Source organism: Mycobacterium paraense (assembly GCF_002101815.1).
GTDB classification, from domain to species: Bacteria; Actinomycetota; Actinomycetes; order Mycobacteriales; family Mycobacteriaceae; genus Mycobacterium; species Mycobacterium paraense.
In genome coordinates this window covers 224,375-271,458 of sequence record NZ_LQPM01000023.1, presented here as the reverse complement: position 1 = coordinate 271,458, position 47,084 = coordinate 224,375, and the positions used below count along the sequence as shown (strand labels likewise).

52 protein-coding genes and 4 tRNA genes (1 of these 56 cut by a window edge) are annotated in these 47,084 nt (G+C 68.1%); 26 read left to right on the top strand and 30 right to left on the bottom strand.

All coding sequences use genetic code 11. From position 1 onward, the window contains the following. Positions 1-422 precede the first annotated feature (422 nt). Positions 423-806 (top strand): DUF732 domain-containing protein, encoded by a 384-nt coding sequence (locus AWB89_RS18545; protein ID WP_085175629.1) that lies wholly within the window; start codon positions 423-425, stop codon positions 804-806. A 149-nt stretch (positions 807-955) separates the two neighbouring features. On the opposite strand, the gene AWB89_RS18540 is transcribed toward AWB89_RS18545, so the two are convergent. Genes AWB89_RS18540 through AWB89_RS18525 form a run of 4 tightly spaced genes read right to left on the bottom strand, consistent with a single transcriptional unit; the run spans position 956 to position 4,411 of the window. Beyond that, positions 956-1,330 carry an SgcJ/EcaC family oxidoreductase gene (locus tag AWB89_RS18540; protein WP_085175627.1) on the bottom strand — a complete coding sequence of 125 codons (375 nt, stop codon included), beginning with the start codon at positions 1,328-1,330 and terminating at the stop codon, positions 956-958. 43 nt (positions 1,331-1,373) lie between these two features. Beyond that, positions 1,374-2,384 (bottom strand): zinc-dependent alcohol dehydrogenase, encoded by a 1,011-nt coding sequence (locus tag AWB89_RS18535; RefSeq protein WP_085175625.1) that lies wholly within the window; start codon positions 2,382-2,384, stop codon positions 1,374-1,376. 10 nt (positions 2,385-2,394) lie between these two features. Further along, the gene (locus AWB89_RS18530; RefSeq protein WP_085095497.1) at positions 2,395-3,264 is read right to left on the bottom strand and encodes an ArgK/MeaB family GTPase; all 870 of its coding nucleotides are present in this window, start codon (positions 3,262-3,264) and stop codon (positions 2,395-2,397) included. Positions 3,265-3,271: 7 nt separating this feature from the next. After that, on the bottom strand, positions 3,272-4,411 hold the full coding sequence (locus tag AWB89_RS18525; RefSeq protein WP_085175623.1) for a thiolase family protein: 1,140 nt from the start codon (positions 4,409-4,411) through the stop codon (positions 3,272-3,274). A 193-nt stretch (positions 4,412-4,604) separates the two neighbouring features. Here AWB89_RS18525 and AWB89_RS18520 point away from each other — a divergent pair, with 193 nt between their 5' ends. Beyond that, on the top strand, positions 4,605-5,462 hold the full coding sequence (locus AWB89_RS18520) for a proline iminopeptidase-family hydrolase (protein ID WP_372515192.1): 858 nt from the start codon (positions 4,605-4,607) through the stop codon (positions 5,460-5,462). Here AWB89_RS18520 and AWB89_RS18515 read toward each other — a convergent pair whose 3' ends face one another. From AWB89_RS18515 to AWB89_RS18500, 4 genes are read right to left on the bottom strand one after another with little or no spacing between them, the layout of a single operon-like run. Then, positions 5,463-6,230 carry an enoyl-CoA hydratase/isomerase family protein gene (locus AWB89_RS18515; protein WP_085175619.1) on the bottom strand — a complete coding sequence of 256 codons (768 nt, stop codon included), beginning with the start codon at positions 6,228-6,230 and terminating at the stop codon, positions 5,463-5,465. It abuts the gene before it with no gap. Continuing rightward, positions 6,231-7,319 carry an acyl-CoA dehydrogenase family protein gene (locus tag AWB89_RS18510; protein ID WP_085175617.1) on the bottom strand — a complete coding sequence of 363 codons (1,089 nt, stop codon included), beginning with the start codon at positions 7,317-7,319 and terminating at the stop codon, positions 6,231-6,233. Further along, a complete protein-coding gene (locus AWB89_RS18505; protein ID WP_085175672.1) occupies positions 7,306-8,211 on the bottom strand; it encodes an acyl-CoA dehydrogenase family protein in 906 nt (301 codons plus the stop codon). The genes AWB89_RS18510 and AWB89_RS18505 overlap by 14 nt, the downstream gene beginning before the upstream one ends. Beyond that, positions 8,189-9,592 carry a class I adenylate-forming enzyme family protein gene (locus AWB89_RS18500; RefSeq protein ID WP_085175615.1) on the bottom strand — a complete coding sequence of 468 codons (1,404 nt, stop codon included), beginning with the start codon at positions 9,590-9,592 and terminating at the stop codon, positions 8,189-8,191. Before AWB89_RS18500 ends, AWB89_RS18505 begins: the two co-directional genes overlap by 23 nt. A 100-nt stretch (positions 9,593-9,692) precedes the next feature. Between AWB89_RS18500 and AWB89_RS18495 the strand changes: the two genes are divergently transcribed. Beyond that, a complete protein-coding gene (locus AWB89_RS18495) occupies positions 9,693-10,034 on the top strand; it encodes a 2Fe-2S iron-sulfur cluster-binding protein (RefSeq protein ID WP_085095901.1) in 342 nt (113 codons plus the stop codon). 22 nt (positions 10,035-10,056) lie between these two features. Then, complete coding sequence (locus tag AWB89_RS18490; RefSeq protein WP_085175613.1) at positions 10,057-10,371, top strand: EthD domain-containing protein; 315 nt, start codon at positions 10,057-10,059, stop codon at positions 10,369-10,371. On the opposite strand, the gene AWB89_RS18485 is transcribed toward AWB89_RS18490, so the two are convergent. Both AWB89_RS18485 and AWB89_RS18480 read right to left on the bottom strand, forming a co-directional pair. Continuing rightward, on the bottom strand, positions 10,368-11,135 hold the full coding sequence (locus AWB89_RS18485; protein WP_085175611.1) for an LLM class flavin-dependent oxidoreductase: 768 nt from the start codon (positions 11,133-11,135) through the stop codon (positions 10,368-10,370). The two genes, AWB89_RS18490 and AWB89_RS18485, sit on opposite strands and share 4 nt — an antisense overlap. After that, positions 11,128-12,021, bottom strand: coding sequence for an SDR family oxidoreductase (locus AWB89_RS18480; protein ID WP_085175610.1), 894 nt, complete (start codon positions 12,019-12,021; stop codon positions 11,128-11,130). Before AWB89_RS18480 ends, AWB89_RS18485 begins: the two co-directional genes overlap by 8 nt. 165 nt (positions 12,022-12,186) lie before the next feature. Between AWB89_RS18480 and AWB89_RS18475 the strand changes: the two genes are divergently transcribed. After that, complete coding sequence (locus tag AWB89_RS18475; RefSeq protein WP_085175608.1) at positions 12,187-13,080, top strand: LysR family transcriptional regulator; 894 nt, start codon at positions 12,187-12,189, stop codon at positions 13,078-13,080. 65 nt (positions 13,081-13,145) lie between these two features. Here AWB89_RS18475 and AWB89_RS18470 read toward each other — a convergent pair whose 3' ends face one another. The 5 genes from AWB89_RS18470 to AWB89_RS18450 all read right to left on the bottom strand — a co-directional run bounded on the left by AWB89_RS18470 (position 13,146) and on the right by AWB89_RS18450 (position 18,013). Further along, entirely contained in the window at positions 13,146-14,186 is a 1,041-nt protein-coding gene (locus AWB89_RS18470; RefSeq protein ID WP_085175606.1) for a CaiB/BaiF CoA transferase family protein, read from the bottom strand. Beyond that, positions 14,183-15,139: an LLM class F420-dependent oxidoreductase gene (locus AWB89_RS18465; protein WP_085175604.1), complete on the bottom strand. Its 957-nt coding sequence runs from the start codon at positions 15,137-15,139 to the stop codon at positions 14,183-14,185. The genes AWB89_RS18470 and AWB89_RS18465 overlap by 4 nt, the downstream gene beginning before the upstream one ends. Beyond that, positions 15,124-15,549, bottom strand: coding sequence for a cobalamin-dependent protein (locus AWB89_RS18460; protein ID WP_085175602.1), 426 nt, complete (start codon positions 15,547-15,549; stop codon positions 15,124-15,126). The genes AWB89_RS18465 and AWB89_RS18460 overlap by 16 nt, the downstream gene beginning before the upstream one ends. Further along, positions 15,550-17,127, bottom strand: a complete 1,578-nt coding sequence (locus AWB89_RS18455; RefSeq protein ID WP_085175600.1) for a methylmalonyl-CoA mutase family protein — start codon at positions 17,125-17,127, stop codon at positions 15,550-15,552. A 73-nt stretch (positions 17,128-17,200) separates the two neighbouring features. Then, positions 17,201-18,013: a methyltransferase domain-containing protein gene (locus tag AWB89_RS18450; protein ID WP_085175598.1), complete on the bottom strand. Its 813-nt coding sequence runs from the start codon at positions 18,011-18,013 to the stop codon at positions 17,201-17,203. Positions 18,014-18,265: 252 nt separating this feature from the next. Here AWB89_RS18450 and AWB89_RS18445 point away from each other — a divergent pair, with 252 nt between their 5' ends. Both AWB89_RS18445 and AWB89_RS18440 read left to right on the top strand, forming a co-directional pair. After that, positions 18,266-18,688: a cupin domain-containing protein gene (locus AWB89_RS18445; protein WP_158089832.1), complete on the top strand. Its 423-nt coding sequence runs from the start codon at positions 18,266-18,268 to the stop codon at positions 18,686-18,688. After that, complete coding sequence (locus AWB89_RS18440) at positions 18,654-19,187, top strand: hypothetical protein (protein WP_085175594.1); 534 nt, start codon at positions 18,654-18,656, stop codon at positions 19,185-19,187. The genes AWB89_RS18445 and AWB89_RS18440 overlap by 35 nt, the downstream gene beginning before the upstream one ends. 53 nt (positions 19,188-19,240) lie before the next feature. On the opposite strand, the gene AWB89_RS18435 is transcribed toward AWB89_RS18440, so the two are convergent. The 4 genes from AWB89_RS18435 to AWB89_RS18420 all read right to left on the bottom strand — a co-directional run bounded on the left by AWB89_RS18435 (position 19,241) and on the right by AWB89_RS18420 (position 22,220). Further along, positions 19,241-19,609 (bottom strand): hypothetical protein, encoded by a 369-nt coding sequence (locus AWB89_RS18435; RefSeq protein WP_142282566.1) that lies wholly within the window; start codon positions 19,607-19,609, stop codon positions 19,241-19,243. 275 nt (positions 19,610-19,884) lie between these two features. After that, the gene (locus AWB89_RS18430) at positions 19,885-20,763 is read right to left on the bottom strand and encodes an alpha/beta fold hydrolase (RefSeq protein WP_085175590.1); all 879 of its coding nucleotides are present in this window, start codon (positions 20,761-20,763) and stop codon (positions 19,885-19,887) included. A 128-nt stretch (positions 20,764-20,891) separates the two neighbouring features. Beyond that, a complete protein-coding gene (locus AWB89_RS18425) occupies positions 20,892-21,578 on the bottom strand; it encodes a M15 family metallopeptidase (protein WP_085175669.1) in 687 nt (228 codons plus the stop codon). Between the two features lie 30 nt (positions 21,579-21,608). Continuing rightward, positions 21,609-22,220 carry a TetR/AcrR family transcriptional regulator gene (locus tag AWB89_RS18420; RefSeq protein ID WP_174627850.1) on the bottom strand — a complete coding sequence of 204 codons (612 nt, stop codon included), beginning with the start codon at positions 22,218-22,220 and terminating at the stop codon, positions 21,609-21,611. Positions 22,221-22,282: 62 nt separating this feature from the next. On the opposite strand from AWB89_RS18420, the gene AWB89_RS18415 reads away from it, so the two are divergent. Genes AWB89_RS18415 through AWB89_RS18405 form a run of 3 tightly spaced genes read left to right on the top strand, consistent with a single transcriptional unit; the run spans position 22,283 to position 26,242 of the window. Beyond that, on the top strand, positions 22,283-23,995 hold the full coding sequence (locus tag AWB89_RS18415) for a CocE/NonD family hydrolase (RefSeq protein WP_085175588.1): 1,713 nt from the start codon (positions 22,283-22,285) through the stop codon (positions 23,993-23,995). A gap of 46 nt (positions 23,996-24,041) precedes the next feature. Further along, a complete protein-coding gene (locus AWB89_RS18410) occupies positions 24,042-24,494 on the top strand; it encodes a tautomerase family protein (RefSeq protein WP_085175586.1) in 453 nt (150 codons plus the stop codon). A 53-nt stretch (positions 24,495-24,547) separates the two neighbouring features. Continuing rightward, positions 24,548-26,242, top strand: coding sequence for a PE-PPE domain-containing protein (locus AWB89_RS18405; RefSeq protein WP_085175584.1), 1,695 nt, complete (start codon positions 24,548-24,550; stop codon positions 26,240-26,242). A gap of 13 nt (positions 26,243-26,255) precedes the next feature. Here the strand turns inward: AWB89_RS18405 and AWB89_RS18400 are convergent. The 3 genes from AWB89_RS18400 to AWB89_RS18390 all read right to left on the bottom strand — a co-directional run bounded on the left by AWB89_RS18400 (position 26,256) and on the right by AWB89_RS18390 (position 26,536). Then, positions 26,256-26,329: transfer RNA gene (locus tag AWB89_RS18400), tRNA-Phe, on the bottom strand. A 26-nt stretch (positions 26,330-26,355) separates the two neighbouring features. Continuing rightward, positions 26,356-26,432 (bottom strand) — tRNA-Asp (locus AWB89_RS18395). Positions 26,433-26,463: 31 nt separating this feature from the next. Further along, positions 26,464-26,536, bottom strand: a tRNA-Glu gene (locus AWB89_RS18390). Between the two features lie 135 nt (positions 26,537-26,671). On the opposite strand from AWB89_RS18390, the gene AWB89_RS18385 reads away from it, so the two are divergent. Both AWB89_RS18385 and AWB89_RS18380 read left to right on the top strand, forming a co-directional pair. Then, positions 26,672-26,744: transfer RNA gene (locus AWB89_RS18385), tRNA-Lys, on the top strand. A 152-nt stretch (positions 26,745-26,896) separates the two neighbouring features. Further along, positions 26,897-27,694 carry a TIGR04255 family protein gene (locus AWB89_RS18380; RefSeq protein WP_158089831.1) on the top strand — a complete coding sequence of 266 codons (798 nt, stop codon included), beginning with the start codon at positions 26,897-26,899 and terminating at the stop codon, positions 27,692-27,694. On the opposite strand, the gene AWB89_RS18375 is transcribed toward AWB89_RS18380, so the two are convergent. After that, on the bottom strand, positions 27,684-28,592 hold the full coding sequence (locus AWB89_RS18375) for a class I SAM-dependent methyltransferase (protein WP_085095536.1): 909 nt from the start codon (positions 28,590-28,592) through the stop codon (positions 27,684-27,686). The two genes, AWB89_RS18380 and AWB89_RS18375, sit on opposite strands and share 11 nt — an antisense overlap. A gap of 88 nt (positions 28,593-28,680) precedes the next feature. Here AWB89_RS18375 and AWB89_RS18370 point away from each other — a divergent pair, with 88 nt between their 5' ends. Together AWB89_RS18370 and AWB89_RS18365 are read left to right on the top strand one after the other, a co-directional pair. Next, a complete protein-coding gene (locus tag AWB89_RS18370; protein ID WP_085175582.1) occupies positions 28,681-29,181 on the top strand; it encodes a nucleoside deaminase in 501 nt (166 codons plus the stop codon). A gap of 48 nt (positions 29,182-29,229) precedes the next feature. Then, a complete protein-coding gene (locus AWB89_RS18365) occupies positions 29,230-29,640 on the top strand; it encodes an ArsR/SmtB family transcription factor (protein WP_085095540.1) in 411 nt (136 codons plus the stop codon). Between the two features lie 56 nt (positions 29,641-29,696). Here the strand turns inward: AWB89_RS18365 and AWB89_RS18360 are convergent, their stop codons facing one another. After that, the gene (locus AWB89_RS18360; RefSeq protein ID WP_085175580.1) at positions 29,697-30,707 is read right to left on the bottom strand and encodes an oxygenase MpaB family protein; all 1,011 of its coding nucleotides are present in this window, start codon (positions 30,705-30,707) and stop codon (positions 29,697-29,699) included. 66 nt (positions 30,708-30,773) lie between these two features. Here AWB89_RS18360 and AWB89_RS18355 point away from each other — a divergent pair, with 66 nt between their 5' ends. From AWB89_RS18355 to phoU, 5 genes are all read left to right on the top strand, one after another. Beyond that, on the top strand, positions 30,774-31,388 hold the full coding sequence (locus AWB89_RS18355) for a TetR/AcrR family transcriptional regulator (RefSeq protein ID WP_142282565.1): 615 nt from the start codon (positions 30,774-30,776) through the stop codon (positions 31,386-31,388). Positions 31,389-31,556: 168 nt separating this feature from the next. Further along, complete coding sequence (locus AWB89_RS18350) at positions 31,557-32,573, top strand: acyl-ACP desaturase (protein ID WP_085175578.1); 1,017 nt, start codon at positions 31,557-31,559, stop codon at positions 32,571-32,573. A gap of 18 nt (positions 32,574-32,591) precedes the next feature. Continuing rightward, positions 32,592-33,725: a tRNA dihydrouridine synthase DusB gene (dusB, locus tag AWB89_RS18345; RefSeq protein WP_085175576.1), complete on the top strand. Its 1,134-nt coding sequence runs from the start codon at positions 32,592-32,594 to the stop codon at positions 33,723-33,725. 165 nt (positions 33,726-33,890) lie between these two features. Further along, positions 33,891-35,951 (top strand): LCP family protein, encoded by a 2,061-nt coding sequence (locus AWB89_RS18340; protein WP_085175574.1) that lies wholly within the window; start codon positions 33,891-33,893, stop codon positions 35,949-35,951. 58 nt (positions 35,952-36,009) lie between these two features. Then, on the top strand, positions 36,010-36,678 hold the full coding sequence (phoU, locus tag AWB89_RS18335) for a phosphate signaling complex protein PhoU (RefSeq protein WP_085175571.1): 669 nt from the start codon (positions 36,010-36,012) through the stop codon (positions 36,676-36,678). On the opposite strand, the gene pstB is transcribed toward phoU, so the two are convergent. From pstB to AWB89_RS18305, 6 genes are all read right to left on the bottom strand, one after another. Further along, positions 36,675-37,451, bottom strand: coding sequence for a phosphate ABC transporter ATP-binding protein PstB (gene pstB, locus AWB89_RS18330; protein ID WP_066915933.1), 777 nt, complete (start codon positions 37,449-37,451; stop codon positions 36,675-36,677). The two genes, phoU and pstB, sit on opposite strands and share 4 nt — an antisense overlap. Positions 37,452-37,463: 12 nt before the next feature. Then, positions 37,464-38,378 (bottom strand): phosphate ABC transporter permease PstA, encoded by a 915-nt coding sequence (gene pstA, locus AWB89_RS18325; RefSeq protein ID WP_085095552.1) that lies wholly within the window; start codon positions 38,376-38,378, stop codon positions 37,464-37,466. Then, positions 38,375-39,418 carry a phosphate ABC transporter permease subunit PstC gene (gene pstC, locus AWB89_RS18320; protein ID WP_085095554.1) on the bottom strand — a complete coding sequence of 348 codons (1,044 nt, stop codon included), beginning with the start codon at positions 39,416-39,418 and terminating at the stop codon, positions 38,375-38,377. The genes pstA and pstC overlap by 4 nt, the downstream gene beginning before the upstream one ends. Before the next feature lie 38 nt (positions 39,419-39,456). Continuing rightward, positions 39,457-40,581: a phosphate ABC transporter substrate-binding protein PstS gene (gene pstS / locus AWB89_RS18315; protein ID WP_139830583.1), complete on the bottom strand. Its 1,125-nt coding sequence runs from the start codon at positions 40,579-40,581 to the stop codon at positions 39,457-39,459. 149 nt (positions 40,582-40,730) lie between these two features. Then, on the bottom strand, positions 40,731-41,654 hold the full coding sequence (gene mshD / locus AWB89_RS18310) for a mycothiol synthase (protein ID WP_085175569.1): 924 nt from the start codon (positions 41,652-41,654) through the stop codon (positions 40,731-40,733). Then, entirely contained in the window at positions 41,651-42,424 is a 774-nt protein-coding gene (locus tag AWB89_RS18305) for a winged helix-turn-helix transcriptional regulator (protein ID WP_085175567.1), read from the bottom strand. Before AWB89_RS18305 ends, mshD begins: the two co-directional genes overlap by 4 nt. Positions 42,425-42,599: 175 nt before the next feature. Here AWB89_RS18305 and lmeA point away from each other — a divergent pair, with 175 nt between their 5' ends. The 7 genes from lmeA to AWB89_RS18270 all read left to right on the top strand — a co-directional run. Next, positions 42,600-43,412 carry a mannan chain length control protein LmeA gene (lmeA, locus tag AWB89_RS18300; protein ID WP_085095562.1) on the top strand — a complete coding sequence of 271 codons (813 nt, stop codon included), beginning with the start codon at positions 42,600-42,602 and terminating at the stop codon, positions 43,410-43,412. Continuing rightward, positions 43,409-43,825: a thioredoxin family protein gene (locus AWB89_RS18295; protein ID WP_085175565.1), complete on the top strand. Its 417-nt coding sequence runs from the start codon at positions 43,409-43,411 to the stop codon at positions 43,823-43,825. The genes lmeA and AWB89_RS18295 overlap by 4 nt, the downstream gene beginning before the upstream one ends. Before the next feature lie 220 nt (positions 43,826-44,045). After that, positions 44,046-44,519: a DUF4395 domain-containing protein gene (locus tag AWB89_RS18290; RefSeq protein WP_085175563.1), complete on the top strand. Its 474-nt coding sequence runs from the start codon at positions 44,046-44,048 to the stop codon at positions 44,517-44,519. Positions 44,520-44,556: 37 nt separating this feature from the next. Further along, the gene (locus tag AWB89_RS18285) at positions 44,557-45,390 is read left to right on the top strand and encodes a sulfurtransferase (RefSeq protein ID WP_085095567.1); all 834 of its coding nucleotides are present in this window, start codon (positions 44,557-44,559) and stop codon (positions 45,388-45,390) included. Between the two features lies 1 nt (position 45,391). Further along, the gene (locus AWB89_RS18280) at positions 45,392-45,694 is read left to right on the top strand and encodes a DUF1416 domain-containing protein (protein WP_067883672.1); all 303 of its coding nucleotides are present in this window, start codon (positions 45,392-45,394) and stop codon (positions 45,692-45,694) included. A gap of 143 nt (positions 45,695-45,837) precedes the next feature. Then, positions 45,838-46,485 carry a heme-binding beta-barrel domain-containing protein gene (locus AWB89_RS18275; protein ID WP_085095569.1) on the top strand — a complete coding sequence of 216 codons (648 nt, stop codon included), beginning with the start codon at positions 45,838-45,840 and terminating at the stop codon, positions 46,483-46,485. An 80-nt stretch (positions 46,486-46,565) separates the two neighbouring features. Beyond that, positions 46,566-47,084, top strand: the 5' end (the start) of a protein-coding gene (locus AWB89_RS18270) for a RyR domain-containing protein (RefSeq protein WP_085175561.1). The gene runs 1,824 nt beyond the window's last position; only the first 519 of its 2,343 coding nucleotides appear in the window; the start codon lies at positions 46,566-46,568; its stop codon lies beyond the right edge, outside the window.

The window sequence follows — 47,084 nt, the reverse complement described above, 5'->3', positions numbered from 1 at the left end:
GTCGACCGCGGCCAACCCCGCACCAACACCTACCACCACCCCGAAAAACTCCTCCACCCCGACAACAACGACGACGACGAAGACGAAGGCGAAGGCGAGCAGGCAGCGTCCTAGCGGTCAGCCGGGCTGGCCGGTGATGGCTGCCATCGTCGCCTGGGGAACGATCGGCCCGGCAATGGTTTTCGGCTACCGGGCCGGTCACGCGGCAGCGACCGGGGAGTCGGTCGAACCTGAAATAGGCTGCGATCTCGCCACTAAGTGTGGTCTTCGTTGTCGGGCGGGAATCGCTCGGAGCTCAAAACGACGACCGCCGCATAGTTGCGCGGTAGGGGGAATTTCCCAAATCCAGCTGCCGCTCAACTCGCAAGCGCATAGGCTGCCATCGGTCTAGCAACATCAGCAACAGAAGGAGCCTTGGGCGGATGTTCGTCCGTGCTGCTCTCATCGCGGCAGCGATCTTCGCCGGTGAATCTGCGGTCGCTGGGATCGGTTTCGCGGGGCCGGTGCGCGCGGACGCCGTTGACGATGCCTTTCTCCAAGACCTCGATAACCACGGCGTTCAGTACGGGGACCCCGTGGACGCGATGCGTGTGGCCATGGTCGACGTCTGCGGCCGACTGGACTCCCACCCCTGGGAATCGATCAGCGATGTTGTTTCCGGCGTGGCGACCAACAACAACTGGTCGAACGCCGACAGCGCTTACTTAACTGGGGCGGCCATCGCGGCCTACTGCCCGCAGTACAAAGCCCTCGTCGATGCACCTCCGACGGACACGCCGAACGCGTCGACCGTCCCGGTCGTCTAGGCGGCAAGGGGCGGGAAAGACGCCGCACCTGCCCATCACCGATGCGCCCGTCGCGCTGGGCGGCCGCAGTCCCACTCATGCGTACTCGCCGCGATGTGGCTACTGAAACTGAAGTCACAGAAGGGCGTTACAGATGACAACGGCCTCGGCTAGCTGAACGCGCTGGTGATGGCTTCCATATCGAAGTAGTCACGCCACGCGACGATGCGGTCGTCGCGCACCTCGAAGACGCCCATCACCGGCAGGGGGACGGTTTGGCCGTCCTTACGGCGCATCACGTCGGTGCGCTCGTTCATCACCAGGGTGCCGTCGCTGATCTGCCGGTGCACGTTGAAGTCGATGCCGTCGAATGCCGCGAGGAACCCCGCGATGAAGTCTCTTATCGCGTCTCGGCCGTGCAACGGCTGCATCGGGATGTTGTGGTACACAGCGTCTTCGGTGAAGTACCCGGCCAGCTCGTCGGGGTCAGGCGACGCCCAACGGGCGCAGAATTCGGTTACCAGATCAGCGGCCGAGCGTGTCATATTTTCATGCAACACACCGATAAGCGGTAAATCAAGGCCGCATTCAGTCGAAGGTGACGACGACCTTGTCGGCGGCACCGGGTGTGGCGGCCATCCGCAGCGCTTCCGCCACGTTGTCGAACGGGACGGTGTGGCTCACGATGACGGCGTACTTCTCCCAGTTGGCGATGATGTCCTTGGTGACGTCGAAGATCTCCGTCGGGTAGCCCATCGACCCGACGATGGTGACCTCGTTGCTCATCACGTTGAGAAAATCGACGGGCACCGGTTCCTTGTGTACGGCGACCACCACGAGCCGTGCTCCCGGTTTGGCCGCCGCCAGGGCCGCGGTGATCACGGCCGGCGCGCCCGCGGCGTCCAGGTAGATGTCGGTGCCCGCCTTGCCCGGAAACATCGACTCGCCGGCGCCGTGGAGTTCGACCAGGCGTCGCGCGACGTCCTCGTCGGCGGAATTGATGACCGCGTCGGCCCCTACCTTGAGGGCCTTCTCCAGCCGGGACGGGATCAGGTCGACGACGGTGACATGCTGTACCCCAACCGATTTGAACCCGATCGTCGCGCCGAGCCCGATCGGGCCGGCGCCGAACACGACGGCCTTGTCGGAGGGCTTCGGCGCCGCCTGGTTCACCCCGTGCCGCGCCACGGCCATCGGCTCGTTCAGCGCGGCCACCTCGAACGGTATGTGGTCGGGCACCACTTCGAGGCTTTCGCCGCGAACGGCCCGCTCGATCAGCAGATAATCCGCCAGCGCGCCGCTCGCACCGCCGTTGCCGATGATCCCGCTGGGGGCGACCATCGGGTTGATGACCACGTGGTCGCCGATGGCGATGCCCGCCACGTCGTCGCCGACCGCCACGACTTCGCCGGCCGGTTCATGCCCGAGCGGCATGTGCCCCTGCCGCGGCGGTAGTCCGCCCAACGCGACGTACAACGCATCCGACCCGCAGATCCCGCAGGCCCGCATCTTCACCAAGACGTCGTTGGGGCCCACGCGGGGTTCGGGCGCCTCGACGACCTGCGTCTGCCCGGGACCGGTCACCATCGCGACTTTCATTGGTGCGCTGTCATTCTGCCCTCGGCGACAACAGCTTTTCGGCGGCGGTATAGGCGTCGGCGTCGCCGTCGACCACCGCCTCGGCGAGCCGGTCAAGATCCGGCCGGGTACGCAGCAGCGTTTGAGCCAGCGACAGCATCTGCGCGCGCGCCCGCGCCACCCGGCGCTCCCGGCTGTCGGTGCGGTGGTGATCGTCGATGGCGGCCACCAGATCCGCGACACCGTCCCCCCGGGCGGCGACGAGGCTCACGATCGGGGCGCTGGTTTCGGCGCGCAGATCGCGCACCGTCTGTTCGGCGCCCTCACGGTCGGCCTTGTTGACCGCCACGATGTCGGCGACCTCCAGCACGCCGGCCTTGGCGGCCTGCACCGCGTCTCCCGCCCCCGGGTTGAGGACGACGATGGTCGGGTCGGCGACGGCGGCGATCTCGATCTCCGACTGCCCCACCCCGACTGTCTCCAGCAGCACCACGTCGTATCCGATCGCGCCCAGCAGCCGGATGGCCGCCGGAACGGCGGCGGCCAGACCCCCCACGTGACCGCGAGTGGCCACCGAGCGGATCAGGACGTCGGAGTCGTTGATGTGGGCGGTCATTCGGATCCGGTCACCCAGCAGCGCGCCGCCGCTGAAGGGCGACGACGGGTCCACCGCTAGCACTGCAACCCGGCTGCCGCGTGCGCGGTAGGCGCCGACCAGGGCCCCGATCGTCGTCGACTTACCGGCTCCGGGAGGTCCGGTGATGCCGATAACGCGGACCGTCGACGGTTCGAGAACCGCCAGCACCTCGTCGCGGCGTTCGCCCTCGACCAGGCTGAGCAACCGACCCGCCGCGCGCGGAGATCCGTTGCGCGCGCCCGCGATCAGGTCGGGGATCGTCATGTGCGCATTATGGCGCAGCGACCTCGATGACGGTCGCCGAACCCATTCCGCCGCCGGCGCACATGGCCGCGACGCCTATTCCGCCGCCGCGACGGCGCAACTCGTGCGCCAGGGTGACCAGCATCCGGGCCCCGGTCGCCGCGACGGGGTGCCCCAGCGAGCAGCCGCTGCCGCTGACGTTGACCTTGTCGGGGTCCAGGTCGAGCAGCTTGATGGTGGCCACGCACATGGCCGCGAAGGCCTCGTTGATCTCGAACAGGTCCACGGCCGACACTGAAAGACCCGCTCGGGCAAGCGCTTTCGGTATGGCGTCCACCGGCGCCAGGCCGGTGATGGCGGGGTCGACGCCGACCGACGCCCAGGACCGCACGGTGGCCAGCGCGGGCAGGCCGAGCGCGTCGCTCGCGATGATCAGCGCCGCCGCACCGTCGTTGGCGCCGCAGGCGTTGCCGGCGGTGATGGAGAAGCCCTCGATCTCGGGATGCAGCGGCTTGAGCGCGGCGAGCTTTTCCATGGTGGTGTCGCGCCGCGGATGCTCGTCGACCGAGAACAGCCCGTGCGGCGTCTCGATGGGAACGATCTCCTCCTTGAAGCGGCCCTCGTCGATGGCGGCGATCGCGTTGCGGTGCGACCGCAGCGCCCAGGCGTCCATCTCCTCGCGGCTCACGCCCGCCTTGACCGCGGCGTTCCAGCCCACGGTGATCGACATGTCCATGTTCGGGGCGTCGGGGCGGTCCGGGTGCGTCGGCGGGAACCAGTCCACCCAGTCGCCGTCCACCTGCATGCGCGATCGCGGCGACGTCGAGGCCGAGTTCACCCCACCGGCGATGATCAGCTGATCCATCCCCGCGCGCACGCTGGCCGCCGCGCTCTGCACCGCCGCCTGACCGGCCGCGCAGTGCCGGTTATTGGCCAGACCCGGCACCTGGGGCAGCCCCGCCGTGATCGCCGCGTGGCGGGCGACGACGCCGCCCCCGTAGAGGCCCTCGCCGAAGATCACGTCGTCGACCTGCGCCGGGTCCAGATCCTTGACCGCCTCGCTGACCACGTGGTGCGCGAGGTCGAATGCGCTGGTGTCGCGCAGCGTGCCCTTGCGGGCGGTGCCAATCGGCGTGCGCAGGGCGGACACGATGACGGCTTCGGGCACGGGCTTCTCCCCTTCGGCGGGCGCGACGCGGCGGCGTGGCCGGGCGCGCGGTCATGAGAATCCTATTCTCTCATTTCGAGAGCGAGAGTTGCAAGGAGGGGCGGGCGCGCCAGCAGACGCAGAATCGCACACCGTGGCGCCGAATCGTGCGATCCTGCGTCTGCTCGCCAATCGATGAGGAGGCATGTCGGCAATGGAAGGGACTACGGCGGTCCCGGGCGGCAGCGTGTGGTTCGAGCGGGTGGGTGAGGGCGCGGGCCTTCCGCTCCTCGTGGTGCACGGCGGACCGGGCCTACCGCACGACTACCTGCGTTCGCTCGAACGGCTGGCCGACGAGCGCGAGGTCGTTTTCTGGGACCAGCTCGGGTGCGGACGGTCCAGACGGCCGTCCAACACCCAGCTTTGGACGATGGGACGCTCGGTGGCCGAAATGGACGCGGTGGTGCACGCGCTGGGCCTGGACCGCTTCCATGTCTTCGGCAACTCCTGGGGCGGAATGCTGGCGCAGCAGTACGTGCTTGACGTGGCATCCGATGCCGCCAGCCTGACCATCTCCAACAGCATCGCGTCGATACCCGAATTCTCGAACATGGTGGCGCGGTTGAAATCCGAGCTGGACCCGGCGACTCAGTCGGCCATCGACCGCCACGAAGCGGCCGGCACGACCTATTCGGCCGAATACCAGGCCGCCATCCGCACCTGGAACGAAACCTATCTGTGCCGCGTGCGTCCCTGGCCCAGGGAACTCGAGGAAGCGTTCAGGAACATGGGAACCGATGTCTTCGAGACGATGTTCGGCCCGAGCGACTTTCATATCGTCGGGACCATCCGCGACTGGGATGTGTTCGGCCGGCTAGGCGAGATCACCTTGCCGACAATGGTTCTCGCGGGGCGGTACGACGAGTGCGTGCCGGAGCACGCATGGGAAATGCACCAGCGGATTCCCGGTTCACGGTTCGAGCTGTTCGAGTCGAGCGCTCACATGCCCTTCATCGAGGAGCCGGACAAGTTCGATTCGGTGATGCGTGACTTTCTGCGGGCGCACGACTGATCAGTTCTTGCCCTCGTTCAGTTTGGTGACGATCGTCCGGAAGTCCTCGGTCGTGAACGACTGGTGCTCCGCCGAAAGCGCATAGTCCAGGCTGGCCAGAACCGCGCGCTCCAGATGGATGTTGAGCACCCTCTTGGTGCTCTCGACGGCTTGCTGGGGCAACTCGAGAATCTTTTTGGCGCAGGCGATCGCCTCGGCAACGGGGTCCGCCGCCACGTGGTTGGCAAGCCCGAGTTCGACGGCGCGCCGCGCTTTGATTCGCGTCCCGGTCAGCGCGTACTCCTTGGCCAGCAGCAGGCTGATGTGCAGTGGCCAGGTCAGCGGTCCGCCGTCGGCGGCCACCAGCCCCACCTGCACGTGCGGGTCGGCCAGGAAGGCGTCCTCGGCGATGTAGACGATGTCGCTCAGCGCGACCAGGCTGCAGCCGAGCCCGACGGCCGGCCCATTGACCGCCGCCACCACGGGAATTCGGCAGCGCGCCATGCCGAGCACAATCTCGCGCCCGTCCCGGATGGTCTTGGCGCGCAGGTCCGCGTCGGCCGACAGCTCCTTGAGGTAGGCGAAATCGCCGCCGGCCGAAAAGGCCTTGCCCGCGCCGGTGATCACCGCGGCGCGGGCCGTGGGGTCGTCGGTCAAACGCTGCCACAGCCGCGCGAGCCCCACATGAAGGTTGTCGTTGACCGCGTTCAGGTCGTCCGGCCGGTTCAGCGTGATGATCCGAAGCGCCCCGTCGGCACGGACGTCGATTTCGGCTGGCATGTCGTACATTCAGACTCCCAATCCCAGGATTCGCGAGGCGATGATGTTCTTCTGTATCTGCGAGGTCCCGCCCATCACGCTCTGCGCGCGACTGTACAAGTAGGCGCTGAGCAGGTCAGGGTCGCGGGTCCCGGCCACCGCCAGCGCGGCGTGCCCGACGGACTGCTCGACCCAGGTCATCAGCAGCTTGTCGAGCGAGCCTTCCGGGCCGTGCGAGACCCCGTCCAGCTGCTCGGACAGCCGGCGCCGGACATGATGTGTCAGCATCTCCGACTCGACCGCCGCCCAGGCGAGCTCGTCGGACACCGCACCCTCGTTGCGTTCGAACAGGTTTCGGACCAGCTTGCCGTATCGGGCCGCGTAGCCGAGCGTGGAGGGTTCGCGCTCGTGCCCGACGACGGTCATGGCGACCGCCCACCCTTCACCGGGCGCACCGACCATTCGCTCCGCGGGCACCGTGGCACCATCGAAGAACACCTGACCGAACTCGTTGGTGACCCCGTTCATCATGCGCAGTGGCCGCTGTTGCACGCCAGGCTGTTTCATGTTGAGCACGAACGCCGACAGGCCGCGGTGGCGCTTGGCCTCGGGATCGGTGCGCGCCAATAGCAGACACCAGTCGGCGACATCGGAGTAACTCGTCCAAATCTTGTGTCCGTGCACCACATAGGTGTCACCCTCGAGCGTGGCGGTGGTGGTCAGCGATGCCAAATCGGAGCCGGCGCCGGGTTCGCTGAAGCCCTGGCACCACCGCTCGGTGCCGTTGATGATGCCGGGCAGGAAGCGTTTGCGCAGCTCGTCACTGCCGTGCCGACCGATGCCGTACACCAGGTAGCCCACGCTCGGGCGTGGCGGGGCGCCGGCGCGGACCAGCTCCTCGTCCACGATGACGTCGTACACCGGCGCCAGCTCCTGGCCGCCGTAGTCGCGCGGCCATGACAGGCCGAAGAAGCCGTTGTCGTAGAGGGCCCGATGCCAGTCGGCCATGCGCTCCCAGTACTCGTCCCCGGAACCGGAATATTGCTTGGCGTGCAACGCAAGCCAAGCACGCAGCCGCTCGCGGAAGGCGGCCTCGTCCGGCGAATCACGAAAGTCCAAAGTCGATCTCCTTCAGCGTCACGGGCCAGAGTTCGGTCGATGTCAGCGCGCGGCGCAGGTAGACGTGGATCAAGCACTCCCAGGTGTTGCCGATGCCGCCGTGGACCTGCACGGCGGTCTCGCACACCGTGCGGGTGGCCCGGGCGCAATACACCTTCGCGACCTGAGCGGCCCTGATCGCTTCGGGCGGCGCGAGCTCGTCGACACCCCACGCCGCGTGGCGCAGCACGCTGACCGAGCCCTCAATCAGCGCAAGGCTTTCGGCGAGCAGGTGCGCGACGGCCTGATACGACCCGATCGTCTTGCCGTACTGCTCGCGGATCTTCGCGTAATCACAGGCGACGGCGTGGGCGCCCCGGGCGATGCCGACCAGGTCCGCCGACGTGGCGACCAGCGCGAGGGACTGCCAGCGCGCCGCGGCGTCGGGCGTCACTTCGCCGACGGCCGCGGGCGATCCCGCCAGGTCAGCCTCGATGCGCGTCAGGTCGGCGTCGGTTCGGGTCCCGTTCAGGTCGGCCGCCAGAACGCTGTCGCCGGAAAGCAACAGGGCACGCCGGGCGCCGCGAGCGTCGATCACCCGGTTGTCGACCGCGACGGTCGCACCCGCGCTGTCGGCGCCGAGGTGCCGGGCCAAGTCGTCGGCCAACACCGGGCCCAGGAACGGCGCGTCCACGAGCCGGCGCCCGAATTCCTCCGCGACGATGGCCACCTCGACGCCGGAGGCGCCGTCGGAGCGCAGCGACCTCCACCCGGTCGCCTCAATCTGCTTGTCCAGCCGCGCGATTCGGGCCTCGTCCTCGAGGTCCTGCACGGCAGCGAGCCCAAGGTCGTCGGCCAGCTTGGCCGCGGCGTCGCGAAGCTGCCGTTGTTCAGACGTCAGACGTACATCCATAAGTCTCCTTCAATACGCGGCGCAGCACCTTGCCCGAGGGCAGGCGCGGGATATCGTCGACGAACACGACCCGGCTCAGGCGTTTGTACGAAGCTAGCCTCTCGCCCACCCGGGCCGTGAGCTCGCCCGGATCGACGTGCCCGCGCGCCGCCACCGCCGCGACGATCGCCTCGCCGTTGATCCCGTCGGGGACGCCGAACACCGCGCAGTCCTTCACGGCCGGATGGCCGTGCAGCACCGTCTCGATCTCGGCCGGTGCCACCTGGAAGCCGCGCACCTTGATCATCTCTTTGAGGCGGTCGGTGATCCGCAGCCAGCCGTCGTCGTCCAGCCAGCCGACGTCGCCGGTGCGATACCAGCCGTCGCACATGGCCTCGGCGGTCGCCTCGGCCGGCAGGTAGCCGGCCATCAGCGACATCGACCGGGCCTGGATCTCACCCACCTCTCCCGCCCCGACGGGACGGCCGGTCTCCAGCGAGACCACCCGGACGTCCACCCCCGGCACGGGGTGCCCGACCGAGTCAAGCCGGGCTTCCCGCAAGGGATTACACGCGATGACTGGCAACTCCGTGGTGCCGTAGGCGGGGACCCAACCGACGCCGGTGCGGCGGGTCACGGTCTCGGCGACGCTCGGACTGACGGGCGTCGCCCCCCACATGATGAAGCGCAGTGAAGACAGGTCGTAGGACTCGAGGTCGGGATGCGACGCAATGGCGAGCGCGATCGGGGCGACCGCCATTTCGACTGTGATGCGGTCACTTTCGATGTGCCGCAGCATCCGGTCGACGTCGAATCGCGGGTGCAGCCGCATCCAGGCGCCGGTTCGCAGGGCGGTGAGGATGTTGAGCAGCCCGAGAATGTGTGACGGCGGCGTGGCGACTTGAATGCGGTCCCGCCGGGTCAGCTGCAGGGCCGCGCGCCAGTGCCCGACGGCCTCGTCCAATGCGGCGTGGGTGTGCCGCACCGCCTTCGGCAGCCCGGTGGTGCCGGAGCTGAACACCAGCACTGCGTCGGCCCGAGGCGGCAGCGGCCCGGCCACCGGCTCCCCGGGCGGGATCGGTTCGTCGAGGTGCAGCATCGGCATCAGGCCGGCCAGTACCGGATGGTCACCGACGGCGTGCACCGGCTCGGTGAGCCCCAGCGCGTGGTCGACCTCGTCGCGCTTCCATGCGGGGCTGATGAGGACGGCCGTGGCGCCGAGCCGCCAGATCGCCAGCAGGACGGCGACGAACTCGGGACGGTTCGACGCCATGACCGCAACCCGCTGACCGGCGATGACGCCGCGTTTGGTCAGCGCCGCGGCCAGGCCGGCGGCCAACGCGTCGAGCTGAGGCAGGCCGAATCGCCGTTCCTCGAACACGAGCGCCGGCGACTCGCTCACGTCTCGTCCCTTCCAACAGCCGTCTTGAGAAGACCCTATCGCTCTGTGAGAATAGTATTCTCTATACTGAAGAATGCAAGTACGGGAGGGGGCGGTCATGGTGACGGTCACCACGATCATCGAGGAGACTCCACGGGTGACAGATCCCGCATCCAAGAACGGCGGCGAGGTCGGTACGGTGACGATCCACCTCGACCGCAAGAAGGTGACGGTGCCGCGGGTCCCCGGCGAGACGCTGCTGGAGAGCGCCCGGCGGGCCGGCCTCGAGCCGCCCTTCAGCTGCGAGGCCGGCAACTGCGGCACGTGCATGGCCCTACTCGAGGAAGGCCACGCGACCATGCGGGTCAACGACGCTCTCGATGACGACGAAGTGGCCGAGGGCTACATTTTGACGTGCCAGGGCGTGCCCGACAGCGACTCGGTCACGGTGCGCTACGAGTAGTGGTCACAGAGAGGCGGCGACGATGGCCAAGGGAATCATGCTCGTGGAGAGCGTGCCCAGTTCGCCCGATCGCGAGGACGAGTACAACACCTGGTACGACGAAGTCCACATACCGCAACTGCTGGAACTCGACGGCATCGTCGCGGCGCGCCGGCTGCGCCCGGTCGACGGGAACGGGCCGTACGTCGCGATCTACGAACTCGAGGGCGACGACCTGCAGGCAATCCTGGACAACATGATCGCCAACGCCGGCCAGCTGCACATGTCCGATGCCCTGCAGCTGAACCCGGCGCCCGTCCCGCGGCTGCTCGAAACGACCATCGAGTGTGGCGGCTAGCCCAGTTCGGCCAGCGCTGGGGCGAGGCGTTCGAGTTCGCTTATGCCAGAAGCGAACTCAACGCCGATCGGCAGCAGGAGTGTGACATGATCGGCGCCGGCGGCCAGGTGGTCGCGCGCCGCCGCGGCGATGCCCGCCGGCTCGATCCCGTCGGCGACGGACACGCCGACAACCAACAGCTTGTCCGGACCTAGCGACTCCCGCGCCCGCCCGGTGAACTCCGGGGCCAGCATCGCCGGCAGCGCGCCGTCGGCGATGTCACCTGCCAGCGCAAGCATTTTCGGGCCGTTGGCGGCGATGATCCGCGGGTAGGGTGCGTCGGGCGCGGGCGGCGACGTGGGGCTGTCCATCCGGTTCACGTAGTCGCGCATTGTGGCCAGCGGGCTGCCGAATTCCCGGCCGACGCCGGCCGCCTGCTCCGGGTAGCCCACCCCGAGTCCGAGCACAAATCGGCCCGGGTAGGCCTGCGCCAGTTGAGCGGCCGCGGCGTGCATCGTCTGAGCGGGGCGGGCCCAGATGTTTGCGATGCAGGTGCCGAACACCATCCGCTCGGTGGCGGACAGCAGCACCGCCAGTTGCACCATGGCGTCCTTGCCGATCACTTCGTTGGTCCAGGCGGCGCGGTATCCGGCACGTTCCAGCCGGCCGACGGCGTCGCGCAGCGAATCGGCGGGCGGATTGCTGGTGAACGAGACCGGCAGGCATACGCCCACCGATCCCAACGCCCGCCGCGCGGCATCGACACCGTTGTCCCTCTCACTCATTGAAGTAGTGACCTTCGTCGAGATCCTCGAGAAGGCCTGGCCTTTCGGGTTTCCAGTCCAGCACCTCCTGCGTGAGCGCGCTCGACGTCGGGTTGTCCAGCGATGCGAACAAAGCGAGAAAGCCGAAATGTCCGGCCTCTTCGGCCGGGATGCTCACCGCCGGAACGTTCAGGTGGCGGGCGACGACGTCAGCGATGTCGCGGAACGGCACCCCTTCGTCGGCAACCCCATGCAAACGCGTTCCGGCGGGGGCCTTTTCGAGGGCCAGCCGGTACAGGTGCGCGGCATCCAGGGTGTGCAGGCCGGGCCAGCGGTTGGCTCCGTCGCCGATGTAGGCCGACACGCCCGTGTCGCGCGCGGTGCTGATGAGGTGGTGCGCGAAGCCGTGGTGATCTAGCTCGCTGTGCACCAACGGCGCGAGCCGAATGACGGAAGACCGCACCCCGCGCTCGGCCAGGCCGATCACCGCGTTCTCCGAGTCGATTCGCGGTCCGCTGGGCAACGTGTCGTTTTCCGTCGCGACACGGCCCGGTGCGGCAAAGGCGAGCAACAGGGTTCCCGAGGTGCCCACGAAGGGCTTGTCGGTGCCGACGAGCGCCTCACCCATGGCCTCGACGGCGCGCAGATCGGCCTGCGCCGCGCCCGCGAAGTCGTCCCAGGCGTGCTTGAACGCGAGGTGGATGACGCCGTCGGCCGCGGCGGCGGCGTCTCGCAGGCCGTCGAGGTCATCGAGATCGCCCCGGTGCGCCACGGCGCCGGCCGCCGTCAACGCGGCCACTCCCTGGTCCGAGCGCGCCAGGCCGGTGACTTGGTGGCCTGCGTCGAGGAGTTCGGCGACGACCGCGGAGCCGATGTGCCCGGTGGCGCCGGTGACGAAGACGTGCATGGAAGTTCCCTTCTGTCCCCTGATGTCCGTGCCATCAAGTCAAGGACGAGCCTGCGCGGGATGTCCAAGTCCTGATTCATATGACGCGATGCAATTCAGGTATCACGGCAGCTTGGGACGGCTGTTGGCGAACATCGCCCCGAACGCCACGGCTACACTTGGCGCATGAGTGGCTCGGAACCGACGGTCGTGGATCTCGACCTCCGGCTGGTGGGCTACTTCGTCGTCGTGGCCGAGCACCGGCACTTCGGCCGGGCGGGCGCCGCGCTGCGCGTCGCGCAACCGTCGCTGAGCCGGCAGATTCGCCGGCTGGAACAGCAACTGGGCGCTCGGCTGCTGGACCGCACGCCGCAGGGCACCCGGCTCACCGAGGCGGGCGAGGTGTTCCTGCCCCGGGCCAAGGCGCTGCTGCGCGCGGCCGCCCAGGCGACGGCGGAGGCCCGGGCCGCCGCCCAGCCGAGCCGTCTGGTGATCGGCTATACGACGGGCATGATCGTCACGCCGGCGGTGCGGGAGCTGCGCCGCGAGCACCCCGACGCGGATGTGCAAGTGACACACCTGGATTGGGATAAGGCGCGTGATGCGCTGCTCGACCATCGGGTGGACGCGGTGGTCACCCGGTTGCCGTTCCCCACCGACCAGCTGCACGTGACGGTGCTGTACGACGAGCCGCGGGTGCTGGCCGTGCCGGTCGATCATCGCCTGGCGGGCCGGGAGTCGGTCACCCTCGACGACATCGCCGACGAGCCGATGCCGCGGGTGCGGCACTCCGATCCGGCCTGGAGCGCATTCTGGCGCGTCGACCCTCGCCCCGACGGGCGCCGCGCGCCCGATGGTCCGTTCATCGACGCGCTCGAGGACAAGTTCGAACTGATCGCCTCCGGGCAAGCGGTGGCGATCATGGCGGGCCTTCACGGCAACAGCCTGCGACCCGATATCACCACGATCCCGCTGGAAGGGGTCGAGCCCAGCCACGTCGTGCTGGCAACTCGCGCCGGCGACCGTGGCCGCCTCCTGGCCGCATTCCGCAAGCTCGCCGAAGCGCACCTGAAGCCTTGACGCCGAACGTCGACTTGTTGCGCAGAATTGGCGATTTTCCCGCCACAACTCGACGTTGGGCGGATTCAGCCCTCGCCGAGTTCCGGCGGCGGCCGGTACTCCGGCTGGTAGCCGGAAACCTGGATCGGGCTTCCCACCAGGCGAAATTCGCCCGCCGTCACCACCACTTCCGGGGTGGCTTTGAGCGCCTCGGGCAGCGTCCTGACGGCGGCGGCCGGAACGCCGAGGGGACGCAGTCGCCGTTCCCAGCCGGCGGCGGTGTCGGTCGCCAGCATCGCCGTGACGACCGCCAGCACCTCGTCGCGCCGGGCAACCCGCTCGGCCATGGTGTCGAAGCCGCCGATACCCGCCTCGGTGGCAAACGATTTCCAGAACCCGTCATGCGTGATGAACAGCGCCAAGTACCCCTCGGCGGTCGGGAAGAGCTGCGCGGGAACGTAATACGAATGCGCCCCGTTGGGCCGGCGCTGCGGTTCGACGCCGTTGTTGAGGTAGGCGGATGCGTGGTAGTTGAGCTGCGACAGCATCACATCGCGCAGCGACACGTCCACCTGGCCGCCGGTGCCCGAGATGACCTTCGCCAAAAGGCCTAGCGCCGCGCACATTCCGGTGGAGTTGTCGGCCGAGGAATAGCCGGGCAGCGTCGGCGGGCCGTCCGGGTCGCCGGTCAGGGCGGCGGTGCCGACGCCGGCCTGCACCACGTAGTCGAACGCCGGATCGTCGCCGCCGTACAGACCGAAGCCGGTGATGGCCACGCAGACGATCCGCTCGTTGTGCCGTCGCAGCGCGTCGTAGGTCAGACCCAGCCGGCGGATGGCGGACGGCTTCAGGTTGACCAGCAGCGCGTGGGATTCGGCGACCAGCTCGCCCAAACGTTGCTGTCCCGCATCGGAGTTCAGGTCCAAGGTGATGCTGGACTTGTTGCGGTTGAGGCTGGCGAAGTAGGAGGCGCCGACGCTGCGCGAGATCTCGCCGCCGGCGGGTTCGATCTTGGTGACCTCGGCGCCGAGATCGGCGAGCAGCATGGTCGCGTAGGGACCCGCCAGCATGGTGCCGACCTCGAGGATGCGTATCCCCGCGAGCGGCCCGGTGTCGCTCGGCGTCAACGCAATTCCGCCGCGAGTGAGGCGATCATCTCGCGGGTGCGGCGTTTGGAAGCGACCAACTCGTCCCGATTGTCGCCGATGGGCAGCAGCCGCACCGACAGGTCGGTCACGCCTGCGTCGGCGAAGCCGCGCATTCTGGCCAAGATGGCCTCCTCGTCGCCGGCCGCACACAGATCGCCGACATCGCGAGCGTCGCCGCGTTCCAGCAGCCGCTGGTAGTTGGGTGACACCTCGGCCTCACCCAGGATGCGGTTGGCCCGCTCCTTGGCCTCGTCGACTTGCGCGGGCGCACACAGGCATACCGGGATGCCGGCCACGATCCGGGGCGCGGGGCGACCGGCGTCCGCGGCGGCCTTGGTGATCTTGGGCGCGATGTGGTCAGCGATCGCACGCTCGTCGGCCATCCACAACACGGTGCCGTCGGCGAGTTCACCGGCAAGCTGCAACATCACCGGCCCCAGCGCGGCGACCAGCACCGGCATCGGGCTGTCGGCCCCGATCGCCAGCGGATTGTGCACCGTGAACGAATCATTCTCGACGTCAACGGGTCCCGGCCCGGCGATGGCGGCGCCCAGCACCTGCAGGTAGTCGCGGGTGTAGGCGGCCGGCTTCGCATAGGGCAGCCCGAGCATGTCACGGATGATCCAATGATGCGACGGCCCGACACCGAGCGCGAGTCGTCCGCCGGCCACCGCGTGCGTCGAGAGGGCTTGGCGGGCAAGGGCGATCGGATGCTGGGCCTGCAGCGGCACCACCGCGGTGCCGAGCTCGATGCGCGAGCTGTGCGCGGCCATCAGCGACACCATGGTCAGGCAGTCGAAGTCGTTGGGCACCTGCGGCATCCACGCGGTGTCCAGACCCGCGGACTCGGCCCATTCAATATCTGAGGCCAGCTTGCTCACCTTGCGGGCCATGTCGCCACGCTCGGCGCCGATCATCACTCCGACGCGCACGATTCCTCCGGGGCAGGCTCGGGATTGCCGGTCAATGCGCGGATTTCGCGCACCAGGTCCTCCAGCGGTGTCCCCGTCGGGAACACGGCGGCGGCTCCGGCCGACAACAGCTTGGGCACGTCGGCGTGCGGGATGGTGCCGCCGACGACGACGGCGATGTCGGCGGCGTCGGCCGCGCGCAACGCCTCGATGGTGCGGGCGGTGAGCGTCAGGTGAGCTCCGGACAGGATGCTCAGGCCCACCACCGCCACGTCTTCCTGCACGGCGATCGATGCGATGTCCTCGATGCGCTGCCGGATGCCGGTGTAGATCACCTCGAAGCCGGCATCGCGCAGGGTGCGCGCGACGATCTTGGCGCCGCGGTCGTGCCCGTCAAGGCCGGGCTTGGCCACCAGAATCCGCACCGCCATCTAGAACACCACCGGTTGCTGAAATTCGCCCCACACGCCTTTGAGCGCGGAAACCATCTCGCCGACAGTGCAGTACGCGTTGGCGCAATCGATCAACTTATGCATCAGGTTGTCGGTTCCTTCGGCGGCCCGCGACAGCTCCGCGAGCGTGGATTGCACTGCGGCCGAATCCCTTTCGGCCTTCACCTTGGAGAGGCGCTTCAGCTGCAGGTCGCGGCCCTCGGCGTCGAGCTCGTAGGTGACGACGTCGGGCTCGGGCTCTTCGGAGACGAAGCGGTTGACCCCGACGACCGGGCGGGTGCCCGCCTCGATGTCCTGGTGCACCCGGAAGGCTTCGTCGGCGATCAGACCCTGCAGGTACCCGTCCTCGATCGCGCTGACCATGCCACCGTGGCGCTCCAGGTCATCCATGATCTCGACGATGCGGGCCTCGGTGGCGTCGGTGAGCGCCTCGACGAAGTAGGAACCGCCGAGCGGGTCGGCGACGCTGGCGACGCCGGTCTCGTAGGCGAGGATCTGCTGGGTGCGCAGCGCCAGCGTCGTGGACTCCTCGGTGGGCAGCGCGAACGGTTCGTCCCAGGCCGCGGTGAACATCGACTGGACGCCGCCCAGCACGGCCGCCATCGCCTCGTAGGCCACCCGCACCAGGTTGTTCTGCGCCTGTGGGGCATACAGCGAGGCGCCGCCACACACACAGCCGAACCGGAACATCGACGCCTTGTCCGTCGTCGCGCCGTAGCGCTCCCGCACGATCGTCGCCCAGCGCCGCCGTCCCGCACGGTATTTGGCGACCTCCTCGAAGAAGTCGCCGTGGGTGTAGAAGAAGAACGAGATCTGCGGCGCGAACTGGTCGATGGTCATCCGGCCGCGTTCGACGACGGTGTCGCAATAGGTGACGCCGTCGGCAAGGGTGAACGCCATCTCTTGCACCGCGTTGGCCCCCGCGTCGCGAAAGTGCGCCCCGGCCACCGAGATGGCGTTGAATCTGGGGACCTCGGCCGCGCAGAACTCGATGGTGTCGGCGATCAGCCGCAGCGACGGTTCCGGGGGCCAGATCCAGGTCCCGCGCGAGGCGTACTCCTTGAGGATGTCGTTCTGGATGGTGCCGGTGAGCTTGGCCCGCGGTATGCCTTTTTTCTCGGCGGCGGCCACGTAGAAGGCCAGCAGGATCGCGGCCGTCCCGTTGATCGTCATGCTCGTGCTGAGCTTGTCCAACGGGATCCCGTCGAACAAGATCTCGAAGTCGGCCAGCGTGTCCACCGCGACGCCGACCCGTCCGACCTCCTCGCCGAACTCGGGATCGTCGGAGTCATACCCGCACTGGGTCGGCAGGTCGAGCGCCACCGACAGCCCCGTCCCGCCCTGGTCCAACAGGTAGCGGTAGCGGCGATTGGATTCCTCGGCGGTGCCGAACCCGGAGTACTGCCGGAAGGTCCACAACTTGCCCCGATAGCCGGACGCGAAGTTGCCCCGGGTGAACGGGAACTCCCCCGGCGGCGGCGGTTCCGCGGTCCTCTCCGCCGGCCCGTACACGGGCTGCAGCGGAATGCCCGACGGTGTCTGAGCAGCGTTATCCATCGATGAATAACGTACTTGCAAAAAAAGAGAATGCCAATACCACGTAGCTGACCTGGGAAGTTGCGTTTCTCACTTACGCACGGCAGAGGATCTCGCCGTGTGGAATCGACAGCCAACCGTCGGGCGCCGCGGCCCAGGACCGCCACGCCGCGGAGATTTCTCCGAGCTGGTCGGCGGTGGCCAGGCCCGAGGCGAGCAGGTCGCGACCGACGCTGGAGTGCAGGATCCGGTCAGCCCACATCCCGCCCCACCAGTCGCGGGTTTCGGGCGTCGCGTAGCACCAGACGCTGCCCGTCGGCGCGACGTCTTCGAAGCCGGCCGCCAGCGCCCACGACAGCAGCCGCCGGCCCGCATCGGGTTCGCCGCCGTTGGCACGGTGCGCCTTGCCGTAGAGGTCCAGCCACAGGTCCAGCCCGGGGATCCGCGGAAACCAGATGAAACCGGCGTAGTCGGCGTCGCGCGCGGCGACGAGCCCGCCCGGCCGGCAAACGCGCCGCATCTCCCGCAGCGCCTGCACCGGATCGGCGACGTGCTGCAGCACCTGGTGCGCGTGGACCACGTCGAACGTGTCGTCGGCGAACTCGAGGTGATGCACGTCGGCGGTCGCGAACGTGACGTTGGGCAGGTCGCGCCGCTCGACCTCGGCGCGGGCCACGTCGAGCACGTCGGCGGATTGGTCGACGGCCAGCACCGGTCCGGGCGCCACCCGCTCGGCGAGGTCGGCGGTGATCGTCCCCGGGCCGCAGCCGATGTCGAGCACCGACGAACCCGGCTTCAGGTGGGGCAGCAGGTAGGCCGCGGAGTCCTGCGCGGTGCGCCGTTGGTGGCTGCGCAACACCGATTCGTGATGTCCGTGCGTGTACTTGGCCGGACGCGTGTCGTCCATGCCCACAAGCTTACCGGTGCCGCTCATAATACGAAATCTGTGTCTCACAGTGTGGGACGTCCTGGGCGGTTTCCCACGACATCGGAGACATCTGTCGATCTCATCGTGAGGGCCGGCAGGGGCCCAGCGCACTTGCGGCTCAAGGTTTCCCGTTGGCTCAGCGCCCGCACCTACGGCATGTGACGCATCGCGCTCGCCAACACGACGGATCTGTCCAAGCGACCGCGGGCTGATCACCTCATACTCGACGTCGTGGATCCGTGTTCTCTGCTCCCGCCGATCGACATTTTCTCCAGCTGGATCGAGCTGCGTGAGGGTGGCGCCGTCGAGTCGCGGTCGCGGGGCGTGTCCGGTGAATGGGGCCGGTGGACCGTAGCGGCCTTTCACGTCACGGACAACGACTCGGTGCATTCCGATGTCTGGGAGCGGCACCCGGCCGGCGACGAGGTGCTGTTTCTGCTCTCCGGCGCGGTCGCGGTTCATCTGCGAGATCTCGCCGGCGGGGAGGCAGCGACGACGCTACCTACTGGAACATGCTGGGTGGTGCCGGCCGGCACATGGCACCGCCTCACTGTCGAAGAGCCCGGCGACCTGCTGGTGATCACACCGCGCGCGAACACCGAGCACCAGAAGAAGCCTAATGAAGCTGAAGCGCTGGCCGATTCGCATCGGTGACCATCGGCTCGCAGCGGCGGGCGGCGCCTTCGTCGTTTACACGGCGCTGATGCTGTTGCCGGAACGACGCATGCACGCAACCGGGGGGCCCGGGATCATTCCATTCGAACTGGCCGGCAGCGCCGCCGGAGCCGAGCGCATCATGACCCGCTGGGGCCCGGACGGTCAACGTGCCGCACGCGTATCCCTCTGGCTCGATTTCGGATACATGGCGACCTACGGCACGTTCACCGCGCTGCTCGTCGACCGCGCGCGTCGGCGTCGCGGCCATCCGGCTGTCCTGCCCGCCGCAGTGATCGCGGCCGTTGCAGCCGATGCGGCCGAGGGAGCTTCGTTGCTCAAGGTACTCGGGCGCGCGGACATCGCGATTCACGCGCGGCGCGCCCGGGTTGCGGCTTTGGCCAAGTTCGCACTTCTCGTGCTCGCCCTCACTTACGTCGCCGCCGACCGTGCGATGAAATCGCCACAAGTCCGCAAGGACGCGTCTTTGCCTCGCTGACAGCCGATCTCGTCCCGTTCGCCAACAGAGGCCGGACGCGCCGCAGGAGCTTGCTAATGCACGAGGTGCGGCGCGAGGAGATCGACCATCCCGGCGACGAGGCGCGCGAGCGGGCGACCGGCCGACACCATCGCCGGAAAGATGCCGCCGCGCCGTCGTGCAAGCCCATGACCGAAGGCCTCCGACAACCTGACCGCAACCGCAAATGGTCGCGCCTGCCATGTCAGCGTGCGGACCCTTTCCGTCTCGTCGAGCCGCAGCACCCAAGCCGCTTCGCCGCGGACGCCTCGCACGGTGAATTCGCAGATCAGCACTTTCGTGGCGGAGTCGCCGAACTCCGCGTGAATCGTCAGGTCGTCGGCGGCATCCAGCAGAATCGCCAGGATGTCCGCCACCAGCGCTCCGCGGACCGGTTCGCTCATCACCGGAGAGTGGTACGTGACGTCCGCGGAGAGGCAGGCAAGGAGGCTCTCGAGGTTCTGGTTCGCGAGTGCTTCAGCGAATGGATGCATGGCCTGCGGATCGGTCGTCGATCGCTCTACGGGTGCGGTCCTGCGCGACGGCCTGGGCAAGTGCAGCGTGCACTTGGGCGGCTGCGATCAGATTGCGCTGCTCCGTGCTCGGTGCGGATGGATCCAGGTCGAGTGCGGCGGCCAGCAATCGCAACGCCTCATCGCGATGCTGCTCAACACGGGTGTCAGTCCCGGACACCGTGTACCCCAGCGCAATGCTTCGCGACAAAGCTTGCCAACAGATCGGCGGTCAGGCCGGGTTCTTCAAGGATCGGGCTGTGTCCGATGCCGGGCAGCAACTCGACGGCGACGTTCGGCACCGCGCCATAACCCGCGGCCGACGAGGCTCGCCATCGCCGGTCCTCGACCCCGAAAATCACCAGCACCGGCAGCGCCAACTTGCGAAGGCGGTCCGGCAAGGTCTGCCGGGCAAGGTATTTCATGGTCTCTTTGGGCGTTGTGGTGAACGCCCGATGATTCATGCCTCGGACATCGGCAACGATCTGCGGGTCGATATCGACCTCGCGGGTGAACGCCGAACTCAATCCCTTGCGGATGGTGGACTCGCTTCGCATGGCCCACAGAATGCGCCCGATAACCGGCATCGATATCAACCGGCCGAGGCCGCCTGGTCGGAGATAGGCGTCGACGCTCGGTCCAGTATCGATCAGCGCAAGCGCGATGACGGCGACGCAGGGATGGTCCGCGAGGGCGGTCGCGATCGCACCGCCGGTGGAGTGGCCGACGGCGATGACCCGGCGCACACCCAGCTTCAACAGAACCGAGGCGGTCGTGTTCGCCTGCGCCGCAATACTATAGCCGTCGGAGGGCTTGGCCGATTGTCCGTGCCCAACGAGGTCGACGCGAATGACCCGATGGTTCTCGGCCAGTCGAGGGACCAGACGATCCCACCACACCGTCGACCCCGCATAGCCATGCATCAGCAGGAGTGCCGGTTCGCTGTCGGGTCCGTTTTCGACAACGTGGACATCATGGCCGTCGACCCTGACCACGCGCTCTCGCACATGGGTCTCCGGTAGTTCGTCTGGTGCGTCGTCTGCCATTCGGCCTCCTCGCTCGCGACGCGTCCTGCATCCGCACCGTTGCCGACCACGAGCATGCACCGATCGCATCGTGTGTGCTTGTACAGATCCGTCGTGTGTGAGATGACCGGCGCGCGCCGGGTTTGGAGCTAGTCGACGGGCACGTTGAGGATCGGGCGGTCGACGCCGGCGCCCGGGCCGTCGAAGTGCCACCACTCCCCGGAGTAGGGCGCCAGCCCGCCGTATTTCATGGCGTCCCGCAGCCGCGCGCGGTTCGCCTGGGCGTCGGCGCTGACGCCCTGCGTGGCGTATGCCGTTGCGCGCGAGGAGAAGTCGTCGAAGTCGGTACCCATGTCGGCCAGGCACAACCCGTCGACCTGCCGCTCCGGCGGGCACTGTGCCTGCACGGTGGTGAACGTCACGTCCACCGAACGCCCGGACTCGTGGCTGTGCGCGTACTGGCCGGGGCGGGCCACCCACGCGGGGTTGGGGACGGCGTTGAACAACTTGACCTGGACGTCGTGCGGCCGATAGCAGTCCCAGAACACCAGCACGTGGCCCTGGGGGCGCAGCGCCGTCGCGGCCGCCGCCAGCCCGGGACCCATCGACTGATGCACCAGGCATCGGGCGTCGGACGGGTACAGCTGCGTGTGGGTGAAATTGTTCGTCGTCGCATAGCGCAGGTCGATGATCGCGTCGGGCACCACGGTGCGCACGTCGATGAATCCCGCCGCGCGCGCCGCGTCGCCGACCGGCGGCACGTTGGGGTCGGCTTGCCCTGCCGGGGCGCCGAGGACCAATGCGGCTGTCACGACGAGTGGAAGCGTCACGCGCATCTGGCCATTCTCGCCGTTCGCCAACCCGAATCACCTTCCATTCGGGGCGATGTCGCCGTCGACGTAGCGCTGCAGGTTGGGCCCGATCGCCGCGACCACCTCGTCGTCGGCCATCGAGGCGATCGGCTCGATCTTCCAGACGTAACGCAACAACGCGAAGCCGATCAGCTGGCTGGAGATGAGGCCGCTGCGACGCAGCCGCTCGTCCTCGTCTTCGCCCAGCGTGGATTCGCCGATCAGCCCCCGCTCCACGATCAGGCGCAGCTTTTCGCGGGTCTTGGTCTCATGGGCCGCGGTCAGCACGACCGCCCGCAGCACGGGCCCCACCTCCTCGTCCGCCCAGATCTCCAGGACGTTGCGGATCAGTCGCTCGCCGAGTTCCGCCTTGGGCGTGGCCCATGTCCTGGCGACCGAATCGAGAAATCTCGGCGGCGGCGTGGTGGCGGCGTCGAGCAGGCCTTCCTTGGAGCCGAAGTAGTGGTAGATCAGCGCCGGGTCGACGTCCGCGGCGCGGGCGACCGCCCGAATCGCGGTGCCGGCCCAGCCGTGTTCGGCGAATTCGTCCCGCGCCGCGGACAGGATGCGCGCCGCCAGGACGCCGCGCTCGTCGCGCGGACCCGGCGTGATCGATCGCTTCGGCACCGGCTCACCATACCGCGAAATTTCATCTTGCGTTGAGACTAGTTTCAACGTACCGTGAAACTATGATCACGACCCTGAACGGCCCGCAGACCACCGGCCGGCAGTACCGCAACCTGAGCGAGCCGCGATACGCGACGCGCAGCGACATCAACACCGCCATCGCGATGCGCGACGGCACCAGGCTGTTGGCCGACGTCCATCGACCCGACGCCGACGGCCGCTTTCCGGCCCTGCTCGCCGCCTCCCCCTACCCGCGGCAGGTCCAGGACCTGGGGGCCCCGGCCGGATTCGTCGAGGCCGGCGTCACCGACTTCTGGGTGCCGCGCGGCTACGTGCACGTCATCGCCAACCTGCGCGGCACGAACGGCTCGGACGGAACCTTCACCTTCTTCGACGCCCAGGAGCGCCGCGACATGTACGACCTCGTCGAGTGGGTTGCCGCCCAACCGTGGTGCGACGGCAACGTCGGCATGATCGGCATCAGCTACTTCGCGATGACCCAGCTCGAGGCGGCCGTCGAGCGCCCGCCCCACCTCAAGGCGATCTTCCCGCTGGCCGTGACCGCGGACCTGTACGACGGCGCGAACCATCACGGCCTGCTGAGTTCGTCGTTCGTGACGCCGTTCCTGGTCATGATGGGCCTGACCGCCGAGCGCGGCGACCGGCTCTGGCGCAGCAAGCCGGTCGGCGTGGCCCGCCGCGTGCTGAAAAGCCCCCGCGTGCACAAGAAATTCGAGACCGCCAACGGCGAGGCCGCGGTGACCATGCTGCGCCAGGTCCTCCGGCTGCCCCACAACCCGCATCCGTGGGACGAACTGTGGCAGGAGGCGGTCGTCAAGCATCCGACCCGCGACGAGTGGTGGGAGGAGCGAAACCTGTTGCCGCTGCTCAAGGAAATCGACATTCCCGTGTACCTCGGCTGCGACTGGGAGAACGTGCCGCTGCACCTGCCCTCGACGTTCGCCACCTGGAAAGGGTTGTCCGACAACGCCTGCGTGCGGATGGGCATGCTGGGCAAGTTCGGGCTGACGTGGCCCTGGGAAAGCATGCACACCGAGGCGCTCGCCTGGTACGACCATTGGCTCAAGGGCCGTGACACCGGCATCACCGAGGGACCACCGATCCGGTACTTCCTGCCGGGCGCCGACGAATGGCGCACCGCCGACGTCTGGCCGCCGTCACACGCCCCGCACCGCGAACTCGCCCTGCGCGCCGACGGCGCCCTGGGTGAGGACGAGGGCGAGCCGGGAAGTCGCGAATTCATGGTCCTGGGCCCGGGGCTGGGTCGGGTCAAACCCAGCAAGATCGACCCGCCGTCGTCCCTGACCTGGACCGGCGCGCCGCTTACCGAGGACCTCGACGTGGTCGGCGACATCGAACTGCGACTGGTCGCCTCGGCGACCGCGATCGACACCGGGTGGATCGCGATGCTGCAGGACGTGGCGTCCGACGGCACCGCCACCGATGTGACGGCCGGCTGGTTGCGCGCCAGCCTGCGCGAGGTCGACGAGGCGGCCAGCCGACCCGGCGCCCCGGTGTTGCCGTGCCGCAACGCGCGGGGCGTGCCGCTGGGCGAGGACGTCGTGTACCGAATCCCCTTGGTGCCCAACGCCCGGCGGTTCGGGGCCGGCCACCGCATCCGCCTGACACTCACCAGCGACGACCAGGACCCGTCGGCGCCGGTGATCATGAACTTCCGGCACGCCGGCGTGGGGACCACCAGCCTGAACACGGTTCGCTCGTCGTCGCGGTTGCTGATCCCGGTGCTGACGTAGCCGTCGAGGTGTGGCCCGGCGGTGCGCCAAGCGGGATGATCGTGCGATGCCGATGATCGATCTGACGTTCGTGCGCGGCTCGCTGGACGACGCGGCGCTGGGCCGGTTGGCCGAGGAGTTGGTGACCGCGCTGCTGCGCGCCGAACGCGCTCCGGACACACCGTTTCTGCGGGAGAACACCTGGGTGTACCTGCACCCGGTGGACGCGGGCGAGCTGTTGGTGGGCGGCCGCGGTCCGGGGGCGCCGCGATTCAGGGTCGAGCTGACAGTCTTTCAAGGCGCGCTGGACCGGCATCGCAAGGAGCGGCTCGCCGCCGACGTGCACGGCGCCGTGTGCGCCGCGGCGGGGATCGAGCCGCAGGGTCCCCAGGCGTTTCACGTGTGGACGCTGATCCACGAGATCCCCGAGGGCAACTGGGCCGGCGGCGGACAGGTCATCTACTACCGGCAGGTGAAAGGCCTTGTGGCCGAGGACATGCCCGACGAACGTCTTGCCTGAACGCCCACCCAGCCCGTCCGACCGCCCTATGCTGGCGTGCGAGGGAGGGACCGATGGTGTACGTGCAGGCGCAACCGCAGGCGATGGCGACGACGGCCGCGGATGTGGCGGCAATCGGCTCGATGATCGACGAGGCCGGGGCGGCCGCGGCGGGCAGAACGACCGGCATGGCAGCGGCCGCCGCCGACGAGGTGTCCGCCGCGGTGGCGCGGCTGTTCAGCGCGTACGGCCAACAGTGGCGGGCGCTGGTCGAGCGGGCGGCCGCCCTGCACGGTGAGTTCGCCCAGGCGCTGGCGGCGGCGGGCAACGCCTACGCCAACACCGAGGCCGCCAGCCAGGCCACGCTCGCCGCGACCGGCGGTTCCGCGACGGCGGCCCTGCAGAACGCGGCGGATCCGCCCGTCACTTTCGTCCTGGGCGGCAGCGGAATGCCGATACCTCCGCAAGATTTCGTGACCAATGTCGTCACCAAATACGTCGCCCCCAATTTCCCCGTCGGCCTTGTCCAAGCTCTGGTGATGCCCGCCGGAGAATATCCGGACAGCGGCATCAAAGATTTGATGCAGAACATTTCGATATCGCGGGGCGTCATAGCCCTGAACAACTCGATCCAGCAGCAACTCGACGCCGGAAACACCGTCAACGTTCTGGGCTATTCGCAGGGCGCCAACATCGCCGCGCTGGAAATGAAGTTGCTGGACCCTGGCGGCACCCCCAGCAATCTACCGATAAACTTTGTGCTGCTTGGCAATTCGATGAATCCCAACGGGGGCTGGGACGCGCGCTTCCCGGGCCTGAACCTGCCGACGCTGGGCTTTTCGACCATCGGCCCAATGCCGACCAACGACTTCGTGACCAAGGTTTACACCCTGGAATACGACGGCTGGGCCGACTTTCCGCGATACCCGATCGATATCTTCTCCGACCTGAATGCCCTGGCCGGCATGGTCACTGTGCACACGAGCTACGACACCCTGACACCCACCCAGATCAATTCGGCGATCGTGCTGCCGACACAGGGCCCCACCGAGACCACCTTCTACATGATTCCCAACCCGAACCTGCCGTTGTTGGATCCGGTGCGCCTTATCCCCTACGTGGGCAACCCGCTCGCGGATCTGGTGCAACCGGTTTTGACGCCCCTCGTCAATTGGGGCTACGGAGATCCAAACTTCGGCTGGTCTACCGGCCCGGCGAATGTGACGACCCCGTTCGGGTTCTTGCCGCCGCTGAGCGACACGACCGCCCTGGGACCCGCCCTGGTCAGCGGCATCCACCAGGGAATCGGCGCCGCGATCGGCGACTTTGCCGCCGAGGGGCCCCCGCAGCTGCCGTCGCTGCAGGGCATATCGCAGGCCCTTGGGTCACTGACGTCCGGTCCCGGCACGCCGGCGCTGCCGTCGGGGCCGCCCTCGATCACCGACCTGATTTCGGGACTGGAGGCGGCGAACACCGGGATCGTCGGCGGTGCGACGACGTCGTTCTCGACGGCCTATTCGACGCTGCTTCCGACGGCGGACATCACGACGGCCGCCCTCGTCTCGTTGCCGTCGTACGACCTCAACCTGTTCCTGAACGGGGTGACCCAGATGGTCAACGGCCAGCCCCTGGCCGGGCTCGTCAACGCGTTCGGGTACCCGCTCGCCGCCGACGTCGGCTTGCTCCCGATGCTGGGCGGTTTGGAAGTTGCGGTCCTGGGAGAGGCGGGTTATTCGATCCTGACCGGCACGCCGTACGGCAGCTTCTAGATCGTTCTCGCAGTGGCCAGGGGCGGGATCGAACCGCCGACCTTCCGCTTTTCAGGCGGACGCTCGTACCGACTGAGCTACCTGGCCGGAAGGCAGTGGCTGCCTCGCCGTGCTGGCGACCCTGACGGGACTCGAACCCGCGACCTCCGCCGTGACAGGGCGGCGCGCTAACCAACTGCGCCACAGGGCCTTGCTCTCGCTCCGCGTCATTGCGTCGCGCGTACCCCCAACGGGATTCGAACCCGTGCTACCGCCGTGAAAGGGCGGCGTCCTAGGCCACTAGACGATGGGGGCCAGAACCGAATCACTCCGGGGGCACTCGCAACGCAGTTACCGTTGGGAGCCACGTCAGCTTAGGTCACCGCAGGCCCAATCCTCAAACGAGCGCCGTTCGGGCGGTGTTCCGAACCCAGTATTCTGAACGTTCGCGCCCCTATAGCTCAGTTGGTAGAGCTACGGACTTTTAATCCGCAGGTCCTAGGTTCGAGTCCTAGTGGGGGCACTGAAAACGGTTATTACCTCGGCCTATGCCGCCGGCACGCCCCCCGGCCGCGTCTGCCACCTCTTTGTCGCACGACACCCGCCCCGCGGACCGGCCGACGCGGGGTATGGCCGTCGTTCGGCCGCCGGACGACTTGGCTTATGCTTCGAATCGTGAGCGTCGACGCGGCCTACCCCAATGCACCAGTAGCCCTGGTAACCATGGAAATCCGTCATCCAGCAACGGATTCCCTCACCGAGTCCTCGAGCGGCGAGCTCAGACGTCTGCTCGCGGACCTGCTGCCCATCGAACGCCAGGCGCAGGACGTTGCCTGGGCGATGGGCCCCGGCGGGCAGCCGCAGCCGGCGGCCGAGCGGTTCGTCCGCTACGTCAACCGCGACAACACTCTCGCCGCGTCGATGAAGACCCAGGCCGTCGTCATCGAGACCACGGCCTACACCAACTTCGAGGAACTGGTCGACCTGGTGATGCGGGTCATCGACGCCCGCTCGCAGTTCTCGCCGATCGTCGGGGTGGAGCGCCTCGGCCTGCGCTACGTCCTCGAGATCCGCGTGCCCCAGGGCGTGGACGGCCGCATCGAGTGGGCCAACTGGATCGCCGAGCCGCTGCTCGGACCGCAACGCATCGCCCCCGCCGGGCTGACCCTGACCGAATGGCAGGGCGCCGCGGTCTACCGCGAGGCCAACCCCGGGAAGTCGATGATCGTGCGTTACGGGCCGGGCGTGGGCCAGGCGCTGGACGCCAGCTACCACCTGCGCCGCACGATGCCGGCCGCACAGGGACCGTTCTTCCTGCTGGACATCGACAGCTTCTGGACCCCGCTCGGGTCAATCCCCGAATACGACCGGAGCACGGTGCTGACGACCTTCCAGGACCTCTACGACCCGGCCCGCACCGTGTTTCAGGAGATGCTCACCAACCGCCTGAAGGACGACCTGCTCAGTCGCTAGGACCGGTCAACACGGCGCTGGTGTAGGTCACGTCGGCGAAGGCCTGGGCGACGTCGTCGTCGGGATAGACGAAGCCGTTCGCCGCGTGTAACTCCCGGACGGTTTGCGATGACGTCCGCCAGCCGCGCTGGCCGAGGTGGTCGATGATGTGGCTGCGCTGGCCGTGGTACACGAGGTCGTTCAGGTCGACCTCGAATCCGAGTTCGCTCATCCGGTCATGGTGTGCGCGCCAGCGCTCGTCGCCGAAAACGGCTGTGTCGGGCACGAATTCGAAGGCGAGGCGGCTGCCCGGCGCGCTCAGCGCGGTGATGTTGTCGAACAGCGCGTCCTGGGCTTCGTCGGGTAGGTAGACCAACAGGCCCTCGGCGCTCCACGCCGCGGGCGCCTGCGGATCGAAGCCCGTCTGCTGCAGCGCCGCGGCCCAGTCGTCGCGCAGGTCGATGGCGACGGTGCGCCGCTCGGCGGTCGGCTCGGCGCCGAGATCGCGCAGCGTCGACGTCTTGAACTCGATCACTTCCGGCATGTCGACCTCGTAGACGACGGTGCCCGCCGGCCAGGGCAGGCGGTAGGCGCGCGCGTCGAGGCCCGAGGCGAGGATCACCACCTGGCCTATGCCGCCCTTGGCCGCATCAAGGAAGAATTGGTCGTAAAACCTGGTGCGGCAAGCCATGCCGCGCGCCATCCGCTGCGGATCGAACTCGGTTTCCTCGTCAACGGGGATCTGGCCGTTGACCAACCGGACGTAGACGTCGATGCCGACCGCGCGCACCAGCGGCGCCGCATATGGGTCCTCGATCAGCTTCTCGTCGCTGGACAGCGCCCGCTGCGCGGCGACCATCGTCGCCGTCGCTCCGACGCTCGTCGCCAGATCCCAACGGTCGCGGTCGGTGCGTGCCATGTGGTTTCCCCATCCCAGCCGAAAAATATAGATAGCCTAGTTAATACCACAGCGCCGGCGGCCGCCCTGCGGGACTACCCTCCGACCTGTGACCGACTTCGCCCAGCGCACCATCGAGTTGGCCCGCCGAAACGTCGCGGAAGGCGGTCGCCCCTTCGCGACGGTGATCGTCAAAGACGGCGAAATCCTCGCCGAGAGCGCCAATCGGGTGGCCCAGACGAACGATCCGACCGCGCATGCGGAAATACTGGCCATCCGTGAGGCGTGCACGAAGCTGGGCACCGAGCACCTGGTCGATTGCACCATCTATGTGCTGGCCCACCCGTGTCCGATGTGCCTGGGCTCGCTGTACTACTGCTCGCCCGCGGAAGTCGTCTTCCTGATCACCCGCGAGTCCTACGAGCAGTACTACCTCGATGACCGCAAATACTTCGAGGTCTCCACGTTTTACGACGAATTCGCCAAGCCTTGGGACCAGCGCCGCCTCCCGATGCGCTACCAACCTGACGACGCCGCGGTCGACGTGTACCGGTTGTGGAACGAACGCAACGGCGGCCGGCGCAGGTCGACGGTCGTCCCGCCGGGCTGACCCGCGGCGTTGCCCCGCGGCGTTGCCCCGCGGGGCTAGTGTTTGCGTATGCATGCAGGTAATAGCGAAGACCGCCTGCCCGACGACCAGGCCGGTCTGGTCGTCGAGGTGTTCCGGATGCTCGCCGACGCCACCCGCGTGCAAGTGCTCTGGTCGTTGACGCATCGCGAGATGTCGGTCAACGAACTCGCCGAACACGTGGGCAAGCCCGCGCCGTCGGTCTCCCAACACCTGGCCAAGCTGCGCATGGCGCGGCTGGTGCGCACGCGCCGGGACGGGACCAGCATCTTCTACAGCCTGGAAAACGACCACGTCCGGCAGCTCGTCATCGATGCGGTCTGCAACGCCGAGCACGCCGGCCCCGGGGTTCCCCGCCATCACCGGAGCGAGAGCGACCTGAAGGCCGTCGCCGGATCGTCGACGACCCGGCGCCCCCGGCCGCGCCGGGGCACGGCCTGATCACCAACGGCCACAACAATCTTCACGTCGGGCGGTCACATGACGAGAGACGCCGCCTAGGAGACCCGCGGGCAGTAGTGCTTCGGGTTGTCCCGCTCGTCCAGCGGCGGCAGGTTGCGCGCCGGCGTCTGCACCAGCGGGGCGTCCGCCGGGATCCGGCCGGTCACGCGATCCCAGCCGGCCCGCGCCCGCGGGTGCTTACGGTATCGCCTTGGCACGCAGGCGAACACGACGCGGACGAGGTCGCCGAAACGCCGGTGCAGCCATTCGTCGCGGCGCGACCACCGATAGCCCATCAGCTCGCGCACCGGCGGGTCGTAGAGGCCGACGGTGAGCCATACGAAGAACGGGGCCAGCAGTTTGCGCTGCGCGGCCCACAACGGATCCGGAAGCCATTGGGCGAAAGGGGGTTTGGGCAGTGCGGTCAGGTCGAGGACCGCACGGGCGGCCCAGTTGTCCTCTAAGACGTTGCGACACATGTGGTCCCAGTAGACCTTGAAGTCCTCCCAGGACGCCGGCACCGGTCGCATGCTCATGCCGTACATGCGATACCACTCGACGTGCTCGTCGAAGAGCTGGCGCCGCTGCGCCTCGGTCAGTCCGCCGCAAAACCGTTCGGCCACATGGATCGTGCCCACAAAGAAGGTGGCGTGGGCCCAGTAGAACACGTCGGGATTCAGTGCGTGGTAGCGCCGGCCCTGTTCATCGACGCCCTTGATGTCGGTGTGGTAGTCGCGCACCTCGGCGCCGGTCACCGGCGCGCGGTCGCCGTCGAAGACGACGCCCCCGATCGGATACAACGAGCGCAGCAGCCGCGGCCAGCGCTCCCGGAAGAACGTCGAGTGGTCGATGACCGCCGCGCCCAGCTGCGGGTGCATGTTTTGCATGGAGCCCGCCCACGGACCCTGCAGCATGCCCCGCCAGTCACCGAAGTACCGCCAGGTCAGTGAATCCGGACCGAGCGGCATCGGCGGCGCCTCGTAGCCGAGCGGTGACACCGGGCAGCCGCCGGCGACGCCGTCGGAGCCGCTGGTCAGCGGGCGGGGTGCGGAAGTATGTTGGGTCACTATTGGATTCCTGTAAGTATTGGCAAAACTGACTACATACGTTGTCACTTTAAGCTTAGGAGCGATGTGCCGACCGGTCAACGACGGGGCCGCTGGACCGGTGTCCCCCTGGAGAGCCGGCTCGCCCTCCGTCGGGACAATCTCATCACCGCCGGCGTGCAGCTGCTCGGCAGCGATCGGGGTCCCGCGTTGACCGTGCGCGCGGTGTGCCGCAAGGCAGCGCTCACGGAGCGCTACTTCTACGAAAGCTTTTCCGACCGTGACGAATTCGTGCGCGCCGTCTACGACGATGTCTGCACGCGGGCGATGAACACCCTCACCTCGGCGAAGACCCCGCGGGAGGCCGTCGAACAATTCGTCGAGCTGATGGTCGACGACCCCGTGCGCGGGCGGGTGCTGCTGCTGGCGCCCACGGTGGAGCCGATCTTGACCCAGTCGGGCGCGGAGTGGATGCCCAACTTCATCGACCTGCTGCAGCGCAAGCTGTCGCGGATCGGCGATTCGGTGCTGCAGAAAATGATCGCGACGAGCCTGGTCGGCGGGCTGACGAGCCTGTTCACCGCCTACCTCAACGGCCAGCTCGGCGCCAGCCGCGAGCAGTTCATCGACTACTGCGTCAACATGCTCTTCACCGCGGCGGCCCCCTATGTCTCGGCGGCCGAGCAGGCCAACTCCGAGTAGCGGTTTTCCTACGCGCCGCGCGGGCTAGCCAAGAGAAAGCCGGGTTGTGCGCATGGGCGGTTCGGCGTCAAAACCGGCGACGGCGCGCGGGCTGGAGGAACTTGATGCTACCGGCGGGCACAGATATATTGACTGCAACCCGTAGACACAGATAACTGGAGGGGGACTATGTCAGCCCAGCTGACCGACCTACAGCTGCTGCACGAGCTGGAGCCGGTGGTCGAGAAGTACCTCAACCGGCATTTGAGTGTGCACAAGCCGTGGAACCCGCACGACTACATCCCCTGGTCAGACGGCAAGAACTACTACGCGCTGGGCGGCCGGGACTGGCATCCGGAGGAGAGCAAGCTTTCCGACGTCGCCCAGGTGGCGATGGTGCAGAACCTCGTCACCGAGGACAACCTGCCGTCATATCACCGCGAGATCGCCATGAACATGGGCATGGACGGCGCCTGGGGGCAATGGGTCAACCGCTGGACCGCCGAGGAGAACCGGCACGGCATCGCGCTGCGCGACTACCTGGTGGTGACCCGCGCCGTCGACCCCGTCGAGCTCGAACTGCTTCGTCTCGAGGTTGTCAACCGGGGCTTCAGCCCGGGCCAGAACCACCAGGGCGAGTACTTCGCGGACACGCTCTGCCACTCGGTGCTGTACGTCAGCTTCCAGGAACTGGCCACCCGGATTTCGCACCGCAACACCGGCAAGGCCTGCAACGACCCCATCGCCGACCAGCTGATGGCGAAGATCTCGGCCGACGAGAACCTGCACATGATCTTCTACCGCGATGTCAGCGAGGCCGCGTTCGACCTCGTCCCCAACCAGGCGATGCAGGCGTTACACCTCATCATCAGCCACTTCCAGATGCCCGGCTTCCAGGTGCCCGAGTTCCGGCGGAAGGCCGTCGTCATCGCCATGGGCGGCGTCTACGACCCGCGCATCCACCTCGACGAGGTCGTCATGCCGGTGCTGAAGAAGTGGCGCATCTTCGAGCGCGACGACTTCACCGGTGAGGCGGCCAAGCTGCGCGACGACCTCGCCCTGAAAGTCAAGGAGCTCGAGCTGGCCTGCGACAAGTTCGAGGTGTCCAAGCAGCGCCAACTGGATCGCGAAGCCCGCACCGGCAAGAGGACCACCGCCTACGAGCTGCACAAGACCGCGGGCAAGCTGGCCATGAGCCGCCGCTAGTCCGGCTCGGGACAAATAGTGCGCATCGGTCCGATCACGCTCGCCAGCCCGGTGGTGCTGGCCCCGATGGCCGGCGTGACCAACGTCGCTTTCCGCACGCTGTGCCGTGAGCTCGAACAGGCGAAGGCCGGAACCGTCAGCGGGCTGTACGTCTGCGAGATGGTGACCGCTCGTGCGCTCGTCGAGCGCCATCCCGTCACCATGCACATGACGACGTTCGCGCCGGAGGAGTCGCCCCGCTCGCTGCAGCTGTACACCGTCGACCCGGCGACCACCTACGCGGCCGCCAGGATGATCGCGGACGAGAACCTGGCCGATCACATCGACATGAACTTCGGCTGCCCGGTGCCCAAGGTCACCAAGCGCGGCGGCGGGGCGGCGCTGCCGTTCAAGCGGCGGCTGTTCGGCCAGATCGTCGCGGCCGCCGTGCGGGCCACCGAGGGCACCCGGATACCGGTGACCGTCAAGTTCCGCATCGGCATCGACGACGACCATCACACGCACCTCGACGCCGGCCGCATCGCGGAGGCCGAGGGGGCCGCGGCGGTCGCGCTGCACGCCCGCACGGCGGCGCAGCGCTACTCCGGCACCGCCGACTGGGAACAGATCGCCCAGCTCAAGCAGCAGGTCCGGGCCATCCCGGTGCTGGGCAACGGCGACATCTACGACGCCAGCGACGCGCTGGCGATGATGGCCACCACCGGATGCGACGGCGTGGTCATCGGCCGTGGCTGCCTGGGCAGGCCATGGCTGTTCGCCGAGCTGTCGGCCGCGTTCACCGGCAAGCCGGCGCCCGCCCCGCCCACGCTGGGCGAGGTCGCCGACATCGTGCGCCGGCACGGCCGGCTGCTGGCCGCGCATTTCGGCGAGAACAAGGGCATGCGCGACATTCGCAAGCACATCGCCTGGTACCTGCACGGCTTCCCGGCCGGATCGGAATTGCGCCGGGCGCTGGCCATGGTCATGACGCTGGACGAACTCGACACGCTGCTCGGCCGGTTGGACGGCGCGGTGCCGTTCCCGGAGGCCGCGGCCGGCCCGCGCGGGCGACAGGGCTCGCCGGCGCGCGTGGCGCTGCCCGAAGGCTGGCTGAGCGACCCGGACGACTGCACGGTGCCGGCCGGGGCGGACGTGATGCACTCGGGCGGCTGAGCGTTAACACGCTCGAAATCGCATCGCGACCCAGAACTCAGTACGATGTGGACCTTGCCGCATTGCGCTTCCGTGGGGGTCGGTCTGGTGCCGCTGCAGGAGCGCGCAGGGATTTGCGCACGGGCTCCCTTACCGTCGCACGAGAGCTTCGGAGGCCGATAGGACATGAGTGATGGCGGCACTGACGCCACTCTTGACCATCGGCGCACCCCGCAACCAAGGCTGGGCTCCGCCCCGTGGGAACGGTTCGCCGTGCCGCCCGCCGATCACGGCATTCACCGATGGCAGGCCGAGCCCGACCTGACCGAGCCCGCGGCCGACGAGCCGGAGGATAAGGCCGGCTGCCACGCCGACGGCGGCCTCACGGTCGCCGATCTGATCGCCAAGGTCGGGGCCCCGAACGCCGCTCGGCCCAGCCACCGTCGCGCGGCCCCCGACCCCGAACCTGACCCTTATGAGGCCGAGCCGGGTCTGCCCGTGGAGCTGCAGGACACGCAGGTGATCGAGACCCCGGCGTATTCGCTCGACCCGGCCGCCGAGCTACCCGACCTCGAGGCCGCCAATTACCCCAACGACGACGAGCTCGACGGACCGGCGGCCGCCTCCGAGGCGGACGAGGCGCCCGAGGGCCGCGAGGCGAAGCCGAAGTCCCGCCGGCGGCCGATACTGCTCGCCGCGCGCTCGGCGGCGGCCTTCTCCGCCGTGGTGGCGCTGGCGCTGACCGGTGGCGCGTGGCAATGGAGCGCGTCGAAGAACAACCGCCTCAACATCATCAGCGCGCTCGATCCGAACTCGAGCGACATCCGGGACCCCGGCGGCCAGTACGGCGACGAGGACTTCTTGATCGTCGGGATCGACTCGCGATCCGGGGAAAACGCCGACATGGGCGCCGGCACCACCGACGACGCCGATGGCGCGCGGTCCGACACCGTCATGCTGGTCAACATCCCGGCGAACCGTAAGCGGGTGGTCGCGGTCTCGTTCCCGCGCGACCTGGCGATCACCCCGATCCAGTGCGAGGCCTACAACCCCAACACCGGCAAGTACGGGCCCATCTACGACGAGAAGAAGGGGACCTGGGGCCCCAAGATGGTCTACACCGAGACCAAGCTGAACTCGGCTTACGCGTTCGGCGGCCCCAAGTGTCTGGTCAAGGAGATCCAGAAGCTGTCCGGCCTGAACATCAACCGTTTCATCGCCGTCGACTTCGCCGGGTTCGCCAAGATGGTCGACGCCCTCGGCGGCGTCGAAGTGTGCAGCCGCACGCCGCTGCACGACTACGAACTCGGCACGGTCCTCGACCACGCGGGACGCCAAGTCCTCGACGGCCCGACCGCGCTGAACTATGTGCGGGCCCGGCAGGTGACGACCGAGACCAACGGTGACTACGGCCGCATCAAACGCCAGCAGTTGTTCTTGTCGTCGCTGTTGCGGTCGCTGATTTCCGAGGACACGCTGCTCGACCTCAACAAGCTCAACAACGTGGTGAACATGTTCATCAGCCTCACCTCCGTCGACAACGTCAAGACCAAAGACCTGGTGCAGCTGGGACAGTCGTTGCAGGGCATGGCGGCCGGGCACATGACGTTCGTCACCGTGCCGACCGGCGTCACGGACCAGAACGGCGATGAGCCGCCGCGGATGGCCGACATGCGGGCGCTCTTCGACGCCATCATCAACGACGATCCGCTGCCCGAGGAAAACGACCAGAACGCCAAGCCGTTGGGCGGCAGTTCGCCGACGTCGGGAGCCACCAAGGCGCCCACCACCAAGAAGACGCCGACCCCCACCGCGACCCCCGAGGCTCAGCACCAGCAGGTGACGACCACGTCGCCGCAGGACGTCACGGTGCGGGTTTCCAACGCGACCGCCCAGAGCGGGCTGGCGGCCACCGCGACCAAGCAGCTGAAGAACAACGGCTTCAACGTGATGACGCCCGACGACTACCCGAGTTCGGTGAACACGACGACGGTGTTGTTCTCGCCCGGCAACGAGCAGGCCGCCGCCACGGTGGCTTCGTCGTTCGCCAACGCGAAGGTCCAGCGGGTCTCGGGCTACGGGCAGGTCATTCAGGTGGTGCTGGGCCCGGACTTCAACACGGTTGCGACGCCCGCGCCCACCGGCTCGTCGGTCAGCATGCAAATCGAACGCGGGTCCGGCAACGCGCCGGCCCAGCTGCCCGACGACCTGACGGTGACCAACGCGGCCGACACCAGCTGCGAGTAAAGAATTTTGGCGGTACGGCACCGCCCATTTCCTGTGTCGAGAACGTAGGCTTGGCGGCATGCGGACCGCCTACCACGAGCAGCTTTCGGAGTTATCCGGGCGCCTCGGTGACATGTGCGGGCTGGCGGGGATCGCCATGGAGCGGGCCACCCAAGCCCTGCTCCAGGCCGATCTGGTGCTGGCCGAACAAGTGATTTCCGACCACGAAAAGATCGCGGCGCTCAGCGCGCAAGCCGAGGAAAGCGCCTTCGTATTGCTGGCCCTTCAGGCGCCGGTCGCCGGTGACCTCCGGTCCATCGTCAGCGCCATCCAGATGGTGGCGGACATCGACCGCATGGGGGCGCTGGCCCTGCACGTCGCCAAGATCGCCCGTCGCCGCCACCCGCAGCACGCGCTGCCCGAAGAAGTCAACGGGTATTTTGCCGAAATGGGCAGGGTCGCAGTCGAACTGGGCAACAGCGCCCAAGAGGTGGTGTTGTCCCGCGACCCGGAAAAGGCCGCGCGGATCCGCGAAGAAGACGACGCGATGGACGACCTACACCGCCACTTGTTCTCGGTCTTGATGGACCGCGAATGGAAGCACGGCGTGGCGGCGGCCGTCGACGTGACGTTGCTGGGCCGCTTCTACGAGCGCTTCGCCGACCACGCGGTGGAGGTGGCGCGGCGCGTCATTTTCCAGGCGACGGGCAGGCTGCCCGAGGACGACGCGAAACCCCTGACGAGCTAGCCGAAGCGGCCGGAGATGTAGTCTTCGGTCGCCTTCTGGGTCGGGTTGGAGAAAATCTTTTCGGTGTCGTCGATTTCGACCAGCCGGCCGGGCTTTCCGACGGCCTCCAGGTTGAAAAACGCCGTCAGGTCACTGACGCGGGCGGCCTGCTGCATGTTGTGGGTGACGATGACGATCGTGTAGTCCTGCTTCAGCTCACTGATCAGTTCCTCGATGGCCATCGTCGAAATGGGGTCCAGGGCGGAGCAGGGCTCGTCCATCAGCAACACGTCGGGTTGCACCGCGATGGCCCGCGCGATGCACAGGCGCTGCTGCTGGCCGCCCGACAGGCCGCCGCCCGGCTTGTCCAGCCGATCCTTGACCTCGTCCCACAGGTTGGCGCCGCGCAGCGAGTATTCGGCCGTCTCGTCGAGCAGCTTGCGATTGCGCACCCCCTGCAGCTTCAAGCCGGCGACGACGTTGTCGCGAATTGACATGGCGGGGAACGGGTTCGGCCGCTGGAAGACCATCCCGATGGCGCGGCGCACCCCGACCGGGTCGATGCCGGCGCCGTAGATGTCCTGGTCGTCGAGGAGCACGCTGCCCTCGACCCGGGCGCCCGGAATGACCTCGTGCATCCGGTTCAGCGTGCGCAGCACGGTGGTCTTGCCGCAGCCCGATGGACCGATGAACGCGGTCACGCTGCGGGGCAGCACCGACAACGTCACATCCGCGACCGCCTTGAACGACCCGTAATAGATGTTGACGGCTTTGAGGTCCAACCGCTTGGCCACTACTGCTCCTGCCTACGCCTTCTTGGGGGCAAACTTTCTCGCGATCACCCTGGCCCCGACATTGATGATCGCGATCACCAGGATGAGGGTTAACGCCGCACCCCACAACCGATCCGTCGGCGCCGGGTTGATGCCTGCGCCCGCCGATGTCTGGTTATACATCATCCCGGGCAGCGACCCCATGAACCCGTGGAAAACGTTGAAGTTCATCGACTGTGAATAACCGATCAGGATCAGCAGCGGCGCCGTCTCACCCATCACTCTAGCCACCGCCAGCAGGATCCCGGTGATGATGCCCGACAACCCCGTCGGCACGACGACCCTGGCGATCGTCTTCCACTTCGGGATCCCCAGCGCGTAGCTGGCCTCACGCAGGTCAATCGGAACGATCCGCAGCATCTCCTCGGTGGCCCGCACGATCACGGGAATCATCAGCAAAACGAGCGCTAGGGACACCGCGAACCCGGAACGGGGCAGCCCCAGCGTCGCCACCCACAGCGCGTAGATGAACAACGCCGCCACGATCGAGGGCACGCCGGAGAGGATGTCCACCATGAACGTGGCCAGCCTGCCCAGGGCGGTGCCGCCGCCGTACTCGACCAGGTAGATCGCCACCAGCATTCCGATCGGGACCGAGATCACCGCGCATACCAGCCCTTGCAGCAGCGTGCCGACCGTCGCGTGGTAGGCGCCGCCGCCGGCGACGAACGCCGTCATGCCCGCCTGCGAATGCGTCCACCACGCGGTGGAGGCAATCGCCTTGAACCCCTTGGCAATCACGGAGGCGAGAACCAACACCAACGGTGTCAGCGCGATCACCATCGACAGCGTCATCAGCACGGTCGCCGCGGCGTTGGCCGCCCGGCGGCGGCGGCCGACCCCCGGGAAGGCCCGCGGCTTGAGGGGCCGGTCCAGCATCGAGGTCATCGGCCGGACCGCCTGTTGTGGGCGCCCGCAACGGCGCCGCGGGCCAGGGCGTCGACGAGGAAGGTGAGCAGGAACAGCACCAGTCCGGCGGCGATGTAGGCACCGGCCTTGTATCGGTCGTTGAACTCCGAGGCGGTGGCCGCGATCTTGGTGGCGAACGTCGAGCCGCCGTCGAACAGCGACCAGCCGAACGCGGCCTGGGTGCCCCGCAGGATGATCAGCAGCGCGACCGTCTCGCCCAGGGCACGGCCCAGGCCCAGCATCGCGCCGCTGACGTAGCCGGATCGCCCGAACGGCAGCACGGTCGTCTTGATCACTTCCCAGCGCGTGGCGCCGAGGGCCAGCGCCGCCTCGATCTCGTCGTTCGGGGTTTGCATGAACACCTCGCGGGTGACCGCGGTGATGATCGGCAGGATCATCACCGCCAACACGATCCCGCCGGTGAAGACCGTGCCGCCACCCGCGACCGACGCGTTGCCGGTGGCGAACAGGAACCACCAGCCGAGGGTGTGGTTCAGCCAGGTGGCGACGGGCCGCAGCTGCGGCGCCAGCACGTAGAGGCCCCACACGCCGTACACGATCGAGGGGACCGCGGCCAGCAGATCGACCGCGTAGGCCAGCGGCGCGGCGAGCCGGCGCGGCGCGTAGTGCGTGATGAACAGGGCCACGCCCAAAGCGATCGGCATGGCCAGGATCAACGCGAACACCGACACGAACACGGTCACCTCGAGCAGCTCGAAGATTCCGAAGTGCATGGCCGAGGTGTCGGTGGTGACCCAGTTGCCGTCGTAGGTGAAAAAGTTCTCCCGGTTGCGCTGCAGGGCCGGGATCGCGCGCAGCAACAAAAACACGCCGATCGCGGCGATCAGGACCACGATCAGGACCCCGGAACCCTGCGCCAGCCGACGAAAAACCCTGTCCCCCAGGCGCGGCCGGGAACGCCCCCACGGGCTGATCGGCACCACCGGAGACTCGGGGAAGGGCGCAGCGACGACCGCACCCGAACCCGCAGCGGATGGGTCTGGCGTTATCACTGTGATCCCGTCACAGTCCTGCTGTCGCTCCTTGCGCCCGCCGGTTACCGGATCGCGCTGATCGCGGTAACCAATCGCTCCTTGACTTTATCGGGCAACGGCACATAACCGGCGGACGTAAGACCGGCCTGCCCCTTGGTCGCGGCCGCGCTCAGGAAGGACTTGATCGCCGCCGAAGTGTCCGCGTCGTAGCCGTTCGAGCACACGATCTCGTAACTGGCCAGCACCAGCGGGTAGGCGTCGGCGCGCGCGGTGGTGTACATCGGGTCCAGGTCGAGTACCAGGTCGTTGCCGTCGGCGACGAAGCTGGCCGCCTGGATCGCCTTGGCGGCGGTGTCGTTGGTCAGCGGAACCACGCCGTTGCCCGTGTCGATCAGGGCGTAGGGCACACCGGCTTGGTCGGCAAACCCCTTCTCGACGTAGCCGATCGCACCGGCGGTCACCCGCACGGCCTGGATGACGCCCGCCGACTTCGTGGCCCCCTCCCCGACGCCGCCCTGGAACTCGGTGCCCACCCCCCGGGTCCAGCTCTGCGGCGCGGCGGCCGTCAAATACTTCTGGACGTTGTCGGTCGTTCCCGACGAGTCGGCCCGGTAGATCGGGACGATCTTGGTGTCGGGCAGCGCCACGCCGGGATTGAGCGCCGCCAGTATCGGGTCGTTCCACGCGGTGATCCTGCCGCTGAGGAGCTTGGCGAGGGCGTCACTGCTGAGGACGAGCCGCGGTACGCCCGGCAGGTTGTACACCAGCGCGACCGGCCCGAAGACCAGGGGCAGGTCCCACGCGGGGTTTCCGTCGCAGCGTTTGGCGGCCGGGCCGATCTGGTCGGCCACCAGCGGCGAGTCGGACCCCGCGAAGTCGACGTGGCCCGCGATGAACTGCTCGCGCCCGGCGCCCGACCCGGTCGGGTTGTACGCCACCGCCTTGCCGGGGCAGGTCTGCCCCCACACCTGGTTGAACAACGACATCGCGTTCTGCTGGGCGGTCGAGCCCTCCGCCGTCAGGCCGCTCTTTCCGGCGCAGCCCTCCGAGCCGGCCAACCCGGAGATCGCGGCCGTCGATGCGCCGCGGCGGTTGTCGTCGCTGCCGCAGCCGGTCAGTGTCGCACCGCAGATCGCCAGCGCCAGCGCGGCGGCCGCCAGCGACCTGCCCTCCCTGTCGAGCCTCACCGATCTCGCTTCCTGACGCGCTCCCCCCGACGCATGCAGGCACCGCCGGCCGTCCCCAAGGGAGGTAGCCAACTGACCGCAAAAGTATGCGCCGGCGCCGTCCAGAGAAGTCGGTGGAGATGAATGCCGGGTGAACGATCGGCGTGCGGTCAGGCGCCGGCCACCGCGTACGCGGTGTCGACGCTGTAGGTGCGAAAGCCGAGGCGCTCGTAGGTTCGCACCGCGGCCGCGTTGTCGGACTCGACGTACAGCATCACGGTGGGTTCGGCCGCACCGGCCAGCCGGCGCGCCAGCGATTGAATCCCGATGGCTGTCAACGTGTGCCCGAGACGCCGGCCCTGCGCCGCCGGATCGACGCCGACGACGTAAACCTCGCCCAAGCCCGGCCGGTCGAGGTGCACCTTGGTCCAGTGGAAGCCCAGCAGCCTGCCCGCCTGATCGCTGTCGGGCGCGCCGAACGCCATAAACAAGCCCTCCGGGTCGAACCAGGGTTCGGCGCGCCGCTCCGCCAGATCGGCCTCGGTCCACCCGCCCTGTTCGGGGTGTCGGGCGAACGCGGCGTTGTTGACGCGCAGCAACTCGGCGTCGTCGGCCGTCCCCCGGTAGGTGCGAATTTCCACCCCGGGAACCGGCGGCACGGAGTCCGGGACGTCGCGCAGCGAGCGTCGCATCTGGACGAGTTCGCGCACCGCGATCAGCCCGAGCGCGGCCGCGGTCGCCCGGGCCGGCTCGAGGGTGCCGTGCGCCCAAAAGCGGTTGCGCCCAGCGGTTTTCGCCACCGCTGCGCGCACCATGGCGGTGCCGACACCGCGCCGGCGGGCCTGGGGGTGCACCACGAGCTCCGCCATTCCCGCGTCTCCGTCGCGGGGCGGGCTGAGATTCAGGTAGCCCGCGATCGCGCCCGGCTCGGCGCCGGTGATCAGCAGGTGTGCGGTGCGGTCGTGGCCCAGTTCGCGCAACACCTGCTCCCCGACGGGCGCTACCCCGTCGAATTCCGTTGCGGCCGAGACGAGTTCACGCACGCTCTGCTGCTCGGAGTCAGTGAGTGCGGAACGCCAGTCGGGCGAGGTCACTGACTGCGCAACGGGTCGCCCAGCGGCTGTTGCAGATCCTCCGCATCGGACTCGGCGTCATCGGCTTCGGCCTCGTCGGGGTCCGCGATCGGCGGTCGGCCGCGCGCCGGCCGGACGGCCTTGTACCCGACGTTGCGCACCGTGCCGATCAACGCCTCGTATTCGGGGCCGAGCTTGGCGCGCAGTCGCCGCACGTGCACATCGACCGTGCGGGTGCCGCCGAAGAAGTCGTAGCCCCACACCTCGTGCAGCAGCTGCGCGCGGGTGAACACCCGGCCGGCGTGCTGGGCCAGGTACTTCAGCAACTCGAACTCCTTGTAGGTGAGGTCGAGCGGGCGGCCGCGCAGCCGGGCGGTGTAGGTGCCCTCGTCGATCACCAGCTCGCCGAGGCTGACCTTGCCCGCGCTTTCCTGGTCGGCCAGCCCGCCGCGGCGGCCGACCACCAGCCGCAACCGGGCGTCGATCTCGGCGGGCCCGGTGCTGGGCAGCAGGATCTCGTCCAGTCCCCAGTCGGCGCTAACGGCCACCAGCCCGCCTTCGCTCACCACGGCCAACACGGGGACCGACCGGCCCGCCGTGCTCAACAGCCGGCACAGGCCGCGCGCGGACGACAGGTCGGTGCGCGCGTCGACCAGCACGGCGTCCGCGGTGCCGGCCTCCAGCAACGAGGATGGTTCTGGCGGCGCCGTCCGGACGGTGTGAGGAAGCAGCGACAACGACGGCAGCACCGGGTCGGGGTGCAATTCCGAGGTCAGCAGTAATAGCTCCAACTAGCCCCTCCAGCTCGGGGGGAAGGCGTCTCCCATTTCGTAACGCCACGACGCGTTAGTTGCCAGGACATCTAACGATAACGTGCCACCTGCCGTTTCGGCGTGGGGTAGGCGGCAGTGTGAGCCCCGCCACCGGGCGGCCGGCGACACGGCGGCCGGCGGATTACGCGACAATGTGCGGGTGCGGAAGGTGCTGATCGGCGCGGCGGCCGCGGCGATCGCCGTGGCCGTACCGGTCGTCGCCGCCGTCGGCGTCGACTACGGGACCAGCATCTACGCCGAATACCGGCTGTCGACCAGCGTGCGCAGGGTGGCGCAGCTGGGGTCCGACCCGTTCGTCGCCATCGTGGCGTTCCCCTTCATCCCGCAGGCGCTGCGCCACCACTACAACCAGCTGGAGATCAAGGCCAACGCCGTCGATCACACGATGGTCGGCACGGCCACCCTGGAAGCCACGATGTACTCGGTGGACCTGACGCAGGCATCGTGGCTGATCAGGCCCGACGCGAAGCTCCCGGTGGGCAGGCTGGAGAGCCGCATCATCATCGACTCGACGCACCTGGGCCGCTACATGGGCATCAGCGATCTGATGGTCGAGGCGCCCCCGCGGGAAACCAACACCGCCACCGGCGGCGTCACCGCATCGGGCATCTCCGACAGCCACGGGTTGGTGTTCAGCGGCACGCCGCACGCGGCGGGCTTCGAGCACCGGGTCAGCGTCTCGGCGGACCTTTCCATCGCGCCCGAAGACCCGGCGACGCTGGTGATCACGCCGACGGGCGTCCTCACCGGGCCCGACACCGCCGACCAGGCGGTCCCGGACGACAAGCGGGATGCGGTGCTGCGCGCATTCAGCACAAGGCTGCCCAACCAGCGGCTGCCGTTCGGGGTCGGGCCGACCACCGAGGGTGCGCGCGGCTCCGACGTCATCATCGAAGGGGTCACCCGGGGAGTAACCGTCACCCTCGCGGGGTTCAAGCAGTCATGACTACCGTGCTCGTGACGATCGTGGGGGCAGTCGTCGTGGCGACCGTCGCCGGCTGGCTGTTGACGCGCAGGTCGGGACGGGTCCGCGAGATTCATTCCGATCCGGGCGGCGGGATCGACGCGGGCGAACTGGCGTTGTCTCGGAGCGGGCCGACCATCGTGCACTTCAGCGCCCCGTGGTGCGGCCCCTGCGACCGGGTTCGCCGAGTGGTCGACCAGGTCTGCCAGGACCTGGCCGAGGTAGCCCACCTCGAGATCGACCTGGACGCCAATCCGGCGACCGCCCGGCGCTTCTCGGTGCTCTCGCTGCCCACCACGCTGATCTTCGACGTCGAGGGTCGACAGCGATACCGCGCCTCCGGGGTGCCCAAGGCCGCCGACCTGCGTTCGGCGCTGCGGCCTCTGTTGGCTTGAGCGGCACGTCATTGGGTAAGCTTGCCGACGTGTCAGCCCGCTTCGAGCCCATGCTCACCACGCGCCGCACAGTCGGTCTGTGCCGCATCGCGGGTTGTTGTTGTTGTTGCTGTAGCTGCTGAGTAGCAGCGCCCTGCGCGCACTCGGAGCAGCTTCGGTCCCTACCGTGGCGTGCCTCCACCCGTCTTCCGCGCAACAAGAATTTCTAGGAGTAGTCCCCGTGCCAAGCAACAACACCGCCGTGGAGCCCGACCGCGTCGACGTGCGCGGGCCCAGGTTCGCCGCCTGGGTCACGTCCGCGGTCCTTTTGCTCACGCTCATCGTTTCAGCCGCCAGCCCGGCGGCGGCCGCCCTCGTCCTCGGGGCGCAGGCCGTGATCTTCGCCGTCGGCGCCATCGGCGGGCCCCGCCGCCACCCCTACGGGCGGCTGTTTGCCCGCGTCGTCGCCCTCCGGCTGGGGCCCGTCACGGAGCGCGAACCCGTCGCGCCGCTGAAGTTCGCCCAGCTCGTCGGCCTGATCTTCGCGGTCGTCGGTGTCGTGGGATTTGCCGTCGGCGCCGTTGTACTCGGGCTGATCGCCACCGCGGCCGCGCTGGTGGCCGCCTTCCTCAACGCGGCCTTCGGCATCTGCCTGGGCTGCCAGCTCTACCCGTTGGTCGCACGCTTTCGGGCTGACCCCTCTAGCCCCGCATAACCCGAACGTCAGAAAGCAATCGAAAGGAACACCCACCATGGCTCGCTCCGACGTCCTGGTCTCCGCGGACTGGGCCGAGAGCAATCTCGATGCCGGAAACGTCGTCTTCGTCGAAGTGGACGAGGACGCCAGCGCCTACGACACCGGCCACATCGCCGGCGCGATCAAGCTGGACTGGCGCACCGATCTGCAGGATCCCGTCAAGCGCGATTTCGTGGACGCACAGCAATTCTCCAAGCTGCTGTCCGACCGCGGCATCTCCAACGACGACACGGTCGTCCTCTACGGCGGCAACAACAACTGGTTCGCCGCCTACGCCTACTGGTATTTCAAGCTGTACGGCCACGCCGACGTCAAGCTGCTCGACGGCGGCCGCAAGAAGTGGGAACTCGATGGGCGCCCGCTGACCACCGACACCGTCAACCGGCCGGCCACCTCGTACACCGCGGCCCCGCCGGACAACAGCATCCGCGCCTTCCGCGACGAGGTGATCGCGGCCATCAACGTCAAGAACCTGGTCGACGTGCGCTCCCCGGACGAGTTCTCGGGCAAGATCCTCGCGCCGGCACACCTGCCGCAGGAGCAGAGCCAGCGGCCGGGCCACGTCCCCGGCGCGATCAACGTGCCGTGGAGCCGGGCCGCCAACGAGGACGGCACCTTCAAGTCCGACGAGGAATTGGCGAAGATCTACGCCGACGCCGGGCTGGACGGCACGAAGGAAACCATCGCGTATTGCCGGATCGGGGAGCGTTCGTCGCACACATGGTTCGTGTTGCGGGAATTACTCGGCCACGAAAACGTCAAAAACTACGACGGCAGTTGGACGGAATACGGCTCCCTGGTGGGCGCCCCGATCGAGTTGGGAAGCTGATATGTGCTCTGGACCGAAGCAAGGACTGACGTTGCCCGCCAGCGTCGATCTGGAGAAGGAAACGGTGATCACGGGCCGGGTCGTGGACGGCGCCGGTCAGGCGGTCGGTGGCGCGTTCGTCCGCCTGCTGGACTCGTCGGACGAGTTCACCGCGGAGGTCGTCGCGTCGGCCACCGGTGACTTCCGGTTCTTCGCCGCGCCCGGGTCCTGGACGCTGCGCGCGCTGTCCCCGATCGGCAACGGTGACGCCGTGGTGGCGCCGTCCGGTGCGGGCATTCACGAGGTGGACGTCAAGATCGCCTGACGGCCCGGCCGGTCCCAGCGGGCCCGCGGCACGAATAGACTCGTTCCCGTGGTGCTCTTCTTCGAGATCATGCTGGTCATAGCGGTCGTGGTCATCTCATGGTTCGCGCTGTACACCCTCTACCGGCTCATCACTGACGAGTCGTGAGCCCCGACGACCCCACGGCTTCCGGTGACCGCGCGGTGGCTGCCGCCGCCGAACGCGCCAAGGTGACCGCTTCCCGCAACATCCCCGCCTTCGACGATCTGCCGGTGCCCGCCGACACGGCGAATCTGCGCGAAGGCGCCAACCTCAACGACGCGCTGCTGGCGCTGCTGCCGCTGGTCGGTGTGTGGCGCGGCGAGGGCGAGGGCCGCGGACACGACGGCGACTACCGGTTCGGTCAGCAGATCGTGGTCTCCCACGACGGCGGCGACTACCTGAATTGGGAAGCCCGGTCCTGGCGGCTCGACGACAAGGGCGAATACCAAGAGCCAGGGTTGCGCGAGACGGGCTTCTGGCGGTTCGTCAACGATCCCGACGATCCGACCGAGTCGCAGGCCATCGAGCTGTTGCTGGCCCATTCGGCCGGCTATGTCGAACTGTTCTACGGGCGGCCGCGCACCCAGTCGTCGTGGGAGTTGGTGACCGACGCCCTCGCCCGCAGTCGGTCGGGCGTTCTGGTCGGCGGCGCCAAGCGGCTCTACGGCATCGTCGAGGGCGGTGACCTGGCCTACGTCGAGGAGCGGGTGGACGCCGACGGCGGTCTGGTGCCGCATCTTTCGGCGCGGCTGTCGCGGTTCGCCGGATAGTCACCTCCAGGGCCGCGGGCCGAGATAACCTCTGTCGCTAGCGATCACCGCGACGATGCTCGGGCGAGGGAGGTCGGCGGATGGGTAGACCCCGGCAGGTAACTCGCTGGGTCGTGTCCGGTCTCAGCTTGTTGCTGGTCGGTTACCTGGCCGCCCTGGCGCTGGCGCCGTCGATCCTCGACGCGCTGCCCGGCTGGCTGGCCTGGTTCGGGCGGCCGGGCTCGATGCCGACGCTCGCCATCGTCATCGTCGTGCTGATCGCGGCGTGCGTGCTGAGCTTCCGATCGAGCGGCAGCCATCGCGTGGTGGGCGTTTCGTTCACCGTCATCGCCGTCCTGATCGCCATGAGCGCGGTGCTCGGCCTCACTTCCTACTGGGGATGTCACGACGCCAACCACCCCGCGTTCTTCACGCCGCTGATGGCGACGGCCCAGTTGGTCAAGGGCAGCACCAGCGACTTTTCCGTCGGCGGGCACACCTGCCCCAGCCCCACCCCCGTCGGGCTGGAGCTCGCCAGGATAGTGGCGCTGGCGGCGATCTTCACCGGTTTGGGCGGGGTCGTGGTCGGGGTGTTCCGGTCCCAGGTCGACCGGTTGCGC

Coding starts and splice junctions, on each gene's coding strand:
- AWB89_RS18545 (WP_085175629.1), top strand. CDS start 423: ATGTTCGTCCGTGCTGCTCTCATCGCGGCAGCGATCTTCGCCGGTGAA.
- AWB89_RS18540 (WP_085175627.1), bottom strand. CDS start 1,330: ATGACACGCTCGGCCGCTGATCTGGTAACCGAATTCTGCGCCCGTTGG.
- AWB89_RS18535 (WP_085175625.1), bottom strand. CDS start 2,384: ATGAAAGTCGCGATGGTGACCGGTCCCGGGCAGACGCAGGTCGTCGAG.
- AWB89_RS18530 (WP_085095497.1), bottom strand. CDS start 3,264: ATGACGATCCCCGACCTGATCGCGGGCGCGCGCAACGGATCTCCGCGC.
- AWB89_RS18520 (WP_372515192.1), top strand. CDS start 4,605: ATGGAAGGGACTACGGCGGTCCCGGGCGGCAGCGTGTGGTTCGAGCGG.
- AWB89_RS18515 (WP_085175619.1), bottom strand. CDS start 6,230: ATGTACGACATGCCAGCCGAAATCGACGTCCGTGCCGACGGGGCGCTT.
- AWB89_RS18505 (WP_085175672.1), bottom strand. CDS start 8,211: ATGGATGTACGTCTGACGTCTGAACAACGGCAGCTTCGCGACGCCGCG.
- AWB89_RS18490 (WP_085175613.1), top strand. CDS start 10,057: ATGGCCAAGGGAATCATGCTCGTGGAGAGCGTGCCCAGTTCGCCCGAT.
- AWB89_RS18485 (WP_085175611.1), bottom strand. CDS start 11,135: ATGAGTGAGAGGGACAACGGTGTCGATGCCGCGCGGCGGGCGTTGGGA.
- AWB89_RS18480 (WP_085175610.1), bottom strand. CDS start 12,021: ATGCACGTCTTCGTCACCGGCGCCACCGGGCACATCGGCTCCGCGGTC.
- AWB89_RS18475 (WP_085175608.1), top strand. CDS start 12,187: ATGAGTGGCTCGGAACCGACGGTCGTGGATCTCGACCTCCGGCTGGTG.
- AWB89_RS18460 (WP_085175602.1), bottom strand. CDS start 15,549: ATGGCGGTGCGGATTCTGGTGGCCAAGCCCGGCCTTGACGGGCACGAC.
- AWB89_RS18455 (WP_085175600.1), bottom strand. CDS start 17,127: ATGGATAACGCTGCTCAGACACCGTCGGGCATTCCGCTGCAGCCCGTG.
- AWB89_RS18450 (WP_085175598.1), bottom strand. CDS start 18,013: ATGGACGACACGCGTCCGGCCAAGTACACGCACGGACATCACGAATCG.
- AWB89_RS18440 (WP_085175594.1), top strand. CDS start 18,654: ATGAAGCTGAAGCGCTGGCCGATTCGCATCGGTGACCATCGGCTCGCA.
- AWB89_RS18435 (WP_142282566.1), bottom strand. CDS start 19,609: ATGAGCGAACCGGTCCGCGGAGCGCTGGTGGCGGACATCCTGGCGATT.
- AWB89_RS18430 (WP_085175590.1), bottom strand. CDS start 20,763: ATGGCAGACGACGCACCAGACGAACTACCGGAGACCCATGTGCGAGAG.
- AWB89_RS18425 (WP_085175669.1), bottom strand. CDS start 21,578: ATGCGCGTGACGCTTCCACTCGTCGTGACAGCCGCATTGGTCCTCGGC.
- AWB89_RS18415 (WP_085175588.1), top strand. CDS start 22,283: ATGATCACGACCCTGAACGGCCCGCAGACCACCGGCCGGCAGTACCGC.
- AWB89_RS18410 (WP_085175586.1), top strand. CDS start 24,042: ATGCCGATGATCGATCTGACGTTCGTGCGCGGCTCGCTGGACGACGCG.
- AWB89_RS18405 (WP_085175584.1), top strand. CDS start 24,548: ATGGTGTACGTGCAGGCGCAACCGCAGGCGATGGCGACGACGGCCGCG.
- AWB89_RS18375 (WP_085095536.1), bottom strand. CDS start 28,592: ATGGCACGCACCGACCGCGACCGTTGGGATCTGGCGACGAGCGTCGGA.
- AWB89_RS18365 (WP_085095540.1), top strand. CDS start 29,230: ATGCATGCAGGTAATAGCGAAGACCGCCTGCCCGACGACCAGGCCGGT.
- AWB89_RS18350 (WP_085175578.1), top strand. CDS start 31,557: ATGTCAGCCCAGCTGACCGACCTACAGCTGCTGCACGAGCTGGAGCCG.
- AWB89_RS18340 (WP_085175574.1), top strand. CDS start 33,891: ATGAGTGATGGCGGCACTGACGCCACTCTTGACCATCGGCGCACCCCG.
- phoU (WP_085175571.1), top strand. CDS start 36,010: ATGCGGACCGCCTACCACGAGCAGCTTTCGGAGTTATCCGGGCGCCTC.
- pstA (WP_085095552.1), bottom strand. CDS start 38,378: ATGACCTCGATGCTGGACCGGCCCCTCAAGCCGCGGGCCTTCCCGGGG.
- AWB89_RS18295 (WP_085175565.1), top strand. CDS start 43,409: ATGACTACCGTGCTCGTGACGATCGTGGGGGCAGTCGTCGTGGCGACC.
- AWB89_RS18285 (WP_085095567.1), top strand. CDS start 44,557: ATGGCTCGCTCCGACGTCCTGGTCTCCGCGGACTGGGCCGAGAGCAAT.
- AWB89_RS18280 (WP_067883672.1), top strand. CDS start 45,392: ATGTGCTCTGGACCGAAGCAAGGACTGACGTTGCCCGCCAGCGTCGAT.